Below are 57,671 nucleotides of genomic sequence, written 5' to 3'. Positions count from 1 at the left end.
TTCCGAAAAGAACGGGGGCCTGACCTTGTTATTATGATCTCCAAGGGCTGCGCACGACGTTTGTCTGTGTGCGGTCTGGGCCAACTGAGAAGATGGATAATGGAATGCCTGTCAGTTGTGAGATGCGCTCCAGGTAGTGTCTAGCGTTCGCTGGAAGCTCATCTAATGATTTCACGCTTGTTATGTCTTCTGTCCAGCCTGGAAGCTCTTCATAGACTGGCTCACATTCTGCCAGCATCTTAAGGCTTGCCGGGAATTCTTCGATCAACTCGCCTTTATAGCGGTATGCTACGCAAATCTTAAGTGTTTCGATTCCAGTCAGGACATCGATTGAGTTCAAAGATAGGTCTGTGATTCCGCTGACACGACGTGCATGGCGGACAACGACGCTGTCAAACCAGCCAACGCGGCGAGGACGACCAGTTGTCGTACCATATTCGCGTCCTACTTCACGAATCTGGTGGCCTATTTCATTGTCCAGTTCTGTCGGGAATGGGCCATCTCCGACACGTGTCGTATAAGCTTTAGAAACGCCAACGATATGAGTGATCTTTGTCGGGCCTACACCTGAACCGATTGTGACACCGCCAGCTACAGGATTGGAAGATGTAACGAATGGGTAGGTACCCTGGTCAATGTCGAGCATGACACCCTGTGCACCTTCAAACAACACGCGGCGGCCATCATCAAGGGCATCATTCAAAACAACGGATGTGTCGACCACATAATCCTTGATTTGTTGTCCATACTCAAAGTACTCATCTAAAATGTCTTCAATCTTGAAGCCTTCTGTTTCATAAATTCGCTCCAGCAGGCGGTTCTTTTCTACCAGGTTGCGGGAAAGTTTTTCTTCAAAAACTTCACGGTCAAGCAAATCGGCAATCCGGATCCCGATACGTGCTGCCTTATCCATATAAGCAGGGCCAATTCCCTTTTTAGTCGTTCCGATTTTATTAGCGCCTTTGCTTGCCTCTTCAACCTCATCAAGCTTTAAGTGATAAGGAAGAATCACATGAGCACGGTTGCTGATTCGCAGATTGTCTGTCGTCACATTTTTTTCATGAAGGTAGGCAAGTTCCTTTACAAGCGCTTTTGGATCCACTACCATTCCGTTTCCGATCACGCTGATTTTATCTTTATAAAAAATCCCTGATGGAATTAAATGCAGTTTATATGTTTCACCATTGAATTTTATCGTATGGCCTGCGTTGTTTCCTCCCTGATATCGGGCAATCACTTCCGCATTTTCTGAAAGGAAGTCAGTGATTTTTCCTTTCCCTTCATCGCCCCATTGTGTTCCAACTACTACTACTGATGACATATAAAACGCACCTCCAAAGGTTTACGGTTGATTTTTTCCTTTTCAAACATATAAAGTTTACCAGCTTTTATGGTTGAAAGTCAACAAAACACGAACAATTAATTATAACAACAATTTATTCGTTCGTAAAATAAAGATAGCTCTATGAATTTCTTTTTATGTAGTGAAGCAAGATAATAAAAAAAAGAGAACTAATCCAAAGCGGATTAATTCTCATTATGCCCCTGGTGGAGCATACGATTCATCGTATCGGTTCTCGATGTTGACGAATTTGTTATATTCTTTTACGAACGCAAGCTTTACGGTTCCTACAGGACCATTACGCTGCTTGGCAATGATGATTTCAATGATGTTCTTATCCTCGGATTCCTTGTCATAATAATCATCACGGTACAGGAACGCAACAATATCGGCATCCTGCTCGATGGATCCGGATTCACGGATATCAGACATCATCGGACGCTTGTCCTGACGTTGTTCTACACCACGGGACAGCTGGGACAGGGCAATAACCGGAACCTGCAGTTCACGTGCCAGCTGCTTGAGGGAACGGGAAATCTCGGATACTTCCTGCTGACGGTTCTCGCCGGCGCGGCCGCTGCCTAGGATCAACTGGAGATAGTCGATCATGATCATGCCAAGTCCTTGCTCCTGCTTTAGACGGCGGCATTTTGAGCGGATATCGGTGATTCTGACACCTGGCGTATCATCGATGAATATGCCCGCATTTGACAGACTTCCCATTGCCATCGTTAGTTTGCCCCAGTCTTCATCTGTCAGGGAACCGGTACGCAGTCTTTGAGCATCGATATTTCCTTCAGCACAAAGTACACGCATGACAAGCTGTTCTGCACCCATCTCCAAACTGAAGATCGCGACATTTTCGCCTGTCTTTTTTGCAACGTTTTGGGCAATATTCAACGCAAAGGCCGTTTTACCAACGGAAGGACGTGCACCAACGATGATCAAATCGTTGCGCTGGAATCCGGCTGTCATTCGATCGAGCTCGGTAAATCCCGTCTCAAGCCCCGTTATATCCCCTTTGCGGTTATGCATTACTTCGATATTATCGTACGTCCTGACAAGGACATCTTTTATATTATGGAAAGCTCCTCCGCCTTTGCGCTGGGCAACCTCCATGATGTTCTTTTCTGCTTCAGCAAGTAATGCCTCCACTTCATCTTCACGCATATAGCCATCTTCGGCAATGCCTGAAGCTGTGCGGATCAACCTTCTCAGCAGCGATTTTTCTTCTACGATTCTAGCATAATACTCAATGTTCGCTGCCGTCGGAACTGACGCAGCTAATTCACTTAAATAGCTGACTCCGCCAACATCCTCAATCAGCTTGGAAGATGCCAGATTTTCTGTGACGGTCACGAGGTCGATTGCTTTTCCTTTATCATTCAAATCCAGCATGACGCTGAATATCTTCTGGTGTGCTACTCGGTAAAAATCCTCTGGTAATAAAATTTCTGAAGCAAGAGTCAAAGCTGATGGCTCTAAAAATATTGCACCAATTACGGCTTGTTCCGCTTCCATATTTTGCGGCGGAAGTCGATCCGCGAATAATTCACTCATCTGCCTGCCCCCTTACAAAGTAACTCTCTCAAGAAAAGCGCAAGCGCCTTGTTCAGCCCCGACAAGCGCTGGAGGGCTGACCAGTGAAGTCGTTCTTTGACTTCACCTGAGCGGACCGAAGCGACTCGAGGGGCTAGGCGCTGAAGCTGGACATTTCTCGATGTAACTTTTATACTCTTTTCTCTTCACATAAAAAAGTGACCAGCAGAACCGATCACCTATTTTCTGTAACTATATTATTTTATCATGTTTATCACTTTATGGAACTGTAAATTATTTACCTTCTTTTACATGAACGTTCAAAGTTGCCTGAACCTCTTTATGAAGCTTGACTGGCACCTTTGTATATCCAAGTGTGCGGATTGCATCCTGAAGTTCGATTTTTCGCTTATCAAGCTTGATTCCGTGCGCTTTTTGAAGCTCATCGGCAATTTGCTTGCTTGTGATCGAGCCGAAAAGACGGCCATCTTCTCCTGATTTTGCAGCCAGTTCAACCGTCACCTTTTCCATAGTTTCCTTCAATGCTTTTGCATCTTCCAATTCCTGCTGAGCGACTTTTTCCTCTTTTTTCTGCTGGGCGTTCAAGGAGCTCATAGCAGCCTGGTTTGCCTCAACAGCAAGTCCTTGCTTGATCAGGAAGTTTTGTGCGTAGCCATCTGCCACATTTTTGATTTCGCCTTTTTTTCCTTTTCCTTTAACATCCTTCAAAAAGATTACTTTCATTCTTTTTGTCCCCCTTCTAAATAATCATCTATCGCATTCTGTAAAAGAGTTTCTGCTTCTTCAATAGAGAGATCATACATTTGTGTAGCAGCATTTGTTAAATGGCCGCCGCCTTCAAGATTTTCCATGATGACCTGGACATTGATTTCCCCAAGCGATCTTGCGCTGACTCCAATTTGATTCTCTGCCTTTTTCGAAATAACAAAAGAAGCGGTCACGCCATCCATCGTCAGGAGTGTATCGGCAGCCTGGGCAATCAGCACCTGGTCGCAGTACGTATCCTCCTGGCCTTTTGAAATGACAATTCCTTCTCTGTAAAAATAGACATTTTCGATGATCTTAGCCCGCTTGATATACGTATTGATATCTTCTTTTAAAAACTTTTGGACAAGAACAGTATCGGCCCCATGGCTGCGCAGATAGGAAGCCGCATCGAATGTTCGGGCGCCAGTCCTCAACGTAAAGCTTTTTGTATCGACGATGATCCCTGCCAATAAGGCGGTGGCTTCGAGCATTTGGATTTTGCCATTCTTCGGCTGGTATTCAAGCAGTTCAGTAACCAATTCCGCTGTTGATGAAGCATAAGGCTCCATATAGACAAGCAGCGGATTTTTAATGAACTCCTCGCCTCTCCGATGGTGGTCGATCACAATTACATTCTCAATCCGGTTCAATAGCCTTTCATCGATTACCAATGATGGCTTATGAGTGTCGACAATCACCAGGAGTGTGTCATCCGAAGCAATTTCATATGCTTGTTCCGGTGTAATGAAACGCGAGTATAGTGCCTCATTTTGCTTGATTTCTTCCATTAAGCGCTGGACACCAGAATCAATTTCACTTTTATTTAAAACTATAAAACCTTCACGTTTATTCATCTGTGCGACTTTTAGGATCCCAATTGCTGAACCAATAGCGTCCATATCAGGGTTCTTATGGCCCATGATCAAGACCTTGTCGCTTTCCACGACCAATTCCTTCAATGCATGGGAAATGACCCTTGCTCTCACCCTTGTGCGTTTTTCAACAGGGTTCGTCTTTCCACCGTAAAACTTAACCTTCCCGTTAGGCTGCTTAATGGCAACCTGATCCCCGCCTCGGCCCAATGCAAGATCAAGACTGGACTGTGCCTGGGAACCAAGCTCCGGCAGTGAGGAATAACCTGTGCCAACGCCAATACTTAATGTGAGCGGGACATTTTGCTTGGAAGTTGTTTCCCTTACTTCATCGAGGATCGTGAATTTCCCTTTTTCCAAAAGGTGAAGAATGTGTTCACTGAAGACTGCAATGAACCTTTCAGAAGAAACCCTTTTGAGGAATACTCCATTGTTGGTAGCCCATTTGTTTAAAATCGATGTCACCAGGCTATTCAAACTGCTTTTCGTCTGGTCATCCATTCCCTGAGTCAATTCTTCATAGTTATCGAGATAGATGATGGAAATAACAGTGCGTTCATCATTATACATTTTTTCAATTTCTGCCTGTTCGGTCACATCGAAAAAATAGAGCAGCCGTTCCTCGGGCTTGTGGATGACTCTGAATTTCCTGTCATGCAGGGAAATGATCTCTGTTTCAACCTCTTGCTTAATCAGCGGTACGACTGCATCTGCAACGTCATACAAAGAGCGGCCGACAAGTGTGTCTTCCTGAAAACAGGAAGCGATGAATGGATTCGTCCACTCAATATAATAATCATCATTGATCAGCATGATACCGATCGGCATCTCCATCAACGCTTCTTCGCCGACCTTTTTGACGCGGTAGGACAAAGTAGAGATGTACTCTTCCGTCTCTTGCTTAATCTTATGGTTCACTTGAAAAATAAAATATATCAACAGGCCAGTGAGAAGGAAACCAACTGCTCCTATAATCCAGTTATAGTAAGACAGGACTCCTATCAGCACCAGTATAACGGCCATCAATCCATATAATGGATAGCGTATTTGCCGCCTCTCTAAATAAGAAGGCATGTGCTCAGCTCCTAAAGCTTAGTATCTGATTACTTCTTCTCCCCAAGTCGCTTTCTTAAGTCAAACCCTAAATCAATTATACCTAATATCCTGACAATATAAAGAACAAAAGGCAGAAGGAAAATCGAGACAAGCACAATGATCGGCACAGCTTTAGGGTACCCTTTAACGTGCGTGATATAGAATACAAATGACAAACCTTGAAGCACCATCAGCATTTGCAGGATAAAAGAAAGATTGGAGATCACCCAGAACCAATAAGTACCTTCTTCAGGTTTCATGATGATTGCTGCCAGCATGGTGAACAGGTAGTACCATAAAATACTTTTAGGCAGATTCATCTCCCTGAATGGAGACCATTTTGGCACTTTTACACCAAAACGCCTTAACAATGGAAACGAAACGAGCTGAAGAATGAATACCGCCAAAAAGGAAGCCATGACAAACATGCTTGGCACAAGAGTTTCAACCATATCCACCATTAATTCAAACTGTTTGATCATTTTTTCATCAGGCGTTTGTCCCAATTGCTCCAGCATTTTGATTGACTGGTCCATTGATGTACGGAAGACCTCGATCATTTCATCAATAAGATTAATCTTGAACAAGACAACAGACAATGCATATTGTCCGACGATATTCACAAGGAAAACGATGGATCCTGCTATAAAAGCAGCCAGCCTGCTTTTTCCTTCGCGCACCATATAACCCATCACAGCACCTGTCGTACCATATGCAAGCGCAAGCGGCATCGCCAAGAAGGAACCTAAAATCATCGATAATAAAACACCCGCCACTGTAAAGACCGCCGTACTTTTCCAATCATGCTTTGCTCCAAAAAACAGGAATGGCAGCGACAAGAAAAAATTCACAAACATGCCAAGAACGGGTATGTATAAAGTAATCAATAACAAAACAGCGAAAATCGCCAACAGTACAGCACCCTCTGTTAGCTTATATGTATTCTTCATATTTCACCTCTAACTCGAAAAGCGTTAGCGCCCTTGATACCTGCGCTGAAGCTAGACAATAATAGTAATCAAGTGATTCAAGTATAAGAACTATTTTATCCTCTAAAAACTGGACAAGCAACCGAAGTGCAAAAAAAGAGAAATGCGCAAGCGCCTTGGTCAGCCCCGACAAGCGCTGGAGGGCCTGACAGTGAAGTCGTTCTTTGACTTCATTGGCAGGACCGAAGAGTCTCGAGGGGCTAGGCGCTGGAGCTGGACATATCTCGAAGTAAATTTTGCAATTTCATATTGAATAATATAAAAGGCAGCGGGATGTCCCGCTGCCTTTTAAAATCCGATCATTATTCGCCTGAAACGTATGGCAGTAATGCCATTTGACGAGAACGTTTGATTGCAACCGTCAATTTACGCTGATATTTAGCGCTAGTTCCAGTTACACGACGTGGTAAAATCTTACCGCGCTCAGAGATGAATTTTTTCAAAAGATCAGTGTCTTTATAATCGATCTTAGTGATTCCGTTTGCTGTGAAGTAGCAAACTTTACGGCGTTTTGCACGTCCGCCTCTGCGTCCACCCATTGCCATGGTCATTTCCCTCCTTGTTTTTTATAATACGTCCGAGTTTATATTAGAATGGAAGATCATCATCTGAAATGTCGATCTGGCCGCCACCTGCAAATGGATCCTCATCTACTTTTGTATAACCTTGATTTTGGCGTTGATTCTGATTCCCAAATGGGGAACCCTGATCATTTTGGCGGGAATAGTTATTCCCTCCGTCTGAAGCTTGTCCTTGGCCTTTTGGTTCAAGGAACTGAACACTTTCAGCCAGAATTTCTGTAACGTAAACACGCTTGCCATCTTGTCCTTCATAACTGCGAGTTTGTACACGTCCGTCGACACCTGCAAGGCTGCCCTTCTTCAAGAAGTTAGCAACATTTTCAGCTGGACGGCGCCATACTACACAGTTAATGAAATCAGCTTCCCTTTCACCCTGCTGGTTGGTAAATGCACGATTTACCGCAAGAGTAAAAGTAGCAACGGCCACTCCATTTGGTGTGAAACGTAATTCAGGATCCTTAGTCAAACGACCTACAAGAACGACACGATTCATCATCAGAATCAACTCCTTTACTTCAGCACTGTTTCACGTGAAACTTTCAGCTGGAAGTTTATATCAATTTTGATTTATTCTTCTTCTTTAATAACGATGTGGCGAATGATATCTTCGCTGATCTTAGCAAGACGAGAGAATTCCTCAACTGCTGCTGGCTCTGCATTCACTTTTACAAGTTGGTAGTAGCCATCACGAAAATCATTGATTTCATAAGCAAGACGGCGTTTGCCCCATTCTTTAGCTTCTGAAACTTCCGCACCGTTTTCTGTTAAAATTCCACTGAAACGCTCAGTAAGAGCCTTTTTAGCTTCATCTTCAATATTTGGGCGGATGATGTACATAATTTCGTACTTTCTCATCACTGTCACCTCCTTTTGGTCTGACGGCCCCATTACAGGGCAAGGAATAATTGTTTAATTACTCACAAGATGAAATTATATCACAGAATATTTTTGAACGCAATGCTATGTGACAGGATTCTTCTGCATTTCATAGCATTTTTCCAAATTTCATCTATAGAAAATACTAACATATGTTCGTATTTTTGTCCAAGCTTATTTGCAGAAAAAAAAATAACGCCCTGCCTTGTGCAGGGCGAAAATTATTTAAACGTTAAAACGGAAGTGGATGATATCTCCATCTTTCACTTCATATTCTTTTCCTTCCAGGCGGACCTTACCAGCTTCCTTGGCAGCTGTCATTGTTCCTGCTGCAAGCAAGTCATCATAATGGACCGTTTCAGCACGGATGAATCCGCGCTCAAAGTCAGAGTGAATGACACCGGCACACTGAGGTGCCTTCATGCCGCGGCGGAATGTCCATGCACGGACTTCCTGGACACCAGCAGTAAAGTAAGTAGCCAGTCCAAGCAAGCTGTACGCTGCACGGATCAGCTGATCCAAACCTGACTCTTCAATGCCCAGTTCCTCAAGGAACATAGCCTTCTCTTCGCCTTCAAGCTCGGCGATTTCTTCTTCGATCTTTGCACAGATAACGATGACTTCAGCATTTTCCTTTGCTGCGAATTCGCGGACCTTCTGTACATATTCATTGTTATCCGGGTCTGCAACTTCATCTTCACTAACGTTTGCCACATAAAGCATTGGCTTGATCGTTAACAAATGCATGTGTTTTACGATTTTCATCTCTTCATCAGTGAATTCAATCGCTCGGGCAGGCTGTTCTGCTTCAAATGCTTCACGAAGACGGGCCAGGATTGGGAATTCAATCGCAGCTTCCTTGTCTTTTTGCTTAGCAAGCTTTTCAACACGGCCAATTCTTTTTTCAACTGATTCAAGGTCAGCAAGAATCAATTCAAGGTTAATAACCTCGATATCAGAAATTGGATCCACTTTACCTGCAACGTGTGTGATATTATCATCCGCAAAACAACGGACTACCTGGCAGATTGCATCTACCTGGCGGATATGCGAGAGGAATTTGTTGCCGAGCCCTTCACCCTTGCTCGCGCCTTTAACGATACCAGCAATATCAGTGAATTCAAAGGCTGTAGGTACAGTTTTTTTCGGCTGCACCAGCTCAGTCAATTTAGTTAAACGATGGTCAGGAACTTCAACGATCCCAACATTCGGGTCAATCGTACAGAACGGATAGTTTGCTGATTCAGCACCAGCTTGCGTGATCGCATTAAACAATGTTGATTTTCCAACGTTAGGAAGTCCAACAATACCTGCTGTTAGTGCCATCCATGTCACTCCTCTATTTAAAAATGTATCTATTCAAGCAAGAATCACCTAAACGATTTTTTCCTCTCACAATTATAGAGATTACGCAGAGAAAAGACAAGCTTGTTAAATGAAGCTCTCAGTTAATCTGGCACATTGGTTACCTTTATTTTAAGAACCTCGACTTTTGGGAGCAAATCGGCTTTATTGGGTACCTTTTTTCCAAGTGTTCCGGCTTTTTGGGCGCCAATAGTATGATTCTATTTATCGCAAAAGAAAACCGTACTTCCTAAGAAGCACGGCACAAATTTTAGTTCTCTTTTTCCACTTTCACAATGTTGACTAAACAATCATATAGCGTACTGCCGAGTCCATTGTCGGATTCTTTGCTTGATGTAAGCTGGTTTACGGAACCTCCGAACCTTGCGCCTATGCCTTCATCGATATTTACTGTTCCAGGGTGGGCATTTTTAAGGATAGAGACGGTTCCTTTGATCTCGCCGCGGTCATTCCAGACACGGACATAATCAGTTTCTTTCAAGCCCTTTTCTACTGCGACGCTTCTGGCAATCTCCACCTTCACATAAGGCGCCGGCTGGAACAGGTGGAAATGCTGTGAATGATTGGAGCGCAGCGGATGGATTGTAAGTAATGTATAAGGATATTTTTCCGCCAGCACCGGATTCGTCCATTTTGTTTCGCTTGGCAGAGACAGCTTGATCCTCCCGTCAGGAACGGCAGAAGCAGTGAATTCATATTTTCCGCTAGGCGTTTTGAATTTGCGGTCTGCCCATGGAATTTTATCAACTGGCAGTTCAGTAAATTTTTCCTCGCGGATTTTTTCCAGATTAATCCCTTTTGCCGTCAATGAGGTCAGCCCCATTTTCATAAATCCTTCTCTTGTAAAATCAAAGTCCTGACCAAATCCAAGTCTTTTCGCAAGCTCAGTCCAAATCCAGGCATCGGGCTTTGCTTTTCCAGGTGCATCAACGAGTTTTGGCCCATGATTAACATAATGATGATACATCGAGGAGTAATATACATCTTCGACCTCAAATGCAGTCGCAGCAGGCAGGACATAGTCAGCAAGCTCCGCAGTATCTGTCATGAACTGTTCAATCACAACAAGGGTTTCCAGTGATTCAAAGGCTTCTCTCACCCTGTTCGTGTCCGGAACCTGTGTCAGTGGATTTCCACATGTGACGATCCCCATTTTTATTTCAGGGTCAATCGCTGATAAAATTTCTTCTGCCTGCCTCATCATCGTAAAAGTGCGTGAAGCAGTTTTCTTTTCAGGCATCGTCATATCCTGATAGGAAAAACTTTGGCCTACCTGCTTGTTTGCATAGTTGGCGCCGCCTCCGGGAATGCCAATGTTCCCGCTGACCGCCACCAGTGCATCAAGCAGCCTGATCGTGTTCCCGCCATTTTCATAACGCTGCATGCCAAGTCCCATGATCGTTGATACCGGACGGTCAGCATATATTTCGGCTAGGTGGGTGATGATGTCGGCCGGAACCTCTGTCACCTCACTGATGTAGTCTAGCGTGACGCTATCCAGCAATTCCTTTACATCCTCGAAGCCTGCTGTATGATTTTCAATAAAATCTAGATCCTGCAGGTTCAATCTCACAATTTCCTTTATAATGCCAGCAGCTAAGAGTCCGTCAAAGCCTGGCTTTATTGAGATATATTCATTCGCCAGCTTTGCAGTAGCATTGTATATGGGGTCAATCACATATATTTTCGTTCCATTCTTTTTCACAGCCTGAAGGTTTTGATACAAATGCATATTTGTGCGGGCAACATTCCTTCCCCAGATGACAACATGCTTGCTGTTGACCAGATCTTCAGGTGCATGGCTATAAGCATCACCCAAATCCCAGTTCTGCGCTTCGATTCCGGCACCCCAGCAAATAGACCCTGTCAATTCCGTCACTCCGCCATATAGATTAAAAAAGCGGCTGTCGAGATTGGAGAGCAGTCCGCTGTTCGCGTAATCATGACTGTGCAAAACGGAAGTCGTTCCAAAGTTTTCTTTATAGTAAGCCAGCTTTTCTGCAATTTCATCAAGAGCTTTTTCCCATGAAATCTGCTGAAAGCCACCGGCGGTTTTTTTCAGTGGATAAAGAATTCGATCCTCTGAATTTGTCCGGTTCTCCAGCATCCTGCCTCGGCCGCAAATCTTCCCTTGAGTGATTGGGTGTTCAGGATTGCCCTCGACCTTCGTCACTTTCCCGTCCTCGACGGTAACTAGGAACCCGCAGCTGTCCCAGCAATTCAACGGACAAGCTGAGTGATATACTGTAGCCACTGCCTCATCTCCCTATTGGTTCTATTTTATATTCCGATAAATTTAATAATAAGGATAATACATGAAAGATAAAAAAAGAAGCAGGATTACTCTTCCTGCTTCGATAAAACTTTCTTCACTTTTCGCGTGAATTCTTTTCTTGGAATCAAGACGCTGTGCTGGCACCCTTCACACTTAATTCGGATATCCATGCCAAGCCGGATGATTTTCCACTTGTTTGTGCCGCAAGGATGTGGTTTTTTCATTTCAACAACTTCATTCAGTTGAAACTCGTGATCCAAATTCAAAACCCCCTGTTTATTTCCCTAATTCTTTCTGTGCTCCGCCTTCCTGGCGAGAGTACATGACCATTCTCGGGAATGGTATCTCAATTCCATGTTCATCAAGAATCAGCTTGATATCCTTGCGAAGCTGTCTTCCAATATACCAGTGTTTCATCGGGAGCGTTTCTGCCACAATGCGGAGGATGACCTCAGAGGCACCAAATTGCTGAACACCGAGAAGTTCGGGATTCTTAACAAGCTCCGGGTACTTTTCTGGCGTTGTTTCCAGATACTCCTGAAGGACTTTTTCGGCATATTCGATATCGCCTTCGTAAGCAATCCCAATATCAAGAACTGAGACACTGTTGTAAAGAGAGAAATTCGTTACCTCTACGATGCTGCCATTTGGAAGAATATTGATTTCTCCCGTAAAGCTTTTAATCTTCGTCGTCCGCAGCCCAATTTCCTCCACAGTCCCTTCAAATTGTCCAATTCTCACATAATCTCCTACCGAGAACTGGTCTTCAAAAATAATGAAAAATCCGGTGATAATATCTTTAACAAGACTTTGTGCGCCAAAACCGACAGCAAGGCCAACGATCCCTGCACCTGCAAGCATCGCCTGGACATTGATTGTCAACGCAGAAAGGATCATCATGATCGTAATAAAATAAACAACGTATGTAAGAATATTTTCAAGAAGCTTCATCAGCGTTGCTTCCCGCCGCTCTGAAATCCTCAAAGGTGCCTTTGACCTGACCTTGAAAAAATTATGGATAGCAATCTTGCCGATGCGAATCAGCAATCCGGAGATGATCAGGATCGCGACGATTTTCAGGACACTTTCTCCAATAGCGAACCAAAGGTTTTCATCCATCAGCTTTTGGCTGAATTTATTAAAAAATGCTTCTGTTTTTGTTAAGCTTTCTTGTGCTGCACTCATAATTTCACCTGCCTGAAAATATTATTGTCTAATAACCATCTTATCTCTTTCGGAACTTGCAAGAAAGTTAAGAAAGGCCCTGTAAAATTTGGCTGTTGATTTCCGTTCCAGGCTCTTCGCTTTGTGCGCCTGCGGGGGTCTCTCATGACTTGCTGATCCCGCAGTACATTGATTTGGCTTCCTGAATTCACCCACACACGAAGGAAATGCGGTAGCATTTTCGAGGAGTCTTCGCGCCTTCCACTGCAATCAACAGGTGTTTATAATCATCATTGGGCTATAACAGAGCCTATAAAAAAACTTTATTGAAACAAAACCATTTTATCAGAGTTTTCTATTTTAGATAAAGTAGTGTGTTTGCAAATTACCTTCCAGCTATAGCTTCTCAACATCATACCACAAATAATTATTTCCCGTAGGGATGTCCAGCTTAATACACCATTTCGTTATATTACAATAACATTCACTCATTCGAAAAGAGACCATCACAGTATATCAAAGAATATTTCCCTTTAACCAACATATAGGAATATATACCCTTTCAGGTCTCTGCCTGTTACTAAAGGCCCTGTTTAAATCTTTCTGTTTACAGGTATGTATAGATTACAAAAAAAGTCCGTATACTGATAGTACGAATTTTAAGGAGTGGATCCAATGAATCTCAAAAACCATTTTTTCGAGCGGAAAAACAGCGTGGCAAAGATTAATCATGAGGATGGTCTGGCTGCTGAAAAGCTGGCTTCAGAAATCCTGGACCTTCTGCCTAATTATAGCGCTCGTCCTATCGTTTTTGTCTGTATTGGAACGGACCGCTCCACCGGTGATTCATTGGGTCCACTGATCGGAACATTTTTGCAGGAAAAGGAACTCGCCCCTTACCATGTATACGGAACTCTGGATGATCCGATTCATGCTGTAAATATGGAAGAAAAACTAGCAGAAATTAAGCAAAAACATTTCAATCCATTCATCATTGGCATTGACGCTTGCCTTGGCCGCTTAAAGAGTGTCGGGTCCATCCAGGTAGGCAATGGTCCTGTCAAACCAGGTGCTGGTGTCAACAAGGAGCTGCCGGAAGTGGGCCATATGCATATCACAGGAATTGTCAATGTCAGCGGGTTCATGGAATTCTTTGTGCTGCAAAATACAAGATTGAACCTTGTATTGAAAATGGCAAAAACGATTGCCAATGGAATTTTTGAAAGCAGTTTACATTTCCCGAAAAAACCGGATTGGCCAAAATTAAGCTGGGATTTGGAAACAGAACAGCCAACAGTTGCTGAATGATCTGCCATTTTTTCATAAATAAACCGAGAAACGCCCGGAATGATCCAGGCGTTTCTTTATATTCCAACCATATAATGAGTGACCGTTACAAGTACAGCTGTCACTAGAATTCCTGGCAGCAGGTTCGCTACCCTGATTTTAGTCAATCCAATTAAATTGAGGCCGATCGCAAAAATCATCACGCCTCCGGTTGCCGTCAGTTCAAGGATGAAGCTGTCCATCAAAGCCTGTGGAATCAGCTTATCGATTTGTGTAGCGAATAATGCGATCATTCCTTGATATAGCATGACTGGTACCGCTGAAAAAAGCACACCAATGCCCAGGGTTGTTGTCAAAATCAATGCAGTGAAGCCGTCAATGATCGCCTTTGTATAAAGAACATCGTGATCGCCGCGGATTCCGCTGTCCAGAGCACCAATAATCGCCATCGCCCCGATGACAAAAATCAATGTCGCAGTAACAAATCCTTGTGAAATGCTTCCTTCCCCTTTTGAACCAAGCTTTCGCTCAAGCCAGTCCCCAACCGAATTCAGCTTCTCTTCAAGCTTCCACGTTTCTCCGAGCACTGCACCGATTACAAGGCTTAAGATGACAATCAGGAAGTTTGCACTCTTGAAGCCCATTTGCAAGCCAAGCACCATAACAGCTAGCCCGATACCGTGCATGACAGTTGCTTTCATATTTTCGGGAATTCTCGTTAACATCCTTCCCAGCAAGGTACCAATGATAATCAATAATCCATTAACGAGCGTGCCAAGTAAAAACATATCTTTCACCTTTTTAAGAATTTTGTTAGTAGCCTATGTAAAAAAAGAAGCCATCAATATTGATAGCTTAGGAGTTTTGCTGATCTAATAATTCCAGGATTCGTTCCAGGTCGTCTTTCGAGAAAAATTCAATTTCAATTTTCCCTTTATTTTTGGATTGCTTAATATTAACTGTTGTCCCAAATCGTTCACGCAATGAAGTTTCCCGTTCACGGATAAACACGTCTTTTGTTTCTTTCGTTTTTGTTGTTTCACGTGGAACAATTTCGTTCATTTGCTGGATCAGTTGTTCTAGCTGACGGACATTCATACCTTCTTTGAGGATTTTCTCAACCAGAATGGGCAACTTATCTTTCTTCCTTAACCCTAACAGCGCGCGTCCATGTCCCATGGAAATCTTGCCATTGGAAATGAGCTCCTGTATTTTTGGCGGCAAAGAAAGCAACCGGATATGGTTTGCCAAATGCGGTCTGCTTTTCCCAAGTCTTTTAGCTAATTCCTCCTGGGTAAGCTTCAGTTTCTCCATTAATGTCTGATAAGCAATTCCCTCTTCAATAGGGTTCAGGTCTTCACGCTGGAGATTTTCGAGTACAGCAAGTTCCATCATTTGCTGTTCGTTCAACTCACGGACGACTGCCGGAACGGATTTGAGCTTGGCTTCCTTCGCAGCACGGAAGCGCCTTTCCCCCACAACGATTTCATAGCCTTTTATGGTTTTCCTGACAATGATCGGCTGCAGGATTCCATGTTCCTGGATGGAAAGCTTCAATTCTTCAATCGCTTCTGGCTGGAATACTTTACGTGGTTGATAAGGATTCGGCCTTATTTCTTTGATGCTTATCTCCTGGACTTTTTCGTCTTTACCGGCTTCCTCTTTGAATAAAGCATTCAATCCTTTACCTAAGCCTTTAGCCATTTGCAACCACTTCCTTTGCAAGATCTAGGTAAACCTCAGCCCCGCGGGACTTCGGATCATAAATGATAATAGGCTCTCCATGGCTTGGAGCTTCACTTAGACGCACATTACGCGGAATGACGGTTTTATATACCTTATCCTGAAAATACTTCTTAACCTCTTCGATGACTTGAAGTCCTAAATTAGTACGGGCATCAAGCATTGTCAAGAGCACACCCTCTATTTTTAAGTCCTGGTTTAAATGTTTCTGCACCAGGCGGACTGTATTAAGAAGCTGGCTTAGCCCTTCAAGTGCGTAATACTCACACTGAACCGGGATGATGACCGCATCTGAAGCCGTCAATGCATTCAGCGTCAATAAACCAAGGGATGGCGGGCAATCTATCAAAATATAATCAAAACTATCTTTTACTTCTTCCAGGGCACGCTTAAGGCGCACCTCCCTTGAAATGGTCGGTACAAGTTCTATTTCTGCACCTGCAAGCTGAATCGTCGCAGGAAGTGCGTATAGGTTTTCTACTGCTGTCGGGTGGATTACTTTTCTTGCTTCAACATCATCGACAAGAACATCATAAATGCACTGCTCAACATCCGCTTTTTCAATTCCCACACCGCTTGTCGCGTTTCCTTGAGGATCAGTATCAACGAGAAGAACTTTTTTCCCTATGTATGCAAGACATGCGCCTAAATTCACGGAGGTAGTCGTTTTTCCGACTCCGCCCTTTTGATTCGCAATCGCAATGATTTTTCCCACATTGTCACCTACTTTCAAAACCGTAAAATTGCTTATTCAGCTTTTTCAAGCATAAAATGCAAAAGAATTAAGGCTTTTTTACAGTTCAGAAAAACTACGGGAACCGAAAAAAGCAATCATGTATTCTATTTTATCATGAATTAAGACAGTTGATAGAATTTTTATTAAAAAGAAATAATGCAGTAATATTACGATCTATGAAACTAAAAAAAAGCGAGAGACAGGCATGTCCCTCGCTTCTAAATGATTATTTCTTTTTTGGTATGCGGATCGTGAATTGGTAAAATTCATCGAACTCTTCTTCTTCGGAATCGAGTTTGATGCCGCTGTCGGATACCATTGTCAGCGACTGGCGGATCGTATTCACTGCAATCCTCATGTCCTTGCTGAAGGCCTTCCGCTTAGGCTTCGGTTTTTCTTCATTTTGGCTCAAAAGCTTGATGACACGTTCTTCCGTCTGCTTGACATTGAGGGCTTTCTCAATGATTTCTGCCAACAGCTGAACCTGCAGCTGAGGATTTTTCAAAGGAATCAATGAACGTGCATGTCGCTCCGTAATGGATTTATTTAATAATGCGTCCTGGACATCCTGAGGAAGTTTCAGCAATCTAAGTTTATTGGCTACTGTCGATTGACCTTTCCCCAATCTTTGCGCTAATGCTTCCTGGGTAAGATTATGAATTTCCAGTAATTTTCCATAAGCGATTGCTTCTTCAATCGGAGATAGTTCCTCACGCTGAAGGTTCTCGATTAAAGCCACAGATGCCGTTTCTGAATCAGATAGATTTTTAACGATTGCTGGAACTTCTTCCCACTCCAGCTTTTTCATTGCCCGCCAGCGGCGTTCCCCGGCAATGATTTCAAATCGATCCTGATCGAATTCTCGGACAACGATTGGCTGGATTACTCCATGTATATGAATGGTACGGGCCAATTCTTCAATTTTTTCATCATCAAAAACAGTTCTTGGCTGGTATCTATTTGGAATAATATGGTCAATCGGGATTTTCTTAATTTCTTCGTGCTCAATGCTGTCAAGATCCTCAACCGTCTGTTCTTCCACCACTTCATTCCGTTCTTTTTCCTTTTCCCCAAGGCCAAAAAAGCGCGAAAAAGAAGGCTTCATCACCCTACACCACCTTTATGAACTCCCTATTACATATTCTCTATAAAAATGACAAGTTCCTGCCTGTTGACTCTATTATAAACTAAATTCATTTTTCAAAATAGGACAAAAAGCGCAAGTGCCTTTATCTGGCCCCGGACTTAAGTAAAAATGTGCCCAGTTCCATGATTTTAAGCCGCTGCAAGTAATCAGGAGACCCTATTCAATTGGCGTCTTGTTCGGAGTTCCCGGTTTTCTTGGATATTTCTTAGGAGTTGGCTTTTGTTTGTCAATGATTAAAATATTTCGTTCACTTTCTTCAACTGGCAGGGTAAACGAATGGACTGATTCAAGCTTTCCGCCAAGAACGGTAATCGCTTTTTCACCAACCTGCAGTTCTTCGCCAGCCTGGTTTCCCTTCATTGCGATGAATGTACCGCCCACCTTCACTAGAGGAAGGCAAAGCTCGCTTAACACTGACATTCTTGCAACTGCTCTAGCCATGACAATCTCATACTGCTCACGATGGTTCGGATTTTGCCCGAATGTTTCAGCACGGTCATGGATGAATGTCGTCCCATTAAGCCCAAGCTCTTTAGAAAGCTCTTCTAAAAAAGTGATTCGCTTATTCAGGGAATCTACTATTGTGACCTTGATATCAGGGAACGCAATTTTAAGCGGAATACTTGGAAAGCCGGCTCCTGCTCCAACATCGCACAAATTGAACGGCTTATTAAAATCAAAATAGAATGCTGCAGATACAGAATCGTAGAAATGCTTTAAATACACTTCAGGCTTTTCGGTAATGGCAGTCAAATTCATTTTTTCATTCCATTCGACAAGCATTTGGTAATACTTTTCATACTGCTCCATTTGCTTCTGGGATAGCTCAATCCCCTTCTCGGCGAGCAAAGCTTTAAATTGATCTGTATTCATAAGCCAATCCTTTCTGTCCTTGCTGGTGAATTTGCTTTAGTCTTCCTAAATCCGTGCGATCCGGCCCTGTTCCAAATAAACGAGCAGGATGGAAATGTCTGCAGGATTGACGCCTGAAATACGTGATGCTTGGGCCAATGTCAGCGGACGGACTTCTTTCAGTTTCTGGCGGGCTTCTGTTGCAAGCCCTGAAATCGCATTATAATCAATATTTTCCGGGATTTTCTTGTCTTCCATCTTCTTAAGTCTTTCAACTTGCTGAAGGGATTTTTCGATATATCCCTCATATTTGATTTGGATTTCTGTTTGCTCCTCTGTTTCAAAATCAAGCTCGACATCTGCAGGAACAAGCTGCTTGATATGCTCATATGAAGCTTCCGGACGCTTCAGAAGGTCTGCTGCACGGATGCCATCCTTCAACTCACTGCCGCCCATGGATCGGATCAGTTCCTGAACTTCTGCAGACGGCTTGATGATGATAGAACGCAGGCGTTCCTTCTCCGCTTCGACCGCTTCTTTTTTAGCCAGGAATTTCTGATAACGCTCTTCGGTAATCAATCCGATTTCGTACCCTTTTTCCGTCAAACGCAGGTCAGCGTTATCATGGCGAAGGAGCAGGCGGTATTCGGCTCGGGATGTCAACAACCGGTATGGTTCATTCGTTCCTTTCGTCACTAGGTCATCAATCAACACACCGATATAGGCATCAGCACGGCTCAAAATGACTTCTTCTTTATTCAGAGCCCTTCTGCCGGCATTGATTCCTGCCATGATGCCCTGTCCTGCAGCTTCTTCATAGCCTGAAGTTCCGTTGATTTGTCCTGCTGTATAAAGATTCTTAACCAGTTTTGTTTCCAAGGTTGGCCAAAGCTGCGTTGGCACGACTGCATCATACTCAATCGCATAGCCAGCACGCATCATCTGGACTTTTTCAAGACCCGGGATTGTCTGGAGGATTTTATGCTGGACTTCTTCCGGCAAGCTTGTTGATAGTCCCTGCACATATACTTCCTGTGTGTTCCTTCCTTCCGGCTCAAGGAAAATCTGATGGCGCGGCTTGTCGTTGAATCGGACTACCTTATCCTCGATGGATGGGCAGTAGCGCGGACCAGTCCCCTTGATCATTCCGGAATACATCGGTGAACGATGAAGGTTATCATCAATCAGCTGGTGTGTAAGCTCATTCGTATACGTCAGCCAGCACGGCAGCTGATCCGTAATGTATTTAGTCGTTTCATAAGAAAATGCTCGGTGGAGATCGTCACCTGGCTGGATTTCTGTTTTTTCATAATCAATCGTGTCGCTGTGTACTCGCGGCGGTGTTCCTGTTTTAAAGCGTACAAGCTCAAAGCCCAGCTCCTCGAGATGTTCCGATAGCTTGATTGATGGCTGCTGGTTATTCGGGCCGCTTGAATATTTCAATTCGCCGAGGATGATTTCACCGCGCATATACGTTCCAGTCGTAATCACGACAGACTTGGCACGATAAGTTGCTCCCGTCTGGGTAATGACCCCTTTACACTCGCCATCCTCAACAATCAGACGCTCTACCATTCCCTGTACCAGTGTCAGGTTCTTTTCATTTTCCATGGTCTTTTTCATTTCATTCTGATAATCGAACTTATCTGCCTGGGCTCTTAATGCACGAACGGCAGGACCCTTTCCAGTATTAAGCATCCTCATCTGGATATAGGTTTTATCGATATTGCGGCCCATTTCCCCGCCAAGAGCGTCTATTTCCCGTACAACAATTCCCTTTGCAGGTCCGCCGATTGACGGGTTGCACGGCATAAACGCAATCATATCAAGATTGATCGTAATCATCGCGGTTTTCGCGCCCATGCGTGCCGCCGCAAGGGCTGCCTCAACACCTGCATGGCCGGCACCAACTACAACCACATCAAAATTTCCGGCTTCATAACCCATCCTGCTGCCTCCTTATAATGCTGCTTTGTATGACTCATTTATCAAAACCATTAACGACTTTATCTTTCTGTCATGTATGGTAAAAAAGTGCTATATCCCAAAAAAACGCGGATGAACAGGACGAACAGTAAAAATTTTTTCGGGATACTTTTTTTGATTTATTTATTTAAAGTTATTTCCCTAAACAGAACTGTGAGAATAACTGGTCAATCAGGCTTTCGTGGACACTTTCGCCAATAATTTCGCCCAGGAGCTCCCAGGATCGAGTCAAGTCAATCTGGACGATATCGATTGGGGTTCCCATTTCAACGCCGCTGATTGCCTCTTCAATAGAATGGACTGCCTGATTCAGCAGGGCGATATGGCGGCTGTTCGAAACATACGTAAGGTCGCTTGATTCAATCGCTCCAGAGAAGAACAGACTTGAAATCGCTTCTTCGAGTTCATCCACCCCTTTGTCCTTCAGCAGTGAAGTCGTAACTAGGGCATAATCTTTCGCAAGCTCCTTCACCTGGTCCAGGTCGATTTTTTGCGGCAAGTCGGTCTTGTTGACGATGACAATCACATCCATGCCCTCAACCGCTTTGAAAATGTTCCGATCCTCTTCCGAAAGTTCGTCCGAATAGTTCAGAACCAGCAGAATCAAATCCGCTTCCTTCAGAACCTGGCGTGAACGCTCAACGCCGATTCGTTCGACGATATCCTCCGTTTCCCGGATTCCTGCTGTATCGAGAAGCCTTAGTGGAACTCCGCGGACATTCACGTATTCTTCGATGACATCGCGAGTCGTTCCCGGAATATCCGTGACAATTGCCTTGTTTTCATGGACAAGGCTGTTCAGCAATGATGATTTCCCAACGTTCGGGCGCCCAACAATGACAGTTGAAAGTCCTTCCCTGAGGATTTTCCCTTGCTGAGAAGTCTGCAAAAGTTTCTCAAGCTCACTTTTAACATACTTAGCCTTCTCCAGTAGCATATTATGGGTCATTTCCTCGACATCATCATACTCAGGATAGTCGATATTCACTTCTACATGAGCAAGTATCTCAAGGATTTCCTGGCGCAGCTTCTGGATCAGCCGTGATAGGCGCCCCTCCATCTGACCAAGGGCAAGATTCATCGCACGGTCTGTTTTCGCACGGATCAAGTCGATGACTGCTTCAGCCTGCGAAAGGTCGATTCGTCCATTTAAAAAAGCCCGTTTTGTAAATTCACCAGGCTCCGCCAGTCTTGCTCCCTGGTTCAGAACAAGCTGGAGCACACGGTTTACAGAAACAAGACCCCCATGGCAGTTGATTTCGACTACATCCTCTTTCGTAAACGTCTTTGGCCCTCTCATGACAGATACCATTACTTCTTCTGCAACTTGTCCAGTTTTTGGATCTAGCAGATGTCCATAATGGATTGTGTGGGATGCCACTTCACTAAGCTTCTTGCTTCCTGCCCCTTTGAACAACCTGTCAGCTATTTCGAAAGCTTGATCTCCGCTCAATCGGACAATCGCAATCGCACCTTCACCCATCGGCGTTGAAATCGCGGCAATTGTATCGAATTCCATATGCTTCACCCCACTTTTCTAAAAAAAATATTTATATTGAAAATCATTAAAGTTTGTTTTCTACAAATTACTAGAATACCACATCACTTTAGCGAAAAAAAGAAAGGAATACTCAAACTGCAAATTTATCCACAATACTTTAAATAAACTTATTTAATTTTAACTTATCCACATGTGAATAACAATAAAACCAAATGAAGAAATAAATGAATTTAATTTAAGGCTGTGGAAAAGTGAAATCAAAAAATGAATTTACTGGTCATTTAAAAACATAAAAAAAACCCGGACCTGATCTGGTCCGGGTTTCAATCATTCTTTTATTTAGATGGCGCGATCACGATATGCCTGTGCGGCTCTGTGCCATCAGAATAGGTTTTGATTTTTTTGTTCGGCATCAATGCAGTATGAATCACTTTGCGTTCATACGAAGGCATCGGTTCAAGCGCGACGGTCTGTCCAGTCCGTACTGCTTTTTGTGCCAGGCGTTCGGCGAGCTGGACGAGTGTTTCATTCCTGCGCTTCCGATAATCCTCGGCATCCAGCAATACAGTTGAATATTGGTCAGAATACCGGTTCATCACCAGCTGAGTTAAAAATTGCAGGGAATTCAGGGTTTGACCACGTTTTCCGATCAACAGGGCAATTTTTTCTCCTGACATCGTAAACAGAACTGTTTTCCCTTCCCTTTTCACATCAACCTCGATTGGTGCGCCTAACTGTTCTCCGACTGCTTTCAAATAATTAACGGCTTCTTCAACAGCATCGATCTTCACTGTCACCTTGACGACAGCAGGACGCGTTCCGAAAAGTCCGAAAATCCCCTTTTTGCCTTCATCAATTACATCAATCTCTGTGCGGTCTTTGGTTGTCTTTAATTGAGCTAAAGCGGATTCTACTGCTTCGTCGACATTCTGTCCTGTAGCAGTTACCTGTTTCACTTTTTTGCTCCTCCCGCATTGCCGGCAGCCGCAGCTTTAAGATCCGGCCCTTTAATAAAGTAAGTTTGAACAATCATGAATAAGTTACCGACTACCCAGTACAATGAAAGTGCTGCCGGGAAGTTGATTGCGAATACAATGATCATGATCGGCATCAGCCAAAGCATCATTGCCATTTGCGGATTGTGTTCCTGGCCAGCCATCATCATTTTTTGCTGGATGAAAGTCGTTGCACCTGCTACAAGCGGCAGGATATAAAATGGATCCGGAGACCCGAGGTCGAACCACATGAAATTATGCTCGGCAATTTCCCTTGTTCTCGAAATCGCATGGTAAAAACCAATCAGGATCGGCATCTGTACAATAAGCGGGAAACATCCTGCCAGCGGATTGACACCATGCTTTTGGAAAAGTGCCATTGTTTCCTGCTGCAGCTTTTGCTGTGTCTTCTGATCTTTTGAGCTGTATTTTTCCTTTAATTTTGCCATTTCCGGCTGCAATGCCTGCATTGCCTTTGAGCTTCTCGTTTGCTTGATCATCAACGGCAGGATTGCCAGGCGGATAATCAATGTAACAGCAATGATCGATAAACCGAAACTGCCACCAAGCCATTCAGCCATTTTCACGATTAGCAGGGATAAAGGATAAACGATGTATTCATTCCAAAAACCCTTGCTATCAGGAGTGATCGGCTGGTCATACTCCGTACATCCAGTCAGAACGGACATCACTAATAGCAAGCCCATTATTAATAATATTCTTTTTTTCAAGCTCCATTTCCTCCTAACTTCCCGATCATTCATTTATTTTCAAAAGTTTGTCCCAAAATTTATGTACACTTCGCCTTATTGGCACCATGCAATCAAAAGTATTTTACCATCTTTTACTGGGAAGCGCTTTTAAAAAATGCAATCCGGCAATATTTTTGCCTCAATCATTATTTCCAGCTATCGGCTTCTTCAATACCTTTCCGACCTTCAAAACATGCTCCAGGCTTTTCTTTATATCCTCCATGCCCATTTCAGAGGTGGGCTTGCGTGCAATGATGATATAGTCGTTTCCTGTATGTACACGATCCTGAAATTCGTGGAAGGATTGGCGGATATATCTTTTAATCTGATTTCGCATAACAGCATTGCCAATCTTCTTGCTTACTGAAAGCCCGATGCGGAAATTCTCTTGCTCCGGTTTCTTCAGGATATAAACAACAAACTGGCGGTTAGCGACAGATTTTCCTTTTTTAAACGCCTCTTGGAATTCTTTATTTTTTTTTACTCTGAAATCTTTTTTCATCTATTAAACACCTTCAATTCTCTATGGTCCGTTTTTTTAATGGGTACTTTTTACATGGCTGCCAGAGGGATTTATTCTATAGAGTATTTCCAAAATAAATCCCCTAAAGCCACTTTGTCAGCAAACATAGTCCCCAAAATAGTATTGCCCAAAGAGAAAAAAGACCACTGACATTTCAGTGGCCTAAGCTGATAATACTTTTCTTCCTTTGCGACGACGGCGAGCAAGAACCTTACGGCCATTTGCACTGCTCATGCGGGCACGGAATCCGTGAACTTTGCTGTGTTTACGCTTATTTGGTTGATAAGTGCGTTTCATATATGTTACACCTCCCTGAGGAATAGCTGTTACAGACAGTCTTTGTAATTATAAAGATGAGCAGTGGATATTGTCAAGTGCCTATTCAGAAAAACAAAATGATATAGAAAGAAAAAAACACTCCTTCACCAGCTGATCCTGCTTGTCCAATTTTCACCTTTGCTTCATAAAAGTTCTTCGGACAATAAAATGTATCATAAAATTTCCTTCCCGGGACTTAAAAAGAATATTTTTTGCTGGCAAAAGAAACTTTATTAAATAACGCTTATTTTTTATTCCAGGCTACTTTTGGGCGGTCTGTGGACAAAAATCGACAGCTATTTTATTATCCACAACCCTTTTTTACAGCTTTTACACAACACAAGAGGCTGTGGACAATTTTACTCCACAGTGATAAGGTATTGTGGATAATGTATTAAAAAGCGTTGCGACAAGCTGGATTATCTGATATTATATTTGTGTTTTCACTCTTAATAATTCGATACTGAAAATATATTTATCCACAAAATGTGGATAAGTTGTGGATAGGTTATTCAGGCCTGTTGTAAAACTTTGTCCACAGAACGTGGATATTGTCGAAAAGCTTCTTTCTTTCCTTATTATATATTTTTCCACATTAATAGTTTCGTATATTTATGAATTTAAGGGTTGTACAGCTTGTATAACCTTCGAATTTCGTATTGATTACACTTTTCGAGAAAAGGCCTTAACCGGGAAACTTTGAAAAATCTTTAAAATCCACTAAGATTTTTACTTTTTAAGAGAAAAAGCAGCAAGTTTTTGAATAGAACCTAAAAAAGACAAGAAAAGGAGGGATAATTGTTGGAGAACATTGCAGATCTCTGGAACAACGCTCTCGCAAAAATCGAGAAAAAGATCAGCAAGCCTAGTTTTGATACATGGCTGAAATCAACAAAAGCACATACACTTCAGGGTGATGTACTTACAATTACAGCCCCGAATGAATTTGCCCGCGATTGGCTAGAAGAGCGATATTCCCAGTTAATCAGCGGTATTTTGTATGAAATCACGGGTGAAGAACTTTCTGTTAAATTCATCATTCCGCAAAACCAGAATGAAGAAGATCTCGATATTCCCTTGCCGCCAAAAAGGGTGAAGAAGGAAGAAGAAGCACAGGAATTGCCGGTAAGCATGCTGAACCCGAAGTACACATTCGATACTTTTGTCATCGGTTCAGGCAACCGTTTCGCCCATGCTGCGTCGCTGGCAGTGGCTGAGGCACCGGCAAAGGCATACAATCCCTTATTTATCTATGGGGGCGTTGGACTTGGTAAAACCCACTTAATGCATGCAATTGGCCATTACGTCCAGGATCATAATCCAAATGCAAAAGTGGTTTATTTGTCATCTGAAAAATTCACGAACGAATTCATCAACTCGATAAGGGATAATAAAGCTGGCGATTTCCGCAATAAATACAGGAATGTAGACGTCCTGCTTATTGATGATATTCAATTCCTGGCGGGGAAAGAACAGACGCAGGAGGAATTTTTCCATACATTCAATACTTTGCATGAGGAAAGCAAGCAGATTGTCATCTCAAGTGACCGTCCGCCAAAAGAGATTCCAACACTTGAAGACAGACTTAGATCCCGCTTTGAATGGGGCTTGATTACAGATATCACTCCGCCAGACCTGGAAACGAGGATTGCAATCCTGCGCAAAAAAGCGAAAGCAGAAGGCCTGGATATTCCGAATGAAGTCATGCTATATATCGCAAACCAGATTGACTCCAACATTCGTGAGCTTGAGGGTGCCTTAATCCGCGTTGTTGCCTATTCTTCATTGATCAATAAAGACATTAACGCAGACCTGGCAGCTGAAGCACTGAAGGACATTATCCCAAGTTCCAAACCTAAGGTGATTACGATCCTTGATATCCAGAGGGTAGTCGGCCAGCATTACAATGTGAAACTTGAGGACTTCAAAGCGAAAAAACGGACAAAATCCGTCGCTTTCCCAAGACAGATCGCAATGTACTTATCAAGGGAGCTGACTGATTTTTCACTTCCTAAGATAGGTGAAGAATTCGGGGGACGTGACCATACGACTGTCATCCATGCCCATGAAAAGATTTCAAAAATGGTTTCAATCGATTCGAACCTGCAAAAGCAGCTTAAAGAGATAAATGAACAATTAAGGGTTTAGGGAAAGTGTGAATAACTCTCCCTTGGTTGCACACAGTCTGTCCACATGTGGATAGGCTGTGTTTCCTTTGATCAAATAGCTTATCCACAAATCCACAGGCCCTACTAGTACTTCTATTACTTTTTTAAAACATATTAATATATGCATTAGGAAAAAAAATATTCCAAAACGGAGGCTAAAAAATGAGATTTATTATCCAGCGCGATCATTTGCTGCAAAGCGTCCAGGACGTAATGAAGGCAGTAACAAGCAGAACAACAATCCCGATTTTGACTGGCATCAAAATTGTTGCGAACGAAGAGGGAGTAACTCTTACAGGCAGCGATTCTGATATTTCCATTGAGTCTTTCATTCCTAAAGAAGAAGCTGGGGATGAAATCGTAGAAATCAAACAGACTGGATCCATTGTTCTGCAGGCGCGTTTCTTTAGTGAAATCGTTAAAAAGCTTCCTACAGACACTGTGGAAATAGAAGTACATGGCAATATGCAGACCGTAATTCGATCTGGTAAATCTGAATTTAACTTAAATGGCCTTGATGCTGAAGAATACCCACATCTTCCGCAAATTTCGGAAGAGCATGTATTCAAGATTCCTACAGATCTATTAAAAGGGCTTGTCCGACAGACTGTCTTTTCAGTGTCCACCTCAGAAACACGCCCGATCTTGACAGGTGTCAACTGGAAGGTTGAAAACAATGAACTGATCTGTATTGCAACAGATAGCCACAGGCTGGCATTGAGAAAAGCGAAGCTGGAAGCAGAGAATACTGGCAGCTACAATGTCGTCATCCCAGGTAAAAGCTTGACTGAATTGAGCAAAATTCTGGATGACAGCTCTGATAATGTCGATATCGTCATCACAGAGAACCAAGTTCTGTTCAAAGCGAAGCACTTGCTGTTCTTCTCAAGGTTGTTGGAAGGAAATTACCCTGATACTGCAAGGTTGATTCCGACTGAAAGCAAAACAGATGTTGTTGTCAACACAAAGGAATTCCTACACGCGATTGACCGTGCCTCATTGCTTGCAAGAGAGGGAAGAAACAACGTCGTCAAGTTTTCAACAATCGAAGGCGGAGCGATTGAAGTATCATCCAATACTCCGGAAATCGGTACGGTTGTCGAAGAAATCCAAAGCCAGTCAATTGATGGCGAGGAACTGAAAATTTCATTCAGCGCGAAGTACATGATGGACGCCCTGAAAGCACTGGAAGGAACAGAAATCCAGATCAGTTTCACAGGTGCGATGAGACCTTTCGTCATCCGTCCGCTTCACGATGATTCAATCCTGCAGCTAATCCTGCCGGTAAGAACTTACTAATCCATATCGCCACCAGTTTTGCACTGGTGGCTTTTTCTTATAGACTGCAAAAAGTTAGTAATATTTAGCTAACTAAGTGGATTGCAGCAGAAGGCACGAAGACTCCTCCGAAAATGCTGCCGCATTTCCATCGTGCGTGGGCAGTTTCTAGGAAGTTTTTTCAATGTCCTGCAGGAGAAGCGTGTCATGGGAGACCCCGCAGGAGCAAAGCGACGAGGAGGCTCCCAGACCGCCCGCGGAAAGCGAAGTGCCTGGAGCGGAAATCAACAGGCCAAGGGCATAGGCAATAAAAATAAGAAAATTTGTTTCTATGGAAAATATTTAGTAAAATAAAGTATTAAGTCCTTTTGGAAGAAAAGGGTGAGAAACGTGAATGAGGAAATTAAAATTGATACGGAATATATTACACTTGGCCAATTCCTTAAATTAGCCGATGTTATCCAATCCGGCGGAATGGCAAAGTGGTTTTTAAGTGAACATGATGTTTTTATCAATGGTGAACAAGATCAGCGAAGAGGAAGAAAGCTTCGTTCCGGAGACCAGGTGTCGATTCCTGGGTTTGGCAAGTTCAGCATAACGCAATAATCCAGAGGATGAACTGTTCATGTATATAGAGGACCTGCAATTAAGGAATTATCGGAATTATCAGGGGTTAGAGGCGGAATTTGAAAATAAAGTAAATGTAATACTCGGGGAAAACGCCCAGGGAAAGACAAATGTCATGGAGTCAATCTATGTCCTGGCGATGGCGAAATCACACAGGACGACCAATGATAAAGATTTGATTCGCTGGGACGAGGAATATGCTAAAATAGAGGGACGGATTAAAAAAAACAATGGATCTCTGCCAATGCAGCTTGTCATATCAAAAAAAGGCAAGAAGGCGAAGGTCAACCACCTGGAGCAGCGAAAGCTAAGCCAGTATGTGGGAAACATGAATGTCGTGATGTTCGCACCTGAAGATCTCCACCTGGTAAAAGGAAGCCCTCAAGTAAGGCGCCGTTTTATTGATATGGAAATCGGCCAGGTTTCGGCTATTTATTTGCATGATATCAGCCAATACAATAAAATCCTCCAGCAGCGCAACCATTACCTGAAACAGCTGCAAATCAAAAAAAGCACCGATCAAACAATGCTTGATATCCTGACGGAACAATTTATCCAGGCGGCAGCAAGGATCGTTGTGAAGAGGTTCGAATTCCTGAATCTTCTTGAGCAATGGGCACTGCCGATCCATCAGGGGATATCAAGAGGGCTTGAAGACCTGAAAATCGTCTATAAACCTTCTGCAGACGTATCAGAAGAGGATGATTTGTCGAAAATGATAGCAGTGTATGAAGAAAAATTTGCTAAAATAAAAATAAGAGAGATTGACCGGGGCACCACGATGTTTGGGCCGCATCGGGATGATCTGCAATTTTTTGTGAATGGACGGGATGTCCAGACTTTCGGATCGCAGGGCCAGCAGCGGACGACAGCACTTTCCGTGAAATTGGCGGAAATAGAGCTGATCAATTCAGAGATTGGCGAATATCCAATCCTGCTGCTTGATGATGTCCTGTCTGAGTTAGATGACTATCGCCAATCCCACTTATTAAATACCATCCAGGGAAAAGTTCAAACCTTCGTGACCACAACAAGTGTGGATGGAATAGACCACCAGACGCTAAGGGAAGCAGCCACATACAAAGTGAAAACCGGAGAAATGTCAAGAATCCAATGAGGTGGACTCGATGTATTTGCATGTTGGTGAAGAAGTCCTTGTCAGGACAAAAGATATAATCGCTATTCTGGATATTGACAGCGTCAGTTCTTCTCCTTACATGGAGGAGTTCACTGCCCGGCAGGACCAGAAGATTGTCCATTTGTCCAAGGGGACGGTCAAATCAATCGTGGTGACGGGAAATCATATTTATTATTCTCCACTTGCATCAGGAACATTAAAGAAACGCTCCCAAAAATTATCCGTTCAGGAATTTTAATAGATCGGCGTCTTCGCAAATTGTCGAAAAAAAGCGATATATGCCAAAAAAAGTTTTTTTAAAAGATGAGTCAAAATGAAAGTGTAGGTGATTGATATGACCATGGATCAACAACAATCCGTGCAGGGACAAGCGTATGATGAAAACCAGATACAAGTGCTTGAAGGCCTGGAAGCAGTACGGAAACGTCCGGGAATGTATATCGGTTCAACGAGTGCGAAAGGCTTGCACCATCTTGTTTGGGAAATCGTTGATAATAGTATAGATGAAGCCCTTGCAGGCTATTGCGATGAGATTAACGTCATTATTGAAGAAGACAATAGCATTACGGTCATGGATAATGGACGTGGGATTCCTGTCGGTATCCACGAAAAGATGGGAAGGCCAGCAGTCGAAGTCATCATGACAGTGCTGCATGCCGGCGGTAAATTCGGCGGCGGCGGGTACAAGGTTTCCGGCGGGCTTCACGGTGTTGGTGCCTCTGTTGTAAACGCCCTGTCTACGTATCTTGAAGTTTTCGTCCATCGTGATGGGAAAATTCATTACCAAAAATTCGAGCGCGGCGCAGTCGGTGACCCTCTAAAAGTCATTGGGGAAAGCGACCGCACAGGTACAACCGTCCATTTCAAGCCTGATGGAGAAATTTTCACCGAAACTTTAGTCTATGAGTATGATACACTCGCAAATCGCTTGCGTGAACTTGCCTTCCTGAACAGGGGTATCAAGATCACAATCGAGGATAAACGCGTTGAAGATAAAAGAAATGAATATTATTACGAAGGCGGAATTAAGTCTTATGTGGAACACTTAAACCGCACAAGAGAAGTCCTGCATGAGGAACCGATCTACATTGAGGGTGAAAAAGAAGGCATCACTGTCGAGGTAGCCCTCCAGTATAACGACAGCTTCACAGGAAATATCTATTCATTCGCGAACAATATCCACACTTATGAAGGCGGAACGCATGAATCAGGCTTCAAAACGGCTTTGACTCGTGTCATCAATGACTATGCTCGTAAGCATGGCATCTTTAAGGATAATGATGCCAATCTTTCCGGTGAGGATGTACGAGAAGGACTGACTGCGATTGTTTCCGTCAAGCATCCTGACCCACAGTTCGAGGGCCAGACGAAGACAAAGCTTGGAAATTCAGAAGTCCGTGCGGTTACAGATACAACCTTCTCAGAGCATTTTGAAAAATTCATGCTTGAAAATCCAACCGTAGCCAGGAAAATCGTTGAAAAAGGCCTTATGGCAGCAAGGGCAAGACTTGCAGCGAAAAAAGCGCGTGAACTCACACGACGCAAAAGCGCTCTGGAAATTTCAAGCCTGCCAGGTAAATTGGCTGACTGTTCTTCAAAGGATCCTTCCATCAGCGAATTGTATGTCGTTGAGGGTGACTCCGCGGGCGGATCTGCCAAGCAGGGACGTGACCGCCATTTCCAGGCGATCCTGCCTTTGCGCGGTAAAATCCTGAATGTTGAAAAGTCCCGTCTGGATAAAATCTTATCCAACAACGAGGTAAGAGCGATCATCACGGCTATCGGAACAGGCATCGGCGAAGACTTTGATCTTGCGAAAGCCCGTTACCAAAAGATCGTCATCATGACAGATGCCGACGTTGACGGCGCACATATCCGAACTTTATTATTGACGTTCTTCTACAGATATATGAGAAAGATCCTTGAAGCAGGTTACATTTATATTGCCCAGCCGCCTTTATACAAAGTCCAGCAGGGCAAAAAAATCGAATATGCTTACAATGATAGGCAGCTTGAACAGATCCTCGCTGAGCTTCCTCAGCAGCCAAAGCCGGGCATCCAGCGTTATAAGGGTCTTGGAGAAATGAATCCTGAACAGCTGTGGGAAACAACGATGAACCCTGAAACAAGGACGTTGCTGCAAGTAAGTCTTGAGGATGCGATTGAATCGGATGAAACATTCGAAATCCTGATGGGCGACAAGGTAGAGCCGCGACGTAACTTCATAGAGCAAAACGCTCTCTATGTAAAGAACTTGGATATTTAAATTTTATTCCCAGGATAGTAGGTTCAGCCTCTATCCTGCTTTTTCTGAAATGGCGCTGGTTGACTTGGGTCCATACAGGTACCCTTATCTGTCTGCGTTGAACAGAGTTCCTAAAGGAGGTCTCTCTTAAATGTCTGAAACACCAAATCCACGTGTTAAAGAGATTAATATTAGCCAGGAAATGCGGTCATCCTTCCTGGATTACGCCATGAGCGTTATCGTGGCACGTGCCCTGCCAGATGTGCGTGATGGCCTGAAGCCCGTGCACAGAAGGATTCTTTATGCGATGCATGATCTTGGCATGCATTCTGACAAAGCTTATAAAAAATCGGCAAGGATCGTCGGCGAAGTAATCGGTAAGTACCACCCACACGGTGATTCTGCCGTTTATGACACAATGGTCCGTATGGCACAGGACTTCAACTATCGCTATATGCTCGTGGACGGACACGGTAACTTCGGTTCTGTCGATGGCGATGCAGCTGCTGCGATGCGTTATACTGAAGCGCGTATGTCGAAGATTTCAATGGAGCTATTGCGCGACATCAATAAAGATACAATTGACTACCAGGATAACTATGACGGTTCTGAAAGAGAACCGATTGTCATGCCTTCAAGATTCCCTAACCTGCTGGTAAACGGTACTTCCGGTATCGCTGTCGGAATGGCAACGAACATCCCTCCGCATCAGCTTGGAGAGGTCATTGATGGAGTATTGGCGATCAGTAAGGACCCTGACCTTACCATTCAGGAATTAATGGAAATCATTACAGGACCAGATTTTCCAACCGCTGGACTGATCCTTGGACGCAGCGGCATTCGCAAGGCTTATGAAACTGGACGCGGATCGATTACCCTTCGTGCAAAAGTTGAAATTGAGCAAAAGTCTAATGGCAAAGAAGTCATAATCGTTAATGAACTTCCATACCAGGTTAATAAAGCAAAGCTAATCGAGAAAATCGCAGAGCTTGTCCGCGACAAGAAAATAGATGGAATCACGGATTTACGAGACGAATCAGACCGTAAAGGAATGAGGATTGTCATCGAGGTCCGTAAAGATGCAAATGCAAATGTCCTTTTAAATAATCTTTATAAGCAAACAGCATTGCAGACGAGCTTTGGTATCAACCTTCTTGCCCTTGTCGATGGGCAGCCTAAGGTTCTGAACCTTAAGCAGTGCTTGAAATACTACCTTGATCATCAGGTTGTCGTGATTCGCCGCAGAACGGAGTTTGAACTGAAGAAGGCTGAGGCACGTGCCCACATCCTTGAAGGCTTGCGAATTGCCCTTGATAACCTTGATGCAGTCATCAGCTTGATCCGAAGCTCCCGTACGACCGACATTGCCCGGGAAGGCTTGATGACTCAATTCAAGCTGTCTGACAAGCAAGCACAGGCAATCCTTGATATGCGTCTGCAAAGACTTACTGGTTTGGAACGTGAGAAAATCGAAGAAGAGTTCCAAAACCTTATGCAACTCATTTCGGAACTGAAAGCAATCCTTGCTGATAATGAAAAAGTGCTGGAAATCATCCGTGAAGAACTTACTGAAATCAAAGAGCGATTCAACGATGAGCGCCGCACGGAAATCGTTTCTGGAGGACTGGAAATGATCGAGGATGAAGATTTGATTCCTCGTGAGAACATCGTCATCACCCTGACACACAACGGCTATGTAAAGCGCCTGCCTGTTTCTACATACAGGGCACAGCGACGTGGCGGCCGCGGAATCCAGGGCATGGGAACGAATGAAGATGATTTCGTGGAACACTTAATCACGACTTCTACACATGATACGATTCTTTTCTTTACAAATAAGGGTAAAGTATATCGTTCGAAGGGTTACGAGATTCCGGAATTCAGCCGTACTGCGAAAGGCATTCCAATCATCAACCTTCTGGAAATCGAAAAGGGAGAATGGGTTAACGCTATTATCCCGGTAGAAGAATTTGTGGATGACTGGTTCCTGTTCTTCACCACAAAAGAAGGGATTTCGAAACGTTCGCCATTATCTTCTTTTGCGAATATCCGAAACAATGGTTTGATTGCCCTGAACCTGCGTGAAAACGATGAATTGATTTCCGTGCGTCTTACTGACGGAAGCAAGGAAATGATCATCGGCACGAAGAACGGGTTGTTGATCCGTTTCCCTGAAACAGATGTCCGCTCTATGGGCCGTACGGCTACAGGAGTAAAAGGAATCACCCTTTCAGAAGACGATGAAGTCGTTGGCATGGAAGTCCTAGAGGAAAGCGCAGAGATTCTTGTCGTTACGAAAAACGGTTACGGCAAGAGAACCCCTTCCGAAGAGTACAGAAGGCAAGGTCGAGGCGGTAAAGGAATTAAGACTTGCAACATTACCGACAAGAATGGCGACCTCGTGACGATGAAGGTCGTTACTGGCGAGGAAGATCTCATGCTGATTACGACAGGCGGTGTATTGATCCGGATTCCAGTCAGCTCCATTTCTATGACTGGCCGTAACACACAAGGGGTAAAATTAATCAGCCTAAACAAAGCAGAAAATGAATATGTTGCGACAGTTGCCAAAGTCGATAAGGAAGATGAGAAGCCTGAAGACATGGAACTGGAGGAAAATGCAGAATCCACACTAATCGATCCTGAAGAAGTTGGCAGTGAAGAAGCAGTAGTAACCGAAACACCAGCTGACTCGGACGAAGAATAAAACTTTTAAAGAGGAACACAAATTTGTGTTCCTCTTTTTTGGCAAAATAAAGTAAAATAATTGTAAGAAAATTATAATTCCGGGGTGGAAAGCCTTGCGCGTACTTGTAGACAATCTTAAAGAGGGCTGTATCCTTACTGATGATGTACTTAGCAAAACAAAAAGACCCATCATGAGCAAAAAGACGGTACTCTCAAAGCATCTAATAGAAATCTTGAAAATTTTCCTGGTAAAAGAAGTTGAAGTAGAAAAGATTATGGTGAATGGCATGCCATTTCACGCCCCTGTTGTTGGATCGGACAAAAAGGTCCTGGCAACATCAAATGAATCAGACCTTGCCTTTCTTGACCTGTTTTTGAGGGCTAAACAGGATTTTAAAAAGGAGTTTGTCTCCTGGCAGTCAGGAATGCAGATTGATATTGCCAAAGTGAGAAAGATCATCGTTACGTTGATAGAACAAGTAGAAATAACCTCTTCAGATATCTTTAATCTACACCATTATTCGTCCAAGAATGAATACTTGTATGACCATCCGTTAGCGGTTGGAATCATAAGTGCCTTCATTGGGAAAAAGTTGAATTACAGCAAAGGGGATGTGACACAGCTTGCTCTCGCAGGCTGCCTGTCAGATTGCGGAATGGCGAAAATCAGTCCAACTCTTCTTAATAAAAGTTCCACATTGACAGTAGATGAGTTTGAGGAAATCAAAAAGCACCCAACTTATAGCTACCAATTAGTAAAGAACAGTCCTTTATTGAAAGATGCCACAAAAATTGCGATTCTTCATCACCATGAAAGAATGGACGGCAGTGGCTATCCTTTTGGTGAAAAAGGGAGCAGAATCCATCCCTTTGCGAAAATACTGGCAGTTGCAGATTCCTTCCATGCGATGACATCTGAAAGAATCTATAAACCTAAGAACTCACCATTTAAAGTACTTGAAATGATCAACGAAGAACTGTTCGGAGAATTTGACATTGCTGCCTTAAAAGCATTAAGTTCTGCGATCATGAATTATTCCATCGGCACCAAGATCCGCCTTTCGGATGGACAGGCTGCTGAGATTATTTTCGTGGAAGAAAAGAATCCAGCCCGACCATTAGTCAGGCTGCTAGAGTCGGGCCAAATCCTGCCTTTAGAAAAGAACAGGTATTTACATATCGACGAAATCATTCAGTAAGCTGGCTGTGTCTGCCAGCTTTTTTTATTATTCTAGTAAAAATGTTTAAAAGTATTGCCTTATAATGATTAGCCTGATATAATCTTCAAAGTCAGTAACGAAACAACAAACTTGAATAATAAGTTTTCGAAAAAAGTTATTGACTTATATAGCGGGAAAATGTTATATTAATAAAGTCGCTTACGGGCGATGACAACGAGTGATTGTTCTTTGAAAACTAAACAAACAAGCGTCAACAAACAATAATATTCTTGCTTCTATTATAGAAGACAAGAGCCAACGTTTTATTTTATGAGCTAACTCATAACTCTTTCTTGGAGAGTTTGATCCTGGCTCAGGACGAACGCTGGCGGCGTGCCTAATACATGCAAGTCGAGCGGATCTTCATTAGCTTGCTTTTGAAGATCAGCGGCGGACGGGTGAGTAACACGTGGGCAACCTGCCTGTAAGACTGGGATAACTTCGGGAAACCGGAGCTAATACCGGATAATCCTTTCCCCCACATGAGGGAAAGCTGAAAGACGGTTTCGGCTGTCACTTACAGATGGGCCCGCGGCGCATTAGCTAGTTGGTGAGGTAACGGCTCACCAAGGCAACGATGCGTAGCCGACCTGAGAGGGTGATCGGCCACACTGGGACTGAGACACGGCCCAGACTCCTACGGGAGGCAGCAGTAGGGAATCTTCCGCAATGGACGAAAGTCTGACGGAGCAACGCCGCGTGAGCGATGAAGGCCTTCGGGTCGTAAAGCTCTGTTGTCAGGGAAGAACAAGTATCGGAGTAACTGCCGGTACCTTGACGGTACCTGACCAGAAAGCCACGGCTAACTACGTGCCAGCAGCCGCGGTAATACGTAGGTGGCAAGCGTTGTCCGGAATTATTGGGCGTAAAGCGCGCGCAGGCGGTCCTTTAAGTCTGATGTGAAAGCCCACGGCTCAACCGTGGAGGGTCATTGGAAACTGGGGGACTTGAGTGCAGAAGAGGAGAGCGGAATTCCACGTGTAGCGGTGAAATGCGTAGAGATGTGGAGGAACACCAGTGGCGAAGGCGGCTCTCTGGTCTGTAACTGACGCTGAGGCGCGAAAGCGTGGGGAGCGAACAGGATTAGATACCCTGGTAGTCCACGCCGTAAACGATGAGTGCTAAGTGTTAGAGGGTTTCCGCCCTTTAGTGCTGCAGCAAACGCATTAAGCACTCCGCCTGGGGAGTACGGCCGCAAGGCTGAAACTCAAAGGAATTGACGGGGGCCCGCACAAGCGGTGGAGCATGTGGTTTAATTCGAAGCAACGCGAAGAACCTTACCAGGTCTTGACATCCTCTGACAACCCTAGAGATAGGGCGTTCCCCTTCGGGGGACAGAGTGACAGGTGGTGCATGGTTGTCGTCAGCTCGTGTCGTGAGATGTTGGGTTAAGTCCCGCAACGAGCGCAACCCTTGATCTTAGTTGCCAGCATTCAGTTGGGCACTCTAAGGTGACTGCCGGTGACAAACCGGAGGAAGGTGGGGATGACGTCAAATCATCATGCCCCTTATGACCTGGGCTACACACGTGCTACAATGGATGGAACAAAGGGTCGCGAAGCCGCGAGGTCGAGCCAATCCCATAAAACCATTCTCAGTTCGGATTGCAGGCTGCAACTCGCCTGCATGAAGCCGGAATCGCTAGTAATCGCGGATCAGCATGCCGCGGTGAATACGTTCCCGGGCCTTGTACACACCGCCCGTCACACCACGAGAGTTTGTAACACCCGAAGTCGGTGGGGTAACCTTTTGGAGCCAGCCGCCTAAGGTGGGACAGATGATTGGGGTGAAGTCGTAACAAGGTAGCCGTATCGGAAGGTGCGGCTGGATCACCTCCTTTCTAAGGATATTGCCTAAGGGCAATCGGAATGCGAATCTTTCGATTCGTACTGCGGATTTAACAATCCGCATAGTTGACTAGCTTGTTTGTTTAGTTTTGAGGGAGTAATTCCTCTTTCATATGATATATGGGCCTATAGCTCAGCTGGTTAGAGCGCACGCCTGATAAGCGTGAGGTCGGTGGTTCGAGTCCACTTAGGCCCACCATATATCTTTCATAACGGGGCCTTAGCTCAGCTGGGAGAGCGCCTGCCTTGCACGCAGGAGGTCAGCGGTTCGATCCCGCTAGGCTCCACCATGTCGCTTTTATGCGCGTGTTTTTTGTTCCTTGAAAACTAGATAATCGTAAGTAAGAAGAACCAAGAAAAAACCGAGTGATCGCCATTTTAGTTTTCTCTCTATTCAATTAGAGAAATGACCTTTTAGGTTAAGTTAGAAAGGGCGCACGGTGGATGCCTTGGCACTAGGAGCCGATGAAGGACGGGACTAACACCGATATGCTTCGGGGAGCTGTAAGTAAGCTTTGATCCGGAGATTTCCGAATGGGGAAACCCACTGTTCGTAATGGAACAGTATCTTTACCTGAATACATAGGGTATTGAAGGCAGACCCGGGGAACTGAAACATCTAAGTACCCGGAGGAAGAGAAAGCAAACGCGATTCCCTGAGTAGCGGCGAGCGAAACGGGACATAGCCCAAACCAAGAGGCTTGCCTCTTGGGGTTGTAGGACACTCTACATGGAGTTACAAAGGAACGGGGTAGATGAAGTGGTCTGGAAAGGCCCGTCAGAGAAGGTAAAAACCCTGTAGTTGAAACTTCGTTCCCTCCTGAGTGGATCCTGAGTACGGCGGGACACGAGAAATCCCGTCGGAAGCTGGGAGGACCATCTCCCAAGGCTAAATACTCCCTAGTGACCGATAGTGAACCAGTACCGTGAGGGAAAGGTGAAAAGCACCCCGGAAGGGGAGTGAAAGAGATCCTGAAACCGTGTGCCTACAAGTAGTCAGAGCCCGTTCATGGGTGATGGCGTGCCTTTTGTAGAATGAACCGGCGAGTTACGATTACATGCAAGGTTAAGTTGAAGAGACGGAGCCGCAGCGAAAGCGAGTCTGAATAGGGCGAATGAGTATGTGGTCGTAGACCCGAAACCAGGTGATCTACCCATGTCCAGGGTGAAGGTTGGGTAACACCAACTGGAGGCCCGAACCCACGCACGTTGAAAAGTGCGGGGATGAGGTGTGGGTAGCGGAGAAATTCCAATCGAACTTGGAGATAGCTGGTTCTCTCCGAAATAGCTTTAGGGCTAGCCTCACGTTGTAAGAGTCTTGGAGGTAGAGCACTGTTTGGACTAGGGGCCCTCATCGGGTTACCGAATTCAGACAAACTCCGAATGCCAAAGACTTATCCGTGGGAGTCAGACTGCGAGTGATAAGATCCGTAGTCAAAAGGGAAACAGCCCAGACCACCAGCTAAGGTCCCAAAGTATACGTTAAGTGGAAAAGGATGTGGAGTTGCTTAGACAACCAGGATGTTGGCTTAGAAGCAGCCACCATTTAAAGAGTGCGTAATAGCTCACTGGTCGAGTGACTCTGCGCCGAAAATGTATCGGGGCTAAACGTATCACCGAAGCTGTGGATTGACATCTTAGATGTCAGTGGTAGGAGAGCGTTCTAAGGGCGTTGAAGCTAGACCGTAAGGACTGGTGGAGCGCTTAGAAGTGAGAATGCCGGTATGAGTAGCGAAAGATGGGTGAGAATCCCATCCACCGAATGCCTAAGGTTTCCTGAGGAAGGCTCGTCCTCTCAGGGTTAGTCGGGACCTAAGCCGAGGCCGAAAGGCGTAGGCGATGGACAACAGGTTGATATTCCTGTACCACCTCTTTATCGTTTGAGCGACGGGGGGACGCAGGAGGATAGGGTAAGCGCGCTGTTGGATATGCGCGTCTAAGCAGTTAGGCTGCAAGTGAGGTAAATCCCGCTTGCGTGAAGGCTGAGCTGTGACAGCGAGGGAAATTTAGTACCGAAGTTCCTGATTCCACACTGCCAAGAAAAGCCTCTAGCGAGATAAATGGTGCCCGTACCGCAAACCGACACAGGTAGGCGAGGAGAGAATCCTAAGGTGAGCGAGAGAACTCTCGTTAAGGAACTCGGCAAAATGACCCCGTAACTTCGGGAGAAGGGGTGCTCATTTGGGTGAATAGCCCGGATGAGCCGCAGTGAATAGGCCCAGGCGACTGTTTAGCAAAAACACAGGTCTCTGCGAAGCCGCAAGGCGAAGTATAGGGGCTGACGCCTGCCCGGTGCTGGAAGGTTAAGAGGAGGGGTTAGCTCACGCGAAGCTCTGAATCGAAGCCCCAGTAAACGGCGGCCGTAACTATAACGGTCCTAAGGTAGCGAAATTCCTTGTCGGGTAAGTTCCGACCCGCACGAAAGGCGTAACGATCTGGGCACTGTCTCAACGAGAGACTCGGTGAAATTATAGTACCTGTGAAGATGCAGGTTACCCGCGACAGGACGGAAAGACCCCGTGGAGCTTTACTGTAGCCTGATATTGAATTTTGGTACAGCTTGTACAGGATAGGTAGGAGCCTGAGAAACCGGAGCGCCAGCTTCGGTGGAGGCGTCGGTGGGATACTACCCTGGCTGTATTGAAATTCTAACCCGCGCCCCTGATCGGGGCGGGAGACAGTGTCAGGTGGGCAGTTTGACTGGGGCGGTCGCCTCCTAAAGAGTAACGGAGGCGCCCAAAGGTTCCCTCAGAATGGTTGGAAATCATTCGCAGAGTGTAAAGGCACAAGGGAGCTTGACTGCGAGACCTACAAGTCGAGCAGGGACGAAAGTCGGGCTTAGTGATCCGGTGGTTCCGCATGGAAGGGCCATCGCTCAACGGATAAAAGCTACCCCGGGGATAACAGGCTTATCTCCCCCAAGAGTCCACATCGACGGGGAGGTTTGGCACCTCGATGTCGGCTCATCGCATCCTGGGGCTGTAGTCGGTCCCAAGGGTTGGGCTGTTCGCCCATTAAAGCGGTACGCGAGCTGGGTTCAGAACGTCGTGAGACAGTTCGGTCCCTATCCGTCGTGGGCGCAGGAAATTTGAGAGGAGCTGTCCTTAGTACGAGAGGACCGGGATGGACGCACCGCTGGTGTACCAGTTGTCTTGCCAAAGGCATCGCTGGGTAGCTATGTGCGGACGGGATAAGTGCTGAAAGCATCTAAGCATGAAGCCCCCCTCAAGATGAGATTTCCCATAGCGCAAGCTAGTAAGAACCCTGAAAGATGATCAGGTTGATAGGTCAGAGGTGGAAGCGCGGTGACGTGTGGAGCTGACTGATACTAATCGTTCGAGGACTTAACCAAATAGATCATTCGTTCTTCTTGAATTCTTCTTACAACATTATCTAGTTTTGAGGGAGCAAAGCTTTTTGCGAAGCAAAATTGCAAAACCTCAAACCAAATAGTCTGGTGGCGATGGCGAGAAGGTCACACCCGTTCCCATACCGAACACGGAAGTTAAGCTTCTCAGCGCCGATGGTAGTTGGGGGTTTCCCCCTGTGAGAGTAGGACGCCGCCGGGCACACGAAAGAACAGCTGTAATGGCTGTTCTTTTTTTGTCTCTTTCTATTCGAAACCCTTTCGAAGTGATATGCAGTTAAAAACCCTCTGGAAGCTTCCAGAGGGTTTCTTATTATCTAGGAAATGTAAAATGTTCTGGTTTCGTTAAATACATGTAGTAATCTTAATCTAGCTCCAGCGCCTCTCCCTCGAGACGCTTCGGTCCTGCCAATGAAGACAAAGAACGACTTCACTGTCAGGCCCTCTAGCGCTTGTCTGGCTGAGCGAGGCGCTTGCGCTCTTTGATCTGCTACTTTTTCTTTTTCTTCGTTGTTCCTAGTGACTGTAACTGGTCCATTACCTTTGCACGCGATTTTTGGTCTCGAAGCAAGTATGCTGTACCTAAAGCAACCGTAGTCATCATAAGTTTTTTTCTATCCATTGTTATTCCTCCTTCGTTGTTTCGTTGTCTATATATGTGGAATTCCCGATATTACCTTACTATAAACGTTCCACTATCACACACGACAATAGCAGAGGGCTGTGAACCCTTGACACTTTCACTTCTTCGTCAAGTACTGGTAAATTAAGTAAGGCCCTTTTTTTACGGATGATTTTAAAAACGTCTCGATCAATGGATAGTCTTCATTGGGCATCATCTTGATCAATTCACTCCACCATTCCGTTTCGTAACGGGCAATCATTCCCAAGTTATATAAAAGCAAGTAATGAAGAAGCATTTCTGGATATAAAAACAATTCTCCTTTGCTTAACGGAAAGGCGTAATGCTTCTCGTCCAGATTGTATTTCAACGGAGTTGGTTCAGCTTTCTCATTAAAGTTTGCCTCAAAGAGGATGGATTCTGACTCCTCCTTTTTAAAAGACAAAGGAACGGATGATTTGGATTGGAAATATTCCTTAAAGCGATTTTCGGTCATATGAAAGTGATCTATTATTGTCTTCGACAGGGAGTAGATGGAGTTCTTTTCTTCCACTGATTCAAAAATTTGTTTTCCTCTAAGTTCAGAATAGATGGATGACAACTCTGGGATCAGTTCAAGCACTTCTCCCATCGTAGCTTTTTCCCCTTCTAATTGTTTCATGTGGAACATTTTCTCAGCCATCAGTGAAAACAATCCATTCTTCTGGAACTTTACTTCATCTTCCGTGAAACTGTACTGCTGTTTTTTCCGTTTTCTTGTTGAGACACCATGCGCGAGCACCGAAGTTGTTTCAGGATAATCTGGTGCCACTGTCAGGATGCAGGCCTTTATTAAATGGACTAGTCCATAAAAGAGCAGAATTGGCTGAATGGCCAGCGGCGATTTTTCCGCCTGTTCATAATAAAGCTTGCCATGTTCGAGATAATACATAAATGGGTAACAATTTTCGAAACTCTTCAGGTCAGGTTGTTCCAGATTCAATTTCCGATAGCATTTTTTCAGATAGTTTTGCGAGTATTCGGCAGAAAAAAAGAGTGTAAAACTGTTCCATTCTTTATAGGGCAAGGACACATGAAAAACCTCCAAGTTATTTGAAAAATCGGACAAATAACACCTTTCTTGACAGTATTTTAACCAATTGATAACCTACAAATAATATTTTCTTAAAGGGGGTCATTTACAATGTGGGAAAGTAAATTTTTGAAAGAAGGATTAACGTTTGACGATGTGTTATTGGTACCTGCTAAATCTGAGGTTCTGCCAAAGGATGTCAGCCTGAAGGTGAATCTTACCGAAAGCCTGAAATTGAACATTCCGATCATCAGTGCCGGTATGGATACTGTCACGGAAGCAGAACTTGCGATTTCAATCGCAAGACAAGGTGGACTTGGCATTATACATAAAAACATGTCCATAGAGCAGCAGGCAGACCAGGTGGATAAAGTAAAACGATCTGAAAGTGGTGTTATTACAGATCCATTCTTTTTAACACCAGAACACCAGGTATACGATGCAGAACACCTGATGAGTAAATATCGGATTTCCGGTGTGCCAATCGTCAATAACGAGGAAGATCAAAAGCTTGTTGGTATTATTACGAACCGTGATATGCGCTTTATCCAGGACTATTCCATTAAAATTGAAGAGGTCATGACGAAAACTGATTTGGTGACAGCTTCTGTGGGAACGACTCTCGAGGATGCAGAACAAATCCTTCAACGCCATAAAATTGAAAAACTCCCACTAGTAAATGACGAAGGCGTTCTGAAGGGTCTGATCACCATTAAGGATATTGAAAAGGTGATCGAATTCCCTAATTCCTCAAAAGATGCGAAGGGTCGCTTGCTGTGCGGCGCAGCCGTTGGTGTTACCGCAGATACATTGAAACGCGTCGAGATGCTTGTGAAATCCCATGTCGATGTCATTGTCGTCGATACAGCACATGGTCATTCTAAAGGGGTTCTGGACACAGTTAAGCAGATCCGTGAAAGTTACCCCGACTTGAACATCATCGCAGGAAATGTTGCAACTGCTGAGGCGACAAGAGACTTAATTGAAGCCGGAGCTGATATTGTAAAGGTTGGAATTGGACCTGGCTCCATTTGTACGACAAGGGTTGTCGCCGGTGTGGGTGTACCGCAAATCACTGCTGTGTATGATTGCGCTACAGAAGCACGTAAGCATGGTAAATCAATCATTGCAGATGGCGGGATTAAATACTCTGGAGATATTGTGAAGGCCCTAGCTTCAGGCGGCCACGCCGTCATGCTTGGAAGCTTGCTTGCTGGTGTTTCCGAAAGCCCAGGTGAGACAGAGATTTATCAGGGTCGTCGATTCAAAGTGTACCGTGGAATGGGCTCGGTTGGAGCGATGGAAAAGGGTTCAAAAGATCGCTATTTCCAGGAGGATAATAAGAAGTTTGTTCCAGAAGGCATTGAAGGAAGAATTCCTTATAAAGGACCGCTTACAGATACGATTTATCAGCTGGTCGGAGGCATTCGCGCAGGAATGGGCTACTGCGGGACGGCAAATCTTGAAGAATTAAGAGAGAATGCCCAGTTCGTCCGAATGACAGGTGCAGGATTGCGAGAAAGCCATCCGCACGATGTCCAGATTACGAAGGAAGCTCCTAACTACTCGATGTCTTAATGTTTTAAAACGATACTAAAAAAGCAGGACTAAGACTTTTATCCTGTTTACGAAGAGATTTTTCCTGATTTTACAATAGACAGAGTGACTATTCTCTGTCTATTTTTTTGTTTTTTTTTATGTTAAACTATACGGGTGTGATTTTTTAAGTGTTCATAATGTACAAGTTTCATAGATAATTTCAATAAAATTTGGAGGGAAAGACATCTTGAATCGTAATCAAAAACAGCTTTCAATGTTCTTTGCAGCATTCATTTTAACAATCGCAACTATGTTTTCAGGATTTACACCGGAAGCAGCAGCTGCAGAGGGCCAATTAGGCATCGATGCAGAAGCAGCTATGTTGATTGACGCAGAAACCGGGAAAGTATTATATGAGAAAAACTCCGATGTGGTCCTGGGTGTAGCATCCATGTCCAAAATGATGACAGAGTATATGGTTCTTGAAGCAGTGAAAAAAGGGAAACTTAAGTGGGACCAGAAAGTAAAAATCAATGAGTATGTCCATAAGCTTTCAGCTGCACCAGGCCTTTCGAACGTAGGTTTGACGCAGGGTGAAGATTATACAGTAAAAGAATTGTATGAAGCAATGGCAATCCATTCTGGTAACGCAGCTACTGTTGCTCTTGCTGAGGTTCTATCCGGAACAGAGAAGAACCACGTTGAAAAGATGAATAAAAAAGCCGTTGAAATGGGATTGAAGGATGTTAAGTTCGTTAACTCATCAGGTTTGAATAACGTAGATTTGCTTGGACAACATCCTGCAGGAAACGCGGATGAAGAGAATGTCATGTCTGCACGCTCTTTGGGCAAGCTAGCTTACCGCTTGCTGAATGATTATCCGGAAGTATTGGAAACAGCAAGCATGCCTTCCTTGAAGTTCCGCGATGGACGTGAGTATAAAAACTTTAACTGGATGCTTCCTGGCCTTATTTATGCATACGATGGCGTAGATGGACTGAAGACTGGATCCACTGATTTTGCAGGCTATGGTTTCACAGCTACTGCTACAAAAAATGGACAAAGAGTCATTTCGGTTATCATGAAGGCAGATTCAAAAGACAGCCGTTTTGCTGAAACGCGCAAAATCCTTGATTATGCATTCAACAACTTTACAAAAGAAGAACTTGTAAAAGAGAATTACCAGGCAAAAGGCAAGAAAACACTTCCTGTGACAAAAGGGAAGGAAGACAGCGTTAAAATCCTGTCAAAAGATGCAATCACCATGACCATCAAGAATGGTGAAAAAGATCAATATGAGCCAGTGCTTGTACTCGACAAAAAGAAATTGAATGAAAATGGCGAGTTGACGGCGCCTATTAAAAAAGGCGAACAAGTTGGCTATATGACGGTGAAGCAAAAGGGAGACGAGAAAATCAGCTTCCTTACAGAAGATGGCCAAAAGCAAATTCAGGTTCCTGTAGTGGCTGCTGAAAGTGTTGAAAAAGCGAATTGGTTCGTGTTGATGATGCGCGGAATCGGAGGCTTCTTCGGAGACCTATTTGGCGGAGTAGCTGATACTGTAAAAGGCTGGTTTTAATTAATACAAATACTATTAGATTAGTATGGAATAATCCGACTATTTGGTTTCCTGTCTTGACAGGAAACCTTTTTTATTGTTTATTTTCAATAGGGATAACTGTAATTCCGACTAAAAAAGTCTGATTTTCCAGTTATTTTCAAGTGCTTACATAGTAATCCTTTTAAAAGGGACAAGGGGGAAAAAGAATGAAGACAGGTACTGATCGTGTTAAACGTGGTATGGCAGAAATGCAAAAGGGCGGCGTCATCATGGATGTTGTCAACGCTGAGCAGGCGAAGATCGCTGAAGAAGCTGGTGCTGTTGCCGTAATGGCATTAGAGCGAGTTCCTTCAGATATCCGCGCGGCTGGCGGCGTAGCAAGAATGGCTGACCCACGTATCGTTGAAGAGGTAATGGGTGCTGTCACTATTCCCGTTATGGCAAAAGCAAGGATTGGCCACATCGTAGAAGCACGTGTGCTTGAAGCGATGGGCGTTGATTATATCGATGAGAGTGAAGTTCTGACTCCGGCAGATGAAGAATTTCACCTGAATAAAAGAGATTACACAGTTCCTTTCGTATGTGGATGCCGCGACCTTGGCGAAGCAGCGAGAAGGATTGGCGAAGGTGCTTCCATGCTTCGTACAAAGGGCGAGCCAGGTACAGGCAACATCGTTGAAGCTGTACGCCACATTCGCAAGGTCAACGCTCAGGTGCGCAAGGTAGTGGCAATGGACATGGATGAACTAATGACTGAAGCTAAGCTTCTCGGTGCTCCATATGAGCTTCTGCTTGAAATCAAGCAGCTTGGACGTCTTCCGGTCGTTAACTTTGCCGCAGGCGGCGTAGCAACGCCAGCAGACGCAGCATTGATGATGCAGTTAGGTGCTGATGGAGTATTCGTTGGCTCTGGTATTTTTAAATCAGAGAATCCAGCGAAATTTGCTAAGGCGATCGTTGAAGCAACAACCCACTATCAGGATTACGAACTGATTGCGAACATTTCGAAAGGTCTTGGCATCCCAATGAAGGGAATGGAAATCTCATCATTAGCTCCGGAAGCGCGCATGCAGGATCGCGGCTGGTAAGGAGCAGAGTTATGATGAAGATCGGAGTACTGGGCCTTCAGGGGGCTGTACGTGAGCATATATGGGCAATCGAAGCCTCTGGTGCAGAAGGGATTGTTGTTAAGTGTCCTGAGCAGCTGGAGGAAGTAGATGGTTTGATCATTCCAGGGGGAGAAAGCACTGCCATTCGCCGTATGATCGATAAATATGGATTCATGGAAGATTTGAAAAAATTCGCAGCTGCTGGTAAGCCGATGTTTGGTACATGCGCGGGACTGATTTTACTGGCTAACAATCTGGTGGGTTATGATGAGCCGCATATTGGCGTCATGGACGTGAAGGTAGAGCGTAATTCGTTTGGACGCCAGCGCGAAAGCTTTGAAGCTGACATCGATATTGCGGGTGTCGCGGATAATTTTTCTGCAGTCTTTATCCGAGCTCCTCATATCGTGGAAGCAGGGGAGAATGTCGAAGTGCTTGCCAAGCATAATGACAGGATTGTCGCAGCTCGTGACGGCCAGTTCCTTGGCTGTTCTTTCCATCCGGAATTGACGGATGATTACAGACTCATGAACTATTTTGTAAAAATGGTTGAAGAGGCAAAAAGTAAAAATTTTGCATAAACTGCTTGCATGCTGAACATAATTGTAGTAAATTATGAATTAAAATTTGATAGTTAAAAGCAATGAGAGGGAATAGTAGCTTGTATCCATTCTGAAGAGAGCCGGTGGTTGGTGCAAACCGGTGCATGGAACAAACGAATCCGCCCTTGAGCAGAGTATGGAACGCCATGATGGCAAGTAAATACTTTCGGTAAAAACCGTTATTTTATGAGTGGAAAGCATTTTTGCTTTCAACTAGGGTGGCAACGCGGGTTAACTCTCGTCCCTTCTTTGGGGACGGGAGTTTTTTATTTTATTTAAGGGAGGAAATCGCAGTGTTAGACGTAAAATTTCTAAGAGCGAATTTTGAAGAAGTGAAAAAGAAGCTGCAATACCGCGGCGAAGACTTGACTGATTTCGGCAAGTTTGAGGACCTTGATGTAAAGCGCAGGGAATTGATTCTTGAAGCGGAACAGCTGAAGAGCCGAAGGAATGAAGTATCGCAGCAGGTAGCGCAATTGAAGCGTGAAAAGCAGGATGCTGACCATCTGATCGTTGAGATGCGTGAAGTAGGCGACAAGATCAAGGTTTTGGACGACCAACTGCGTGAGGTTGAGGAAGAACTGGAAAACTTGATGCTCAGCATTCCGAATATCCCCCACGAAAGTGTTCCAGTTGGAGAAACAGAAGACGATAATGTGGAGGTTCGCAAATGGGGCGAAGTCCGCAATTTCGAATTTGAAGCAAAACCTCACTGGGAAGTTGCAGATCATTTGAAAATCATTGATTTTGAGCGTGCAGGAAAAGTCACCGGCAGCCGTTTTGTATTTTATAAGGGATTAGGAGCACGCCTTGAGCGAGCATTGATGAGCTTCATGCTTGACCTTCATGTTGATGAACATGGCTACAAGGAAGTCCTTCCTCCATACATGGTCAACCGCGCAAGCATGACAGGGACGGGCCAGCTTCCTAAGTTTGAAGAAGATGCATTCAGGATTGAAAGCGAAGACTATTTCCTGATTCCTACAGCAGAGGTTCCCGTAACAAATATGCACCGTGATGAAATCCTGATAAATGATGAGCTGCCAATCAATTATGCAGCTTACAGCGCATGTTTCCGTTCTGAAGCAGGATCTGCTGGACGTGACACGCGCGGCTTGATTCGCCAGCATCAGTTTAATAAAGTAGAGCTGGTGAAGTTTGTTAAGCCTGAAGATTCTTATGCAGAGCTTGAAAAGCTGACTGGCCATGCTGAGAAGGTACTTCAACTTTTAGGCTTGCCATACCGCGTATTGAGCATGTGCTCTGCAGATCTAGGTTTCACAGCTGCAAAGAAATATGACATTGAAGTTTGGATCCCGAGCTACGGTACTTACAGGGAAATCTCTTCTTGCAGTAATTTTGAAGGATTCCAGGCAAGACGTGCAAATATCCGTTTCCGCCGTGAAGCAAAGGCAAAGCCGGAGCATGTGCATACATTAAACGGATCTGGTCTTGCGATCGGCCGTACAGTTGCTGCGATTCTTGAAAATTACCAGCAGGCAGACGGAAGTGTCATCATTCCTGAAGTTTTGCGTCCATACATGGGCAACAGGGAAGTTATCGCTCCAGAATAATTGTCACTTATAAGAGAGTTTAAACTTTGGTTAGTGTCTAGCTCCAGCGTTTTTCGGGGATGACCAAGGCGTTTTCGCTTTTCTTTTTGGGCAGGAATCATTCCTGCCCAAAAAAACTTTAAAAGAAGTGTTGACTCGTTTTTAAATACATGATATTATATTTCTTGTCTCGGAGGTATACCCAAGTCCGGCTGAAGGGATCGGTCTTGAAAACCGACAGGCGGGTAACACCGCGCGGGGGTTCGAATCCCTCTACCTCCTCCATAATTTTTTAATATTAAGCATTAACGCATAAAAACAATTTGGAGATTGTGTAAGAAAACCCGTTACTATGTAGCGGGTTTTTTTATATGCTTTTACCGCTTTATTTCGAGGAAATAGGATATTCTATATGACCTTTATGGAGCATTCATCTCAGTTCAGGCTTATAGAATGACTCTATGTGACCTTTTAAAAGAATTCACGTCATTTTGGGCTTATAGAATGGCTCTATGAGACCTTTTAAGAGAATTCACGTCGTTTTGGGCTTATAGTATAGTTCTATGTGATCTTTTAAGAGAATTCACGTCATTTTGGGCTTATAGAATGATTCTAAGTGACCTTTTAAAAGAATTCACGTCATTTCGGACTTTTAGATTAGTCCGGTGCGACCTTTTAGGAACCATCACCTCGTTTTAGGCTCATACAATGGATAGTGGCTCTCGGTCCGGCATGAACTAATAAAATAAAAAAAACCGCCAATCGGCGGTTTTACTTTTTCAGTAATTGAGTTTGTTTAATATGTGTTGCAATCTTCTCGACAATTGGTTCGATCGAATCAGGATTGTTGAAAAGGTCATAATCATTAATGTTCAAACGCAGAACAGGGCACGCATTGAAATTATTGATCCAGTTCTCGTAACGGCCGTGCATTTCTTCCCAGTAAGCAATTGGTGTCTGCTGCTCCATTGGACGGCCTCTTAGCTTGATGCGATCAAGGATGTCGTCAAGTGAGCCTTCAAGGTAAATTAACAGGTCAGGATGCGGGAAATAAGGCGTCATGACCATCGCTTCAAAGAGGCTTTTATATGTTTCATAGTCTACAGGTGACATTGTGCCTTTTTCGTAATGCATTTTAGCAAAGATCCCAGTATCTTCATAAATGGAACGGTCCTGGATAAAACCTCCGCCATATTCAAAAATCCTTTTTTGCTCCTTGAAACGCTCTGCAAGGAAATAAATCTGCAAATGGAAGCTCCAGCGCTCGAAGTCAGCATAGAATTTATCAAGATAAGGGTTTGTATCTACCTTTTCAAAGGATGTACGGAACCGAAGGGCATCAGCCAGTGCATTTGTCATTGTGGATTTGCCGACTCCCACTGTACCGGCAATCGTGATGACTGCATTAGCAGGGATGTCATATTTTGTTCTTAGATTCATGGTTGTACGCTCCTTTTTCTTAATGATGCTGTTAGCTGGTCAATAATCAGCTGCAGATCTTCTTCGTTTTTGACAAAATCAAGGTCATCGCCGCTGAACCGAAGCACAGGGATTTCTGGATGGTCTTGTTCGAATTGAAGCATTGCCTGTTCATAATCAAGAGATAATTGCTCTAAGTATAAAGGGCTGATATTTTTTTCGACTTCGCGGCCGCGCATCTTGATTCGCTTTAGCAATGTATCGAGGCTTGCATTCAAATAAATGATGACATTGGGCTTAGGCATATCTTTTGTCAGGATTTGATAAATATCTAGGTATTTTTTATATTCCTGGTCATTGAGAGTGCGCTGTGCGAAGATCAGGTTTTTCATAATATGATAATCAGCTACGACAGGCTTGTGTTGGCTGAGGTAATGTTCATTAATATCTCCAAGCTGCTTATATCGATTACAGAGGAAAAACATTTCTGTCTGGAAACTCCATTCTTCAATGTTATCGTAAAATTTCCCCAAAAATGGATTTTCATCGACAATTTCCTTCAATAGTGCAAATTGAAACCGTTCGGAAATAGCACGTGCCAATGACGTTTTTCCGATGCCGATCGGTCCTTCAACCGTTATAAAAGGTGTTCCTTCCACAACATGTCCTCCCTCTCCGGTGTATCTTAATGTCTAGCTTCAGCGCCTAACAAAGACGCTTCTGCTTTTCTTTTGTATCTTTTTTTACATTTCTGTCAGTTAAAGCGCAAAGTCCATTTTAACACACCAAAGCATGGAATGGATATGCTATATTAAGAGGCAATTTTAGCAAAAAAAGAAGACAGCCGCATAAATACTGCGCCTGTCATATATTATCGGATTTTGTAATAATTTTTTTAATTAAAATTTTTTTCGGAATATTTTACTGAGGCCTTTTGACTACATTGAAGTTTTCCTGGATGAGCAGCCAGTTTTGCGGGAATGAGAGTCCCAGTTTCCAATAGCTCATTCCTCTCAGTTTCAATTCTTTAATCAGGTCGAACTTGGCCTGAATAGACCTGGCGTCCTCAAACCAGACTTCATGTTGTTTGCCATCTGCGGCAGTATATCTGAATGTTGGTGCCTGTGATCTGGTGTTGTACTGTATCGGTACATTATTTTCAGCGGCAATCTGGATTGCCTGCTGGGGGCTTATGGCCCGGGCGATCGTACCTTGCACGAACGGCAATGTCCAATCATATCCATACAGATTTTGTCCCATCATGATTTTTCCTGGAGGCATTTCTGTGATTGCGTACTCCAATACCTGGCGTACAGGACCAATTGGTGAAACAGCCTGGGCAGGACCGCCGCTGTAGCCCCATTCATAGGTCATGATCACGACGAAGTCGACGATTTCCCCGTGTGCTTTATAATCGTGGGCTGTATACCATGCACCAACCTGGGCTGCGCTTGTCTTTGGTGCCAGGGCAGTAGAAATCAGCCAGCCTTCCTGCTTGAACCGGTCCCTGGCTTTCCTCAGGAATGTGTTGTATGCTTCGCGGTCAGCAGGCCGAAGGAATTCAAAATCAAAATGGATATCACGGAAGCCGTATTTTTTTGCTGTTGCTACAATATTATCGAGGAATTTGTCCTGAACTGGGATATCGTTTAAAAGAATTCGTCCAAGCTCATCGCTGAATTGGTCATTTTCCTGGTTGGTGATGACCATCATCAATGTATTATTATTCGCCTCAGCAATCGCAGGGAAATCATTCAGCAGTGGTTCCTTCAGTGACCCATCGCGGAGAGCCTGAAAGCTGAATGGAGCCAGGTACGTTAAATATGGGGCGGCTTCACGGGCTGCCGTTTCCAGTGCCGGGGCAACTGTATTCCCGCGTGGTTCAACGTATGCATTGAATTCAGCGCTTGGTTTTGGCCGCGGGGGTATATAGAGGCGGAAACCGACATTTAAGGGCTGATTGACCTGTATTCCGTTAATCCTGGCAAGTTCCTGAACCGATATCCCAAATCTTCTCGAAATGGACCAAAGGCTGTCTCCTGACTGTACAAAATAAAAACTGCCGACAATCGGGATGACCATCGCCTGGCCGACTACAAGATTATTTGGATTAGGTAGTTCATTTGCTTCAGTTATATCCTCAACAGACGAACCGTAAATACGGGCAATCTGCGATAAGGTCTGTCCTTGCTGCACTACATGTATTTGCATCTTCTTCCCTCCCTGGCATTTTAGCGCTACAACCATTGTATGAGGGAAGAAAAATCAGTATGTTATAAAACAAGCTCAGCTGAAGACTTTGTATTTGCAGACAAGACATTTTTCATCATCGTCAGTGCATACTGATTATCCTGATCATCATTGGAGGCAATACAGTCCTCTGGTATGATTAAATTGTATTCGCGCATATATGCATCATTGGCTGTGAACAGTACGCAGATATTGCCCGCAATACCAGTAAGTATGAGTGTATCCACCTTTAATTGCTGGAGCAAAGTATGCAGGGCAGTCCCATAAAAAGCAGAATGCTTCGGTTTTATTAAAAAATAATCCTGATTCTTTTCAGGAGCGATCTGTTTGATAATGTCTTCACTTTTTTCATTCGTGCAATGATCGATGATTTTTTCAAAATCAGCCTGCCATAGATTATAATGGTCATTAATATAGATGACAGGCATTCCTTTTTCATTAAATGTCTTTTTTAATTTTAAAATAGATTTAGTGACTTTTTTTGTGTTATCAGCCAGGGCTTGCCCTTCATCAAAGTTAAAATCATTGATCATATCAATAATTAATAATGCATGCTTTGTCATTGTATCCTCTCCTTTGCTATATATTTTTAGACCAGCGGAGGATTATTAAACCAATTGGAAGAAAACACATGCTTAATAAGACGGAGGGAAAGATGACAGCTCAAATGACTCCAGATGAACAATATATGTATGAAGCGATTGAAGAAGCAAAAAAAGCTGGCATGATGAATGAGGTTCCGATTGGTGCGGTCATCGTCCTTGATGGTGAAATCATCGCTCGGGCCCACAATCTCCGGGAGACAAGACAAAGTTCGATAGCCCATGCAGAAGTGCTCGCCATTGATGAGGCCTGCCGCAAGCTCGGTACTTGGAGGTTGGAAAATGCGGTGCTTTACGTGACACTGGAGCCTTGTCCAATGTGTGCGGGGGCAATCATGCTTTCGCGCGTGGAAAAAGTCGTATATGGTGCAAGAGATCCGAAGGGCGGCTGTGCAGGAACCTTCATGAATCTTCTTCAAGATGAACGTTTTAACCATCAGAGTGAAGTGGTGACAGGTGTTTTGGAAGAGGAATGCGGTGGGCTGTTGTCTGACTTCTTCAGAGATTTACGTAAGAAAAAGAAGTTAAATAAGATGAAGGAAAAAGAAGCGCTGGTACGGCATACAGGAATTGACAGCCAATAAACATTGATTTTTGCAGGCAGAGTTAGTATACTATGTATGTGTCCTTGAGACACACCTAAATAAGGTTTCAATTTTGTCGTGCTAGTCGGGGAGGTAGCGGTGCCCTGTACCCGCAATCCGCTCTAGCGGGGATGAATCCCTTCCTGAGGCTGTTTTACTGTAGGGTCTGCCTTAAGTAAGTGGTGTTGACGCCCGGGTCCTGCGCAATGGGAATCCATGAACCATGTCAGGTCCGGAAGGAAGCAGCATTAAGTGGACGCTCCCATGTGCCGCAGGGTTGCCTGGGCCGAGCTAACTGCTTAAGTAACGCTTATGGTATTCAGTCGACGGAAGGTGCACGGCAGTTATATATTATACATTCAACTCATCTCTTTAGCGGGGATGAGTTTTTTGTTGTATGGAAAAGAAGAGAAAAAACCTTGAACTTTCCTTTTTGTAAAAGTGAAATTGATAAATATTTGCGTTATAATAGGAAAGATAATAAAACGAAGGGAGCGGTGTCATTGGCCTACCAAGCTTTATATCGTGTCTGGCGTCCACAGCAGTTCATAGATGTGGTCGGACAGGAACATGTCACAACGACACTGCAAAATGCTCTGCTTCAACAAAAAATATCACATGCCTATCTTTTCTCGGGTCCAAGGGGAACTGGGAAGACGAGTGCTGCAAAAATTTTAGCAAAAGCGGTTAACTGTGAAAAAGCACCGACTACCGAGCCTTGCAATGAATGCGACGCCTGCCGTGGTATAACGGATGGATCGATTCCTGATGTCATTGAAATTGACGCCGCTTCAAATAACGGCGTTGAAGAGATCCGGGATATTCGGGACAAGGTTAAATATGCACCAAACGTCGTGAAGTATAAAGTATACATCATTGACGAAGTGCATATGCTCTCCATCGGAGCTTTTAACGCATTGCTGAAAACTCTTGAAGAGCCTCCTAAGCATGTCATCTTTATCCTCGCCACGACTGAGCCACATAAAATTCCTCTCACAATCATTTCACGATGCCAGCGATTTGATTTTAAGAGAATCACTGCTCAGGCGATTGTTGGCAGGATGAAGCAAATTGTTGAGGAATCTGGAGTTGATTGCGAAGATAAAGCCTTGCAGATCGTTGCAAGGGCAGCTGAAGGCGGAATGCGCGATGCCTTGAGCCTTCTTGACCAGGCGATTTCTTTCAGCCAGGATCGCGTCACGATTGAAGATGCACTGACCGTAACCGGAACTGTGTCACAGAATTTCCTGAACCAGCTTGCAAAGGCTATCCATGTGAAGGATGCTGCCGCTGGGTTGGAAGCTCTGGATGAACTGCTGCTGCAAGGCAAGGATCCTGCAAGGTTCATTGAAGATATGATTTTCTTCTACCGTGACATGCTCCTTTATAAGGCGGCACCAGCTCTGGAAGAGTCAATGGAACGGGTTATGCTTGATGAGGACTTTCTGGAACTGGCAAATCAGATTGATTCTGCACAAATCTATGAATTGATTGAAGTTTTGAATAAAGCACAGCAAGAGATGCGCTGGACAAACCATCCACGCATATTCCTTGAGGTTGCGATCGTCAAGCTATGCCAGCTTGAACATCAGGCTCCGGCCAGTAATATACAGATTGAACCATTATTAAGAAGGATCGAACAGCTTGAGGAAAAACTGGTTCAGTACCAGCAAAATCCGGGAATGGCTGCTGGAGAGCCAGCTGCGGCTGCGAAGAAAGCGCCGCGAACTAACCGTAAAGGCTTCCAGGCTCCAGCCGGGAAAATCAATGAAGTGCTGAAGAATGCTACAAAAGCCGACCTTCATACGATTAAGGGACGCTGGGGTGACTTGCTTGAAATGCTTGCAGGGAATCAGATGCGTTCGCAGGCAGCATTGTTAAATGAAGCAGAGCCAGTTGCTGCATCAGATGCTGCAGTAGTGATAAAATTCAAATATGAAATTCATTGTCAAATGGCGATGGAAAATACCAGATTCACAGAGACTGTCAGCGGAGCCATGCTTGAATACACCGGCAAAAGGCTGCAGGTGATCGGTGTGCCTGAAGAACAATGGCTTAATATAAGGGAAAGTTTTATCAGCCAAAGAGGCGAAGGAACAGAGAGTCAAGCGGCAAGCGAAGATCCCCTGATCTCAGAAGCGAAGAAATTATTTGGCGATGAATTAATACAAATACAAGACTAGTATTGGAGGATGTTAACATGATGCGTGGAATGGGTAATATGCAAAATATGATGAAGCAAATGCAAAAAATGCAAAAGAAGATGGAAGAAGCGCAGGCTCAATTAGGTGAAGAAAAGATTGAGGGTACTGCAGGCGGCGGCATGGTTACAGTCGTTGTAACTGGACACAAGGAAATCGTTGATGTACAGATCAAACCAGAAGTCGTAGATCCCGATGATGTAGAAATGCTTCAGGACCTTGTGCTTGCTGCAACGAACGATGCATTGAAAAAAGCAGAGGAATTGACGAATAAGACAATGGGACAATTCACAAAAGGGATGAACCTTCCTGGGGGAATGTTCTAGGAGGAATAAAAAAGAATGCATTATCCTGAACCAATATCAAAGCTGATCGACAGCTTTATGAAATTGCCAGGTATCGGCCCGAAGACAGCCGCACGTCTGGCTTTTTTCGTCTTAAGTATGAAGGAAGAAACTGTTTTGGATTTCGCAAAAGCACTAGTGAATGCGAAAAGGAACTTAACATACTGCTCTGTGTGCGGTCATATCACTGATCAGGATCCTTGTTATATCTGTGAAGATCAGCGCCGCGACCGCAGCGTCGTGTGTGTCGTCCAGGATCCAAAGGATGTCATTGCAATGGAAAAGATGAAGGAATTCAATGGCCTCTACCATGTACTCCACGGAGCGATCTCGCCTATGGACGGAATTGGGCCCGAGGATATCAATATTCCAGATCTCTTGAAACGTCTTCAGGATGAAACAGTCCAGGAAGTTATCCTTGCAACCAATCCGAACATTGAGGGTGAAGCGACAGCCATGTATATCTCAAGGCTGTTGAAACCATCAGGTATCAAGATCACTCGTATTGCACATGGATTGCCGGTCGGCGGAGACCTTGAGTACGCAGATGAAGTCACCCTTTCAAAAGCATTGGAAGGCCGCCGTGAAGTGTAACTCCATTGAATTGAACAGTAACTCTAATGGAGGAAAGTCATGTTATTTCGCAAAAAGAAATGGCTTAGAAAAGAATTTGACCAGAAATTGCTGGAACAGCTGAGCAGCACAAAGACGAACTGGAATAATCAAAAGTTATTGGTTGAACGGAGCTTCGATCCATCAGAAGAGTTTATCACCGAAGCGAAAATCGCAGAAGCCAAGTATTTCTTTCTATTTAAAGAGGCTAAACACAGGAAAATAACAATCAGGACCATGTAGCTTGGTTTTTCCATACATTAAGTTCTTATTTTAATAACTTGTACATAAAATTAGTACAAGACATTGAAGTAAGG

Annotated in this window: 48 protein-coding genes, 3 tRNA genes, 3 rRNA genes, 1 other RNA gene and 1 other annotated feature; of the genes, 26 read left to right on the top strand and 29 right to left on the bottom strand. The window is 44.2% G+C overall.

What is annotated here, in order from left to right:
• Positions 1-31: 31 nt before the first annotated feature.
• The 12 genes from ACXAEA_RS01735 to ACXAEA_RS01680 form a co-directional block, all read right to left on the bottom strand.
• Positions 32-1,321 (bottom strand): adenylosuccinate synthase, encoded by a 1,290-nt coding sequence (locus tag ACXAEA_RS01735; RefSeq protein WP_475094222.1) that lies wholly within the window; start codon positions 1,319-1,321, stop codon positions 32-34.
• Between the two features lie 216 nt (positions 1,322-1,537).
• A complete protein-coding gene (dnaB, locus tag ACXAEA_RS01730; protein WP_475094221.1) occupies positions 1,538-2,902 on the bottom strand; it encodes a replicative DNA helicase in 1,365 nt (454 codons plus the stop codon).
• A gap of 273 nt (positions 2,903-3,175) precedes the next feature.
• Positions 3,176-3,625 (bottom strand): 50S ribosomal protein L9, encoded by a 450-nt coding sequence (gene rplI, locus ACXAEA_RS01725; RefSeq protein ID WP_475094220.1) that lies wholly within the window; start codon positions 3,623-3,625, stop codon positions 3,176-3,178.
• The gene (locus ACXAEA_RS01720) at positions 3,622-5,595 is read right to left on the bottom strand and encodes a DHH family phosphoesterase (RefSeq protein ID WP_475094219.1); all 1,974 of its coding nucleotides are present in this window, start codon (positions 5,593-5,595) and stop codon (positions 3,622-3,624) included. Before ACXAEA_RS01720 ends, rplI begins: the two co-directional genes overlap by 4 nt.
• Positions 5,596-5,624: 29 nt before the next feature.
• Positions 5,625-6,566, bottom strand: coding sequence for a YybS family protein (locus tag ACXAEA_RS01715; protein WP_475094218.1), 942 nt, complete (start codon positions 6,564-6,566; stop codon positions 5,625-5,627).
• Between the two features lie 341 nt (positions 6,567-6,907).
• Positions 6,908-7,144: a 30S ribosomal protein S18 gene (rpsR, locus tag ACXAEA_RS01710; RefSeq protein WP_031307629.1), complete on the bottom strand. Its 237-nt coding sequence runs from the start codon at positions 7,142-7,144 to the stop codon at positions 6,908-6,910.
• A 49-nt stretch (positions 7,145-7,193) separates the two neighbouring features.
• Positions 7,194-7,682 (bottom strand): single-stranded DNA-binding protein, encoded by a 489-nt coding sequence (gene ssb, locus ACXAEA_RS01705; protein WP_475094217.1) that lies wholly within the window; start codon positions 7,680-7,682, stop codon positions 7,194-7,196.
• 71 nt (positions 7,683-7,753) lie between these two features.
• A complete protein-coding gene (gene rpsF, locus ACXAEA_RS01700; RefSeq protein WP_475094216.1) occupies positions 7,754-8,041 on the bottom strand; it encodes a 30S ribosomal protein S6 in 288 nt (95 codons plus the stop codon).
• Between the two features lie 246 nt (positions 8,042-8,287).
• Entirely contained in the window at positions 8,288-9,388 is a 1,101-nt protein-coding gene (gene ychF / locus ACXAEA_RS01695; RefSeq protein ID WP_475094215.1) for a redox-regulated ATPase YchF, read from the bottom strand.
• Positions 9,389-9,677: 289 nt separating this feature from the next.
• Complete coding sequence (locus ACXAEA_RS01690) at positions 9,678-11,681, bottom strand: molybdopterin-dependent oxidoreductase (RefSeq protein ID WP_475094214.1); 2,004 nt, start codon at positions 11,679-11,681, stop codon at positions 9,678-9,680.
• A gap of 86 nt (positions 11,682-11,767) precedes the next feature.
• Entirely contained in the window at positions 11,768-11,968 is a 201-nt protein-coding gene (locus tag ACXAEA_RS01685; RefSeq protein WP_475094213.1) for a DUF951 domain-containing protein, read from the bottom strand.
• A gap of 10 nt (positions 11,969-11,978) precedes the next feature.
• Positions 11,979-12,887 (bottom strand): mechanosensitive ion channel family protein, encoded by a 909-nt coding sequence (locus tag ACXAEA_RS01680; protein WP_475094212.1) that lies wholly within the window; start codon positions 12,885-12,887, stop codon positions 11,979-11,981.
• 654 nt (positions 12,888-13,541) lie between these two features.
• Here ACXAEA_RS01680 and yyaC point away from each other — a divergent pair.
• A complete protein-coding gene (gene yyaC, locus ACXAEA_RS01675) occupies positions 13,542-14,174 on the top strand; it encodes a spore protease YyaC (RefSeq protein ID WP_475094211.1) in 633 nt (210 codons plus the stop codon).
• 56 nt (positions 14,175-14,230) lie between these two features.
• Here the strand turns inward: yyaC and ACXAEA_RS01670 are convergent, their stop codons facing one another.
• The 11 genes from ACXAEA_RS01670 to rpmH all read right to left on the bottom strand — a co-directional run bounded on the left by ACXAEA_RS01670 (position 14,231) and on the right by rpmH (position 24,685).
• Positions 14,231-14,941 carry a DUF554 domain-containing protein gene (locus tag ACXAEA_RS01670; RefSeq protein WP_475094210.1) on the bottom strand — a complete coding sequence of 237 codons (711 nt, stop codon included), beginning with the start codon at positions 14,939-14,941 and terminating at the stop codon, positions 14,231-14,233.
• 67 nt (positions 14,942-15,008) lie between these two features.
• Positions 15,009-15,857, bottom strand: a complete 849-nt coding sequence (locus ACXAEA_RS01665) for a ParB/RepB/Spo0J family partition protein (protein WP_475094209.1) — start codon at positions 15,855-15,857, stop codon at positions 15,009-15,011.
• Positions 15,850-16,611 carry a ParA family protein gene (locus tag ACXAEA_RS01660; protein WP_475094208.1) on the bottom strand — a complete coding sequence of 254 codons (762 nt, stop codon included), beginning with the start codon at positions 16,609-16,611 and terminating at the stop codon, positions 15,850-15,852. Before ACXAEA_RS01660 ends, ACXAEA_RS01665 begins: the two co-directional genes overlap by 8 nt.
• A 247-nt stretch (positions 16,612-16,858) precedes the next feature.
• A complete protein-coding gene (gene noc / locus ACXAEA_RS01655) occupies positions 16,859-17,737 on the bottom strand; it encodes a nucleoid occlusion protein (RefSeq protein ID WP_475098036.1) in 879 nt (292 codons plus the stop codon).
• Positions 17,738-17,935: 198 nt separating this feature from the next.
• Positions 17,936-18,652, bottom strand: coding sequence for a 16S rRNA (guanine(527)-N(7))-methyltransferase RsmG (gene rsmG, locus ACXAEA_RS01650; protein WP_475094207.1), 717 nt, complete (start codon positions 18,650-18,652; stop codon positions 17,936-17,938).
• A gap of 45 nt (positions 18,653-18,697) precedes the next feature.
• Positions 18,698-20,578 (bottom strand): tRNA uridine-5-carboxymethylaminomethyl(34) synthesis enzyme MnmG, encoded by a 1,881-nt coding sequence (gene mnmG, locus ACXAEA_RS01645; RefSeq protein ID WP_475094206.1) that lies wholly within the window; start codon positions 20,576-20,578, stop codon positions 18,698-18,700.
• A gap of 172 nt (positions 20,579-20,750) precedes the next feature.
• Positions 20,751-22,136, bottom strand: a complete 1,386-nt coding sequence (mnmE, locus tag ACXAEA_RS01640) for a tRNA uridine-5-carboxymethylaminomethyl(34) synthesis GTPase MnmE (protein WP_475094205.1) — start codon at positions 22,134-22,136, stop codon at positions 20,751-20,753.
• Positions 22,137-22,453: 317 nt separating this feature from the next.
• Positions 22,454-23,074, bottom strand: a complete 621-nt coding sequence (gene jag, locus ACXAEA_RS01635; protein WP_475094204.1) for an RNA-binding cell elongation regulator Jag/EloR — start codon at positions 23,072-23,074, stop codon at positions 22,454-22,456.
• Entirely contained in the window at positions 23,071-23,844 is a 774-nt protein-coding gene (gene spoIIIJ / locus ACXAEA_RS01630) for a YidC family membrane integrase SpoIIIJ (protein ID WP_475094203.1), read from the bottom strand. Before spoIIIJ ends, jag begins: the two co-directional genes overlap by 4 nt.
• Before the next feature lie 160 nt (positions 23,845-24,004).
• Complete coding sequence (rnpA, locus tag ACXAEA_RS01625; RefSeq protein WP_475094202.1) at positions 24,005-24,367, bottom strand: ribonuclease P protein component; 363 nt, start codon at positions 24,365-24,367, stop codon at positions 24,005-24,007.
• 183 nt (positions 24,368-24,550) lie between these two features.
• On the bottom strand, positions 24,551-24,685 hold the full coding sequence (gene rpmH, locus ACXAEA_RS01620) for a 50S ribosomal protein L34 (RefSeq protein ID WP_013059930.1): 135 nt from the start codon (positions 24,683-24,685) through the stop codon (positions 24,551-24,553).
• A gap of 822 nt (positions 24,686-25,507) precedes the next feature.
• Between rpmH and dnaA the strand changes: the two genes are divergently transcribed.
• The 13 genes from dnaA (at position 25,508) to rrf (ending at position 41,486) form a co-directional block, all read left to right on the top strand.
• Positions 25,508-26,854 (top strand): chromosomal replication initiator protein DnaA, encoded by a 1,347-nt coding sequence (gene dnaA, locus ACXAEA_RS01615; RefSeq protein WP_475094201.1) that lies wholly within the window; start codon positions 25,508-25,510, stop codon positions 26,852-26,854.
• A gap of 182 nt (positions 26,855-27,036) precedes the next feature.
• Positions 27,037-28,173: a DNA polymerase III subunit beta gene (gene dnaN, locus ACXAEA_RS01610; RefSeq protein WP_475094200.1), complete on the top strand. Its 1,137-nt coding sequence runs from the start codon at positions 27,037-27,039 to the stop codon at positions 28,171-28,173.
• 369 nt (positions 28,174-28,542) lie between these two features.
• Positions 28,543-28,758: a S4 domain-containing protein YaaA gene (gene yaaA, locus ACXAEA_RS01605; RefSeq protein ID WP_475094199.1), complete on the top strand. Its 216-nt coding sequence runs from the start codon at positions 28,543-28,545 to the stop codon at positions 28,756-28,758.
• A 19-nt stretch (positions 28,759-28,777) separates the two neighbouring features.
• Positions 28,778-29,896, top strand: a complete 1,119-nt coding sequence (recF, locus tag ACXAEA_RS01600; protein ID WP_475094198.1) for a DNA replication/repair protein RecF — start codon at positions 28,778-28,780, stop codon at positions 29,894-29,896.
• 10 nt (positions 29,897-29,906) lie between these two features.
• On the top strand, positions 29,907-30,155 hold the full coding sequence (gene remB, locus ACXAEA_RS01595) for an extracellular matrix regulator RemB (RefSeq protein WP_475094197.1): 249 nt from the start codon (positions 29,907-29,909) through the stop codon (positions 30,153-30,155).
• Positions 30,156-30,257: 102 nt separating this feature from the next.
• Positions 30,258-32,183, top strand: coding sequence for a DNA topoisomerase (ATP-hydrolyzing) subunit B (gene gyrB / locus ACXAEA_RS01590; RefSeq protein ID WP_475094196.1), 1,926 nt, complete (start codon positions 30,258-30,260; stop codon positions 32,181-32,183).
• Between the two features lie 130 nt (positions 32,184-32,313).
• Positions 32,314-34,869, top strand: coding sequence for a DNA gyrase subunit A (gene gyrA, locus ACXAEA_RS01585; RefSeq protein WP_475094195.1), 2,556 nt, complete (start codon positions 32,314-32,316; stop codon positions 34,867-34,869).
• A 94-nt stretch (positions 34,870-34,963) separates the two neighbouring features.
• Positions 34,964-36,049 (top strand): HD-GYP domain-containing protein, encoded by a 1,086-nt coding sequence (locus ACXAEA_RS01580; RefSeq protein ID WP_475094194.1) that lies wholly within the window; start codon positions 34,964-34,966, stop codon positions 36,047-36,049.
• Positions 36,050-36,360: 311 nt separating this feature from the next.
• Positions 36,361-37,910 (top strand): 16S ribosomal RNA (locus ACXAEA_RS01575).
• A 129-nt stretch (positions 37,911-38,039) separates the two neighbouring features.
• Positions 38,040-38,116 (top strand) — tRNA-Ile (locus ACXAEA_RS01570).
• Positions 38,117-38,131: 15 nt separating this feature from the next.
• Positions 38,132-38,207 (top strand) — tRNA-Ala (locus tag ACXAEA_RS01565).
• 127 nt (positions 38,208-38,334) lie between these two features.
• A 23S ribosomal RNA gene (locus ACXAEA_RS01560) occupies positions 38,335-41,269 on the top strand.
• Between the two features lie 101 nt (positions 41,270-41,370).
• A 5S ribosomal RNA gene (gene rrf / locus ACXAEA_RS01555) occupies positions 41,371-41,486 on the top strand.
• Together the 16S, 23S and 5S rRNA genes with 2 tRNA genes alongside form the textbook arrangement of a ribosomal RNA operon.
• 288 nt (positions 41,487-41,774) lie before the next feature.
• Here the strand turns inward: rrf and ACXAEA_RS01550 are convergent.
• Together ACXAEA_RS01550 and ACXAEA_RS01545 are read right to left on the bottom strand one after the other, a co-directional pair.
• Positions 41,775-41,906, bottom strand: coding sequence for a hypothetical protein (locus ACXAEA_RS01550; RefSeq protein WP_475094193.1), 132 nt, complete (start codon positions 41,904-41,906; stop codon positions 41,775-41,777).
• Positions 41,907-42,024: 118 nt separating this feature from the next.
• Positions 42,025-42,978 carry a YaaC family protein gene (locus ACXAEA_RS01545; RefSeq protein WP_475094192.1) on the bottom strand — a complete coding sequence of 318 codons (954 nt, stop codon included), beginning with the start codon at positions 42,976-42,978 and terminating at the stop codon, positions 42,025-42,027.
• Positions 42,979-43,089: 111 nt separating this feature from the next.
• Here ACXAEA_RS01545 and guaB point away from each other — a divergent pair, with 111 nt between their 5' ends.
• The 6 genes from guaB to ACXAEA_RS01515 all read left to right on the top strand — a co-directional run bounded on the left by guaB (position 43,090) and on the right by ACXAEA_RS01515 (position 49,627).
• Entirely contained in the window at positions 43,090-44,556 is a 1,467-nt protein-coding gene (gene guaB, locus ACXAEA_RS01540) for an IMP dehydrogenase (protein WP_475094191.1), read from the top strand.
• 235 nt (positions 44,557-44,791) lie between these two features.
• Complete coding sequence (locus ACXAEA_RS01535) at positions 44,792-46,096, top strand: serine hydrolase (protein ID WP_475098035.1); 1,305 nt, start codon at positions 44,792-44,794, stop codon at positions 46,094-46,096.
• Positions 46,097-46,284: 188 nt separating this feature from the next.
• Positions 46,285-47,166, top strand: coding sequence for a pyridoxal 5'-phosphate synthase lyase subunit PdxS (pdxS, locus tag ACXAEA_RS01530; protein WP_213372931.1), 882 nt, complete (start codon positions 46,285-46,287; stop codon positions 47,164-47,166).
• Positions 47,167-47,177: 11 nt separating this feature from the next.
• Positions 47,178-47,768: a pyridoxal 5'-phosphate synthase glutaminase subunit PdxT gene (pdxT, locus tag ACXAEA_RS01525; RefSeq protein ID WP_475094190.1), complete on the top strand. Its 591-nt coding sequence runs from the start codon at positions 47,178-47,180 to the stop codon at positions 47,766-47,768.
• A gap of 53 nt (positions 47,769-47,821) precedes the next feature.
• Positions 47,822-48,038: a binding site (T-box leader), on the top strand.
• Between the two features lie 44 nt (positions 48,039-48,082).
• Positions 48,083-49,363, top strand: coding sequence for a serine--tRNA ligase (gene serS, locus ACXAEA_RS01520; protein ID WP_475094189.1), 1,281 nt, complete (start codon positions 48,083-48,085; stop codon positions 49,361-49,363).
• A gap of 171 nt (positions 49,364-49,534) precedes the next feature.
• A tRNA-Ser gene (locus ACXAEA_RS01515) sits at positions 49,535-49,627 on the top strand.
• Between the two features lie 486 nt (positions 49,628-50,113).
• On the opposite strand, the gene ACXAEA_RS01510 is transcribed toward ACXAEA_RS01515, so the two are convergent.
• The 4 genes from ACXAEA_RS01510 to ACXAEA_RS01495 all read right to left on the bottom strand — a co-directional run bounded on the left by ACXAEA_RS01510 (position 50,114) and on the right by ACXAEA_RS01495 (position 53,574).
• Positions 50,114-50,782 carry a deoxynucleoside kinase gene (locus tag ACXAEA_RS01510; RefSeq protein ID WP_475094188.1) on the bottom strand — a complete coding sequence of 223 codons (669 nt, stop codon included), beginning with the start codon at positions 50,780-50,782 and terminating at the stop codon, positions 50,114-50,116.
• On the bottom strand, positions 50,779-51,420 hold the full coding sequence (locus ACXAEA_RS01505) for a deoxynucleoside kinase (RefSeq protein ID WP_475094187.1): 642 nt from the start codon (positions 51,418-51,420) through the stop codon (positions 50,779-50,781). The genes ACXAEA_RS01510 and ACXAEA_RS01505 overlap by 4 nt, the downstream gene beginning before the upstream one ends.
• Before the next feature lie 262 nt (positions 51,421-51,682).
• The gene (locus ACXAEA_RS01500) at positions 51,683-52,972 is read right to left on the bottom strand and encodes a glycoside hydrolase family 18 protein (protein ID WP_475094186.1); all 1,290 of its coding nucleotides are present in this window, start codon (positions 52,970-52,972) and stop codon (positions 51,683-51,685) included.
• 62 nt (positions 52,973-53,034) lie between these two features.
• Positions 53,035-53,574, bottom strand: coding sequence for a cysteine hydrolase family protein (locus ACXAEA_RS01495; RefSeq protein WP_475094185.1), 540 nt, complete (start codon positions 53,572-53,574; stop codon positions 53,035-53,037).
• 104 nt (positions 53,575-53,678) lie between these two features.
• Between ACXAEA_RS01495 and tadA the strand changes: the two genes are divergently transcribed.
• From tadA to ACXAEA_RS01465, 6 genes are all read left to right on the top strand, one after another.
• Complete coding sequence (gene tadA, locus ACXAEA_RS01490) at positions 53,679-54,197, top strand: tRNA adenosine(34) deaminase TadA (protein WP_475098034.1); 519 nt, start codon at positions 53,679-53,681, stop codon at positions 54,195-54,197.
• Between the two features lie 76 nt (positions 54,198-54,273).
• Positions 54,274-54,538, top strand: an RNA gene (ffs, locus tag ACXAEA_RS01485) — signal recognition particle sRNA large type.
• Positions 54,539-54,700: 162 nt separating this feature from the next.
• Entirely contained in the window at positions 54,701-56,380 is a 1,680-nt protein-coding gene (dnaX, locus tag ACXAEA_RS01480) for a DNA polymerase III subunit gamma/tau (RefSeq protein WP_475094184.1), read from the top strand.
• A gap of 17 nt (positions 56,381-56,397) precedes the next feature.
• Positions 56,398-56,724, top strand: a complete 327-nt coding sequence (locus tag ACXAEA_RS01475; protein ID WP_475094183.1) for a YbaB/EbfC family nucleoid-associated protein — start codon at positions 56,398-56,400, stop codon at positions 56,722-56,724.
• Positions 56,725-56,739: 15 nt separating this feature from the next.
• Positions 56,740-57,336, top strand: coding sequence for a recombination mediator RecR (recR, locus tag ACXAEA_RS01470; RefSeq protein ID WP_041968096.1), 597 nt, complete (start codon positions 56,740-56,742; stop codon positions 57,334-57,336).
• A 39-nt stretch (positions 57,337-57,375) separates the two neighbouring features.
• Entirely contained in the window at positions 57,376-57,597 is a 222-nt protein-coding gene (locus ACXAEA_RS01465) for a YaaL family protein (protein WP_475094182.1), read from the top strand.
• Positions 57,598-57,671 lie beyond the last annotated feature (74 nt).

The sequence above is a fragment of the Mesobacillus sp. ABV4_180 genome (genome assembly GCF_056158485.1).
This window is presented reverse-complemented; position numbering and strand designations above follow the sequence as displayed.

Coding starts and splice junctions, on each gene's coding strand:
- ACXAEA_RS01735 (WP_475094222.1), bottom strand. CDS start 1,321: ATGTCATCAGTAGTAGTAGTTGGAACACAATGGGGCGATGAAGGGAAA.
- dnaB (WP_475094221.1), bottom strand. CDS start 2,902: ATGAGTGAATTATTCGCGGATCGACTTCCGCCGCAAAATATGGAAGCG.
- rplI (WP_475094220.1), bottom strand. CDS start 3,625: ATGAAAGTAATCTTTTTGAAGGATGTTAAAGGAAAAGGAAAAAAAGGC.
- ACXAEA_RS01720 (WP_475094219.1), bottom strand. CDS start 5,595: ATGCCTTCTTATTTAGAGAGGCGGCAAATACGCTATCCATTATATGGA.
- ACXAEA_RS01715 (WP_475094218.1), bottom strand. CDS start 6,566: ATGAAGAATACATATAAGCTAACAGAGGGTGCTGTACTGTTGGCGATT.
- rpsR (WP_031307629.1), bottom strand. CDS start 7,144: ATGGGTGGACGCAGAGGCGGACGTGCAAAACGCCGTAAAGTTTGCTAC.
- ssb (WP_475094217.1), bottom strand. CDS start 7,682: ATGATGAATCGTGTCGTTCTTGTAGGTCGTTTGACTAAGGATCCTGAA.
- rpsF (WP_475094216.1), bottom strand. CDS start 8,041: ATGAGAAAGTACGAAATTATGTACATCATCCGCCCAAATATTGAAGAT.
- ychF (WP_475094215.1), bottom strand. CDS start 9,388: ATGGCACTAACAGCAGGTATTGTTGGACTTCCTAACGTTGGAAAATCA.
- ACXAEA_RS01680 (WP_475094212.1), bottom strand. CDS start 12,887: ATGAGTGCAGCACAAGAAAGCTTAACAAAAACAGAAGCATTTTTTAAT.
- yyaC (WP_475094211.1), top strand. CDS start 13,542: ATGAATCTCAAAAACCATTTTTTCGAGCGGAAAAACAGCGTGGCAAAG.
- ACXAEA_RS01670 (WP_475094210.1), bottom strand. CDS start 14,941: ATGTTTTTACTTGGCACGCTCGTTAATGGATTATTGATTATCATTGGT.
- ACXAEA_RS01665 (WP_475094209.1), bottom strand. CDS start 15,857: ATGGCTAAAGGCTTAGGTAAAGGATTGAATGCTTTATTCAAAGAGGAA.
- noc (WP_475098036.1), bottom strand. CDS start 17,737: ATGAAGCCTTCTTTTTCGCGCTTTTTTGGCCTTGGGGAAAAGGAAAAA.
- rsmG (WP_475094207.1), bottom strand. CDS start 18,652: ATGAATACAGATCAATTTAAAGCTTTGCTCGCCGAGAAGGGGATTGAG.
- mnmG (WP_475094206.1), bottom strand. CDS start 20,578: ATGGGTTATGAAGCCGGAAATTTTGATGTGGTTGTAGTTGGTGCCGGC.
- mnmE (WP_475094205.1), bottom strand. CDS start 22,136: ATGGAATTCGATACAATTGCCGCGATTTCAACGCCGATGGGTGAAGGT.
- rnpA (WP_475094202.1), bottom strand. CDS start 24,367: ATGAAAAAAGATTTCAGAGTAAAAAAAAATAAAGAATTCCAAGAGGCG.
- rpmH (WP_013059930.1), bottom strand. CDS start 24,685: ATGAAACGCACTTATCAACCAAATAAGCGTAAACACAGCAAAGTTCAC.
- dnaN (WP_475094200.1), top strand. CDS start 27,037: ATGAGATTTATTATCCAGCGCGATCATTTGCTGCAAAGCGTCCAGGAC.
- recF (WP_475094198.1), top strand. CDS start 28,778: ATGTATATAGAGGACCTGCAATTAAGGAATTATCGGAATTATCAGGGG.
- remB (WP_475094197.1), top strand. CDS start 29,907: ATGTATTTGCATGTTGGTGAAGAAGTCCTTGTCAGGACAAAAGATATA.
- gyrB (WP_475094196.1), top strand. CDS start 30,258: ATGGATCAACAACAATCCGTGCAGGGACAAGCGTATGATGAAAACCAG.
- gyrA (WP_475094195.1), top strand. CDS start 32,314: ATGTCTGAAACACCAAATCCACGTGTTAAAGAGATTAATATTAGCCAG.
- ACXAEA_RS01550 (WP_475094193.1), bottom strand. CDS start 41,906: ATGGATAGAAAAAAACTTATGATGACTACGGTTGCTTTAGGTACAGCA.
- guaB (WP_475094191.1), top strand. CDS start 43,090: ATGTGGGAAAGTAAATTTTTGAAAGAAGGATTAACGTTTGACGATGTG.
- ACXAEA_RS01535 (WP_475098035.1), top strand. CDS start 44,792: ATGTTCTTTGCAGCATTCATTTTAACAATCGCAACTATGTTTTCAGGA.
- pdxS (WP_213372931.1), top strand. CDS start 46,285: ATGAAGACAGGTACTGATCGTGTTAAACGTGGTATGGCAGAAATGCAA.
- pdxT (WP_475094190.1), top strand. CDS start 47,178: ATGATGAAGATCGGAGTACTGGGCCTTCAGGGGGCTGTACGTGAGCAT.
- ACXAEA_RS01510 (WP_475094188.1), bottom strand. CDS start 50,782: ATGAATCTAAGAACAAAATATGACATCCCTGCTAATGCAGTCATCACG.
- ACXAEA_RS01500 (WP_475094186.1), bottom strand. CDS start 52,972: ATGCAAATACATGTAGTGCAGCAAGGACAGACCTTATCGCAGATTGCC.
- ACXAEA_RS01495 (WP_475094185.1), bottom strand. CDS start 53,574: ATGACAAAGCATGCATTATTAATTATTGATATGATCAATGATTTTAAC.
- tadA (WP_475098034.1), top strand. CDS start 53,679: ATGACTCCAGATGAACAATATATGTATGAAGCGATTGAAGAAGCAAAA.
- ACXAEA_RS01475 (WP_475094183.1), top strand. CDS start 56,398: ATGATGCGTGGAATGGGTAATATGCAAAATATGATGAAGCAAATGCAA.
- recR (WP_041968096.1), top strand. CDS start 56,740: ATGCATTATCCTGAACCAATATCAAAGCTGATCGACAGCTTTATGAAA.
- ACXAEA_RS01465 (WP_475094182.1), top strand. CDS start 57,376: ATGTTATTTCGCAAAAAGAAATGGCTTAGAAAAGAATTTGACCAGAAA.